This window comes from Staphylococcus sp. HMSC13A10, assembly GCF_001808005.1.
GTDB classification, from domain to species: Bacteria; Bacillota; Bacilli; order Staphylococcales; family Staphylococcaceae; genus Staphylococcus; species Staphylococcus pasteuri.
In genome coordinates this window covers 1-57,671 of record NZ_KV791851.1, presented here as the reverse complement: position 1 = coordinate 57,671, position 57,671 = coordinate 1, and the positions used below count along the sequence as shown (strand labels likewise).

The window sequence follows — 57,671 nt, the reverse complement described above, 5'->3', positions numbered from 1 at the left end:
GTTTCTTAATTATTAAAAACCATGCCCAATTTGATGTAAATGCAAATACTACTATGTTTTTAATTACTCCGAAGTTTGATAAACCTGGATTACTAGCTAGTATATTAAATACCTTTGCTTTATTTAATATTAATTTATCTTGGATTGAATCACGCCCGCTTAAAACCAAGCTAGGTCAATATCATTTTTTTGTACAAGCAGAGGCCCAATTATCTAATGATATTGAAAAAGTAATAACTATCTTAAATACATTAGATTTTGAAACAAAACTAATCGGTGCATTTAGGAAATAATTATATGTAAATAGTGCTATTTTCATTTTAGTATTCTAATGAAAATAGCACTTTTATTTTTATTTAATATTTTCAACATTCTCTTTTTCGATAGTAACTAAATGATCATCTTGATTTAAAGTGAGATGATTAATGTCTTCAAGATGTATCTTCTGTGTTTTATCATGAAATGTGTTACCAGCAATAAATACATTATTATGTTTTATATTGTTATAGCTTCTAATATGAATAGCATCTTTTTTCATTTTCCCTATAAATTCATTACCTATTACATTAAAGTTTGTACCCGCTTGTGCACCCATATCTTGACCTGTGAATGCATCAGCAGCATTCTTGCCATCCTTTACTCCTAAAAAGCGTATACCCCCATTACAATTTTTAAACTGATTTTTAGAAATAAATGTATTTTGTGATTTTAATGGAGTTAACGCGTATTCTTGAATACTATCGAAAATATTATTTCGAATGTGAATGTTTTCGTAAAAGCAATTATATCTAGATGCATGTGAACCAATAGCTCTATTCCAAGATTTCATTTTAACATCATCTGAAGGACCAAAATAACAATTTTCTATAACTGCATTTTTAGTAATTGTCCCATCAGTTGTACCAAATTTTGGAAAAGCACCTGGTACTTGAATATCTAATTGGACTGCTTCTGAGAAGAAACGGTCACCATCAACATCTAAGAATCCTTCAAATGAACAATTCGCTATTCGTAGTCCATTTATACCACACGCATCAATTGCATGACCTCCAACAACATTTTTAAGTGTAACACCAATAAATTGTATATCTTCTGCATGACCAACACACACCGCAGTATTATTATAAGGATACTGACTCCCATTCATATCAAATGTTCCACCTTTAATATGTATGTGACTATTACCAGTGTATCCACGATAGAAAATATACGGTTTCCCATTTTTCAAAAGCGCGTCTTTACTACATCTCAATAATTTTGTTTCATCATCTAATAGTAATGTTGTTGAATCATATATCACTAATGCTTTACCTATATGGTAAGTCCCTTGTGGTATATAAACTGTATGTTCACCATTTTTAGCTTTATTAAGTGCACGCTGTATTGCTTTTGTATCTTTCGCTTTATTATGACCTTCTGCGCCAAAGTCTTTCGCATTTATGAACATGCAATATCTCCTTCGATTAATAATTAATTGTAGTGTTCTTAATAAATATATATACTATGATTAATCTTATAAAACATTTTTAGACCAATTAGATGAATATTTTAATTAACTTAACCAAATTAAATGACTTTTATATCGAAATAGCTTGATATGCTTGATTTAGAGAGGATGTTATAAAATGACTAAAACAGCATTAATTATAGTAGATTATTCAGTAGACTTTATAGCTGACGATGGAAAATTAACTTGTGGCGTACCTGGACAAAAATTAGAAAACTTTCTCGTAAACCGTATAAATCAATTTAATGAAAACCGTGACGATATCTTTTTTATGATGGATTTACATTATGAGAATGATGATTTTCACCCTGAATCAAAATTATTTCCACCCCATAATATTGAAGGATCGGTAGGACGACAACTTTATGGTGAGGTCGGTAAACTTTATGAATCTATTAAGACTCAAAACAATGTTCATTTTTTAGACAAAACACGATATGATTCATTTTATGGTACACCTTTAGATAGTTTACTCCGCGAAAGAAATGTTAATAAAGTTGAAATCGTTGGTGTTTGTACTGATATATGTGTATTACATACGGCTATATCAGCTTATAATTTAGGGTATGCTATTCGCGTACCTAGTAAAGGCGTAGCATCATTCAACCAGTCAGGTCATCAATGGGCTTTATCACATTTTGAAAACTCATTGGGCGCAGAGGTAGAAGAATGAGCTAAAGTCATGCTAAAATAACTATATATAATATTAATAAATTAACAATGAATAAGGGAGATATTTATCAATGGCAAATACTTACATTTTTGGACACAAAAACCCAGATACAGATGCAATTTCTTCAGCAATTATTATGGCTGATTTCGAACAACAAACTGGTAATACTAATGCTAAAGCTTACCGTTTAGGTGAAGTTGGTGCTGAAACACAATTTGCTTTAGATCATTTTAACGTTAAAGCACCAGAATTATTAGAAGACAATTTAGATGGCCAAGAAGTAATTTTAGTTGACCATAACGAATTCCAACAAAGTGCTGACTCTATTGCTGATTCAACAATTAAGCATGTTGTTGACCATCATAGAATCGCTAACTTTGAAACAGCTAGTCCTTTATATTACAGAGCTGAGCCTGTTGGTTGTACAGCAACAATCCTTTACAAAATGTATAAAGAACGTGGATTTGAAATCAAACCTGAAATCGCTGGTCTAATGATTTCAGCAATTATTTCAGACAGCTTATTATTCAAATCTCCTACTTGTACTGAGGAAGAAGTAAATGCTGCTCAAGCTTTAAAAGACATCGCAAATGTTGATTTAGATGCATATGGTTTAGAAATGCTAAAAGCTGGTGCTTCTACTACAGATAAATCAGCAGATGAATTATTAGATATGGATGCTAAATCATTCACTATGGGAGATTATGTAACACGTATTGCTCAAGTTAATACAGTTGATATCGACGAAGTTTTAAACCGTAAAGAAGAATTAGAAAAATCTATGCTTGAAACAAGTGCTGAAGAAAAATATGACTTATTCGTTTTAGTAGTAACTGATATCATTAACAGTGATTCTAAAATCTTAGTTGTAGGTGCTGAAAAAGACAAAGTTGGAGAAGCATTTAATGTTCAATTAGAAGATGATATGGCGTTCTTAACTGGTGTCGTTTCTCGTAAGAAACAAGTTGTACCACAAATTACTGAAGCATTAACAAAATAATTAGATGATAAATTCAAAAAATAGTTCATCGTTTTTACTGAGGCATTTAACAATGCTTCAGTTTTTTTATTTTTCGTTCATTAAATGCGAAATTATTTTTGCTAAATTAGGGTATAGATATGTTATGAATCTATTTGGGAGATGTAAAAAATCTTGATTATTCTAAATATTAAGGAGGTTTATCTGTTTGAATTCAATTGAGCAATTATTTAACAATAGTAAACAGTATTTCAGTACACATCAAACTAAAGATATTAAATTTAGAAAGCACCAATTAAAAATGCTAAGTAAAAGTATTAAGCATTATGAAAATGATTTACTTGAAGCCTTACATACCGATTTAGGTAAAAGTAACGTCGAAGCTTATGCTACTGAAATTGGGATTTTATTAAAAAGTATTAAATTAGCACGTAAAGAACTTAAAAATTGGTCTAAAACTAAACAAGTAGATACACCGTTATATCTTTTCCCTACTAAAAGTTATATTAAAAAAGATCCATTTGGGACTGTACTAATTATTGGTCCGTTTAACTACCCTGTTCAATTAACTTTTGAACCTTTAATAGGCGCCATTGCTGCAGGTAATACTACAATTATTAAACCATCTGAGCTTACACCAAATGTATCTTCAGTTATTCGTAAAATTATCGAAAACACTTTTAAACCTGAATATATTGCAGTTGTTGAAGGTGGAATTGAAGAAACAAACGATTTAATCCATTTACCTTTTGACTACATGTTTTTCACTGGTAGTGAAAAAGTTGGAAAAATCGTTTATCAAGCTGCTAGCGAAAATCTTGTACCGGTTACACTTGAACTCGGTGGTAAATCCCCTGTCATTATAGATGAAACAGCTAATTTAAAAGTAGCTAGCGAAAGAATTGCTTTTGGTAAGTTTACGAATGCAGGCCAAACTTGTGTTGCTCCTGATTACATTTTGGTAGATAAAAAAGTAAAAGATGATTTTATTAAATCATTGAAACAAACAATTACAGAATTTTATGGTTCGCATATTCAAAACAGTCCAGATTTTGGAAGAATCGTAAATAATAAACACTTTAATCGTTTAAATGATTTACTTACACAGCATCAAAATAATGTCGTGTTTGGTGGTCATAGTGATGAATCTGACTTATATATTGAACCAACTATTATAGATGATGTTGAGACTTCTAATTTAATTATGCAAGAAGAAATATTTGGTCCATTACTACCTATCATTAGTTATGAACAATTTGATGAAGCATTTTCTATAATTCAAGCACGATCTAAACCATTAAGTCTTTATTTATTTAGCGAAGACGAAAACTCCACTCATCGTGTGCTTAATGAGCTTTCATTTGGTGGTGGTGCAATTAATGATACATTAATGCATTTAGCTAATCCAAATTTACCATTTGGTGGTGTTGGTCTATCTGGTATGGGTCAATATCATGGAAAATATTCATTTGATACATTTTCCCATGATAAATCTTATACTTTTAAATCAACACGCCTAGAATCAAGTCTATACTTCCCACCTTATAAAGGAAAACTCAAGTATATTAAAGCCTTTTTCAAAAATTAATATTTATGTATAAAGAATCCCTCAAGTTATGGCAACTTGAGGGATTCAATCTTATAGTTAAAAGATAACGCAAACACCTTCTGGCGCATTTGTTGCCTCATCTATTAAAGTTAATGTTCCTTTATTTTTATCTCTTTCAAATACAGTTACTTTAGATTGACCTTCTTGATGCGCGCAAATTAAATATTGATCTGATTCAGTAATATTGAAATCACGTGGAAACTCATCGCCACTTAATACAATATTGACAAGTTCAAGTTTAGCCCCATTTTCTAATACTTTATAAATCGCAATACTATCATGGCCACGATTGCTTACATATAAAAATTGTTGATCATGTGATAAATGAACCGCTGCTAATTTTGTGGCACCTTTATAATCTTCAGGAATCGTTAAATGACGTTCCAATTCTTCAAAATGACCATCATTATATTTTGTCACACTTACGATATTTGATAATTCATGTACGACATATGCATAATTTCCGTTTTCATGAAAAGCAATATGTCGAGTTCCATCAGCTGGGGTAAACTGAGAAATAGCATGTTCTTTTAGACCATTATCTCCATAAGTATATGCCACAATGCGATCTGTACCCAGGTCTGTTCCAACTACATATTTACCATCTGGTGTTTCATTAAAAAAATGAACATGTGCATGATCCTGTCTTTCATGTGGTCCAAGTGGAAAATCATGTTCTAATTCTTGAATCAATTTTTCTATTTCTCCTGTAGTAGGGTTTAATTTATATATTCTTGCTAATCCTGCACCATAAACCGCTTCAAATAGAAATGCACCATTTGTCGATACTTGTATATAACAACCTGTTCCATTTTGTGAAGCTAAGCATTTATTTATTAATGTTAATTGACCATCATTTCCAATTTTAAAACTTGCGACACCACAATTATCGCCTTCTTTTGTTATCGCATATAAAAATTGATCGTTTCTTGTTAAATAAGTAGATGCCTCTATTTGATTTGCTGTTTCTACTTGTGTCATTTGGCCTTGTTGTTCATCGAAATCAAATTGATAAATACCTTGTCCATTGTTTTTAGTATATGAACCGATATAACCTTTTGTCATTTTAAAACGCCTCCATTTCACTTATCTCTATTCTATTAAATTTAGACGTCTAAAGACAAACTTTTAAGTACAAATTACGACATAAAAATATGTGAGGCTTAATTTAAATTGATTCGAATGTGTTGAGAGACTATTTTTGATGGAATAGGAAATTAAATCTTGCAAAATAGAACGTAAGTTCGTATAATGTAATTATAAATATCGAGGTGATTGAAAGATGATTAATGATTTAAATAATAGTCAATTGGATTATCGAAATATACCACGTAACAAATTAGATAGAGATATTCCTAAGGGACGTGGCATGGTTAAATGGGCACCATTTGCTACACTACCAGAGCAATTTGAAACAATATATCAATATATTATTGACCAAAATAAAATTGAACGCCCCATACTTTCAGAAGACCAATTATCTGAATTGAATTTTCGTTTACATCAATCCCTTCAATTAAACCAACCTGTTATCGTTAAATATTATGACGCTGGTTACTTTAAATCAATCGAACTTAATATTGAGCGTATTGATGCCATTACTTTTGAAGTTGAAGGCTATCAATCACATTCTTCTGAGAAATATAAACTCTCTATATTAGATATTATAGCTATTTCCCCTTCTTAAAAACTATTTTAAGGTAAATAAAAAAGCCACTGATGACTATCTCATCAGTGACTCTTAATTAATTTGAAGTCAAATTAATTGTTATTTTCGATATCTGAAACGATTTCTTTAGTTTTTCTTTCGATATCTTCAAAGTCTTTTTTGAAAATATAAGCAAATGCAACTACACCTACACCTGCAACAACTGTAGTAATAGCTACTAAACTAAATACAAATTTAAATAAACCTTTAATAAAGTTCCACATTAAAATTCACCTCTATATTTGATATGCATATCTACAATACCATATGATAGCATATTTATCGTAATCAATAAATACATACCCTTTGTACTGATAATATAAGCTTCATTTCATCAAATTTATGATAGTATAGACATATAAAAAAACGACTGATTTAAAAATCAGTCGTCGATATATAATTAATGAACCTAACTTTTAATCCATTTAACAATCGCAGATTTGGCACGTTGATAAGTTCTATACATTGTATCACTCCTAAATAGATAATTTAAAAAAGTTATCAATAACTAGTTACAATATTATTGTATAGAAATTTACTTAAAATAACAATTAAAGTAATATTAATATTTTATTACAATATGTAAATTTTTCTTAAGGAGCATATTTATAATGCAAAATGTTCAAACCGATATAATGACACATAGAGGATCCCATTATGATTTAGGTGTTCAAACAGGTAACTGGTTAAAACAAACCAAATTATTAAAGAATCGAGAACAAGAATGGAAAAAAAGAATACCTCGATTTGATATAGATATTAATGAAACCCACTCAATCTTTCAAATATATGCGCCAAAAATTTGGGAAGAAATTATGGGAATGCAAGATGTACTAAAATTACCTACACGACAAATGATTTTAAATTTTGCTCATTATCGTTTCACAGATTTAAAGGATAGTGGTTGTACTGTATTTAGAGGACAAGATTTTATTGTTAGAAATTATGATTATCATCCCGCAACATATGATGGTAGATACTTACTATTTCAACCTAATGATGGAGGATTAGCACAAATTGGTCCCACTTCGAGAGTCACTGGTAGAATGGATGGAATGAATGAAGCCGGTTTAGTTATGGCATATAATTTCATGCACCGTAAAAAGCCTGCTAATGGTTTTGTTTGCTATATGATTGGAAGATTAATATTAGAACTTTGTAAGGATGTAGATGGAGCCATTCAACTATTAAAAAATCTTCCACACCGTAGTTCTTTCAGTTACATTTTAATGGATAAAGAATTAAATCATGCAATAGTTGAAGTTACACCAAGAGATATCCAAGTACGATACGATAATATCTGTACAAATCATTATGAAATATTAACACATGAAAACCGAAACTATACTCAAGAATCTAAAGAACGGTTGGCACGTACAGTTAAACAAACTCATGCTCAATTAAATAAACACGAGGCATTTAAACTCTTTAATGATCCACAATATAACATATATAGTAAACTTTTTAGAAGTTGGTCAGGTACTATTCATACTTCTATGTATGAGCCAAAATCCCTAACTGCATGGATGACTTTAGGTGAAAATAAGGCTCCATCTTCAATTAATTTTAATAACTGGTTAAATGGTATGGAATTACAACAAACATCATTTGAAGGAATGATTGATAGCGACTTAACGTTTGCAACACATTAAAAATAAAAAAGTACAAAAGGAAATTTAAAACAATTTCTTTTTGTACTTTTCTCATTATTATTTAATCGTAATATCACCATCAACAGTATAAAATTCTAAAACATTGTTACTTTTCCCTACTTTACTTTCATGGAAGTTTTTATTTTTAATTAATGATTGGCCTTTACTTGGCTGTAACTTCAATAAGGTATCTTGAGGTTTATCTTTATATTTAAAATTGATATTTCCATCTTTAGTAGAAGCTTTTATATCTGTTTTAGATGGCATGTTGCTAAAATTAATATCTCCTTTATTTATTAAGAAAATAGAATTATTAATACTACTATGTCTAGCTTTAATATCACCTGAATCTATATTGATATGCGTGTCTTTAAATTTAGAGTTATTCAAAGAAAAATTTAAATTTTCACCTTTAAATTCAGAATCATCGAATTCACTATTATTAATAATAATTTGACCCAAATTATTATTTAATGATAGCTTTTTTATTTTTAAATTGTCTATAGCTTCTTTACTATTAATAGAATTCAGAGATAAAGTATCAAGTTTTTTATTTGGAACTTCAATTACTAATTGATTGCCATTTTTTCTAAAAGGGTTTATATCAATGGAGTATCCTCTATTAACATTCTTTTTCTCCGTCACTTTTAAATTATTTCTATCCTTTTTAACTGTAACATTACTATCACCATTATATTTAATCTTAAATTGTGAACCTTTTACCAATTTAACATCGGCGTATTCTAATTTTACAGATATATTTTTAAAGTTATATCGAGGATAGTTTTCATTGAATTTCTTTTCTTCATAATGTGGTTTCTCAAAGGCAAACCATGTGATAGATGCACCTATAAAGAAAACAATAAAAATGATAAGACCTGAAAACATTAGCTTTCTCATCTTTGAACGCGTCCTTTAATTGTTTTAATATACCATTTCAAATATTTTAATATAAGTCTATAAATTCCTTCTAAAACCTTAAAAGTTAAGACCATCAATACTAATCCTAAGCCTGTATAAGAAATTGAAAATAAAATATTACTGACTGAATTGTGTATACCTTTTTGAATAGACGATATAAATAAATTTAAAGGCATACAAATTAAAAATACTGAAACTATAAACAAAACTACAAATATCAAACTAATTAAAAATACTGGGATTAGAACTAAAAATATAGATAATAAACCTAAACTTAGTGAGGCTGTAACAGCTCTAATGATGTTATGAAAAGTCGGTTTAACTTCCGCATATTCAATCGCACTACTAGATTTAACTTGTTTAGCTATATCCTCAGGTTCTTTAAGTTCTTTTACTATTTCTGCTTCAGACTTTCCTTTCAATTCTTCTTCATAAAAATAATGTTCATAGTCAAACATTTTTTTATCTTTTTCTTTCTTGGGAAGTTCATCTAGGGATACTTCTAATTCATTTAAAAATGTGATTTTATCCATAGTATTGTCACTCTTTCTGCCAATTTTTCTATATTAGTTGCAATACTAATGTCCAACTATTCTCTACTTACTAAAAAACTCGATACGTTTTACTATATCATCTTTATATAAAATATTTAATTTCATGTGGTTATCGCGGTCTCTGTATGTAATAGATTGATAATTTTTACCTATTTTATTTTTTTGATAATTACTACCTAAGGAATTAATAGCTTGATCAATATGGCTACCAATTTTAACATCAAAGTTAGTAGGAACATCTTTATCTTTAACTAGTACAATTCCTTTTACGATATTTTTCTTTTTATGAACTTTTAACGTTAAATCATTATGTTCTCTATGATTATAGAACGTATAACGATCTACTTTAATATTTTTATTTACCTTATAATTTTTCTTATGAAATTGATCATTTAAATGTATACCATTTATTGAAGTATTTGATAAATCGACAGTTTTTATATTGTTATAAATTGAAATACCAATAAGAAGTAAGATACTTAAAATTAAAAATAGTATCGTAATTACCCAACGATTCTGTATACGCAATGATGGTCACCACTTTCGACTTATTATATTAAATATAGCATAAGGTTTATTTACTTTCATCTTACGTCATACTTTTCATTAAATGAGAGAATTTTTAAAATATTTTAATTTATTTACACTTTAGAAATTGGTATAATGTATAAAATAATTAAAGGAGGTTTTTACGATGACTCGTTTAGAAACATATTTCAAAAAAAGCCAAGACATCGGACCTTATATTGAACAAATGCAAGAAAATAAAGATAATCTAGTTTCTATTTATAATTCTTTTAAGTTACCTGAAGATGATGAGAGATTAGAAAAGTTAAAATCCTCTAATTATTCTAACGTATTAGTAATTACAGAAGATTGGTGTGGCGATGCAATGATGAATCTACCAATACTTAAGCATATCGCCGAAGTTCTAAATTTACATGTAAAAGTATTCCACCGCGATGATGATACTCAACTTATCGATCAATATTTAACAAATGGAAAATCTCGTTCTATACCTATTTTTGTATTTTTAAATGATCAATACGAACAAGAAACAGTTTGGGGTCCACGCGCTAAAGAAGTTCAAGCGTTTGTGACAAACTTACGCGAAGACACATTACCAAGTAAAGAACATCCAGATTATGATGATAAAGTAAAAGAAACACATTTAATTATTTCTAATCGATATAAAACAGACTCATCTTTTTGGAGTGCTGTGTATAATTCAATCATCGATCAAATGCTATATAAATAAATCATATTTAAGATGAAGCTATTTAATTTTAAGTAGCTTCATCTTTTTTAAATTAGTCTCCAATTTAATTTTTAACATGTTTCTTCTACATAAAAAACCGGGACCATATAGCCCCGGATGATAACAATTTATATATCTCGTTTTGCGGCATATAATACATTTGCAATAAATAATACTACAATTGACGCTATAGATATAAACCATTGCCAATGTGAAAATGATATATCTGATGAAGTCATTTTCTCAGTCAAATAAGTGAATGGAATATATTTAAATGACTTATGAATGTCATCACCAATATTTGGAATTAATCCAACAAGTGGTTGGATAAATGGAACAATTAATAATAGGAATATACCTAAAGTAAATATAACAGCTGGTTTCTCAACTGCTAATGTAATTAAGAATAAAAACAAACCAAAGAATAGGAAGAAGATAAGGTAAAACCAAATATTTGTTAAAAAGTTATCTCCATCTATACTTTTACCTTTAGTAGTTGCTTCTATAATAATAATTACTAAATATTGAATTAATGTAAATAAAAATGAAATTAAGATCATAGAAATTGTTTTAGCAATAATATAACCAATTCTACTGCTCATTTTGTTCATGTATAATTGAATTGTACCTTGTGAATAATCTCTAGTGATTGTTTTAATGATAAATAATAAACCAGCGAATAAGAATAACCAATTGGCCATAATAAATACCATCGTATAATTCACTTTATGACCTGGATTATAATTTGCCATCATCGTAGCTTGAAAAACAGTTAAACCTACCACAAGTATAAACGCAATATACGTAAGTGGACTTTTAATAATACTTATTAAATCGTGTTTTACTAATTGTAACGCTCTCATTATTTATCACCTCTTTGATTGATATTAAAGTAAGTATCACGTAATGAGCTTTTACGTGTTTCAATATATTTAGGATAAATATTGAGTTTAGCAAGTGATTGTATTACATCTTTATAGTTACTTTGTGCTTTAATAATAATCTCACCATTATCTTTACTAGATTGTTGAACATGGAATTTTTCTGTCAATATTTCTAATGATTTTCCAAAGTCTTCTTTATCAATCGTAATAATTGTACTATCTTTAGGTCCACCATCTTTCATATTCACATCTTGCACAAATGTGCCATCTCTTAAAAATACTGCTCTATCACAAATCAATTCAATATCTTCTAACTTATGACTAGAAATTAAAATTTTCATCTCTAATTGTTTAACAAGCGATTGAATTGTTTTAAGTACGTCTATAGAACCGTCAGGATCCATACCATTTGTTGGCTCATCTAAAATTAAGTATTTAGGTTTATTCATTAGAGACACTGCAATTGCTAATTTTTGTTTCATTCCCATTGAATATTTTTTAACTTTTTTCTTGATATAAGGTCTCATACCAAAAGCATCTATAATGTGATCAGCATACTTTTTATCGAAACCTTTACCTAATACTTGTGCAAATAATTTTAAATTATATAAACCAGTTTTATTATCATACAATTTAGGGTGTTCTATTAAATAACCTACATTTTCATCATTTGGCAAATTAACTTTACCTTCAAAATTAATAATATTTCCATTCATTACTTTCATTAAAGTTGTTTTACCAACACCATTTTTACCAATTAGCCCTACTATCTGACTATTGCCGAAATCAAAATCGATATGATCAATTACCGTATTGTGTCCATACTTTTTTGTAATTTGTTCTAATTTCATCGTAGACCTCCTTTAATGAGTACGTTTTTTTATTTTATTTATTTGAATGATGTAATTAATAATTAAACCTATGAGACTTAAAACTAAAAATCCATAATTTAAAAAATATGAATAAAAGTATGGAATTTGACTATGGTTTAAAAATATATAATTAATTAAAATGAGTATAACGGATAAAAGAAAAGGTAATACAAACATAATTAAAATAATATATGCTATATAAGATACACGTTCTGTTTTAAATTCAGTACTCTTCCTAAATGCGATTGGAATAGACAAAAAGTTCGCTACAATATAAGCATATGTAGTAGAAAAGTAAATTGAATTTGTCTGTATTGAGTCTGATTCGTAACCATATAAAGTTATGACTACTGCACCAAATAAAGTAAATAATATACATGTAATATAATTTGCATTTAACATATTTTTTCTAGAGACTGGTAAACTAGCAAAAAATAAAAATGCTTTGTCGCCACCTAATCGTCTATGAAATCTAAATAGATGACCTGCATCAAGTAAAGATACAATCATTAAAACTAATCCTATTGGTACTGCAAACATTGACTTTAATAACGGATTAGGTTTCATTAAAAATATATAAATTGGATAAAATAAAATGAGTGCTGTGTATAAAGATAATGTTAAATATCTTAATTTTACATTTCTAATCAAAAGTTGTTTCATTTGATAGCCTCACTTTCTTTAGTAAAGGCATGAGTGGAATTACTTTTATATTTTTCTAAGTAAATCATCAATTCTTCAATGCTAGGATTTTGAATTTCAATTTGACTACCAAACAGTTCTTTAAATATACTAGCATACTGCGTTAATGCTTTATAACCAGTTCTTCTACTTTCTTTATAAATCAATAGGTCTTCTAACTCATTATCAAGGTCCTCATTAAAACCTTTGACTATTTTAAACTGATTAATTAAATCTTCTAAAGAATCATTTAATATGATTTCTCCATCTCGTATATATACTAAATAATCTGCAATTTTTTCTAAATCCGAAATAATATGTGTTGAAATAAAAACTGTTTTTTCTTCATCAATCAGTTCTTGTTGAATAATTTCTAAAACTTCATTTCTAACTATGGGATCTAATCCTGATGTTGGTTCATCTAATACAAATATCTCTGAATGATGACTAAAAGTAATTGCAAGAGACAATTTCATTTTCATACCTGTAGAAAATTGATTGATTTTTTGTTTATATGGTAATTCAAATTTATGTAGATAATGTTGAAATAAATCTTTATCCCATTTTTTATAAAATGGAGATATGATACTTTCTAATTTCTTTATAGACCACTTTTCATTGAAATAAGTCTCAGAATAAACAAAACCTATTTTATTCTTTAAATCAATAGGATTATTTATCATACTATCCCCTAAAATCGAAATACTACCGCTATCACATTGCATTAAATCCATAATTAATCGTATGACTGTTGTTTTCCCTGCACCATTAGCACCAATGAATCCTGTCACAAATCCACGAGGTACTTCAAATGATACGTTTTTAAGTTGAAAATTATGATCCGAGTAATTAACTTTATTCAATTCTATAGCGTTCATAATTATTCCTCCTCATATATTAAAGAAAGAATTTCTTGAAGTTCTTCCAAAGACATTCCAATTGTCTTCGCTTCTTTAGTCATTGATTTAGCTAAATTCTCAATAACGAAGAACTGTTTTTCTTTAAGAATTGAATTATCTTGCTCTTTTACAAATGTGCCTTTACCTCTTATCGTAGTTACAAATCCATCTTTCTCTAAATCTTCATAAGCTCGTTTAGTTGTAATTAAACTCACTTGCAAATCTTTTGCTAACTCACGCATTGAAGGTAAATGTTCACCTGAAGATACGTATCCTTTTAAAATATTCTCTTTAATTTGTTGTTTAATTTGTTCATATATGGGATGTTCACTGGTGTTTTTCAAAATAATTTTCATTGATGTCCCCCTTTTCTTCTGTATATATACAATATACACACTATATACACTTTTGTAAAGGGTAACTATTAAAATGACTGTATAGAGAATTTAACTAGAACATTTAAATGCATAGACAATATATATACACAGTAAAAAAACAGTATGAACATTTTCATACTGTCTAAAATAAATTATTCAATTGACCTAAAATATCATTTCCTATTACGACGATCATTATTTCTACTAATAAATGCACAAATCATAAACATAATGGCTGCAAGTAGAAGTTTTATTCCTGAAGATTCGTTACCTGTAGCTTGTAAGTAATAACCAATAATGAATAATAAGACTGCTAATACTACAAATATTTTAGTCATATGCTTCACTGTACTCACCTCAATAGTATAAATTATATCAAATTTTGTTTTATAGATGTACTCCATTCATATATTATATTGATTGCGATATGTTTAACGTAATGTTACTATAAATTTGTATCCACAAATTATACTACACAACCCCAAACCTGGTACCAGCAGGCTTGGGGTTATTTTTGTGTACGGTCATCTATTTGTCTTTCCAATTGATTTCTAACCAAATTCTAAAGACAACTAGTAGTCCACCAGTTAATAAAGTGATAATTCCATCTTGCCACCACGTCATTATACTACACCTCCCAAATGCAAAGTGTCATATATGTCGATGACCTAAGATTATCTTAACACAAAAACAGAACGTATGTTCGTATTTATATTAGAAAATCTTTTCAATAACTAAATCTTAACTAAGAATACTTTATCTTTGGTTAAATTCAAGCTAATATAAAGATAATGACTTTATTTTATAAAAGCGAGGTTATTCAATATGAACCCATTAGCCCAAAATTTAAATGAGCAACTTAATAATTCAAATCCAGAAATTTTACATATGCTTTCTGATTTGGGTCAAAAAATGTTTTATCCAAAAGGTATACTTTCTCAATCTGCTGAAGCTAAAAGTACTCAATATAATGCAACTATTGGGATGGCAACTAATGATAAAGGTAAAATGTATGCAGATTCATTAAATCAAATGTTTAATGATTTAACACCAGATGAAATTTTTCCTTATGCACCACCTCAAGGTGTCGAAGAATTACGTGACTTATGGCAAGCAAAAATGTTAAAAGACAATCCAGATTTAACTAAACAAGTAATGACACGTCCAATTGTCACTAACGCACTTACACATGGTCTTTCACTTGTAGCAGATTTATTTATAAATTCTGGAGATACTGTTTTATTACCTGAACATAATTGGGGAAATTATAAACTTGTTTTTGATACTCGTAATAATGCAAATATTTCAACTTACCCAATTTTTGATGAAAATGGACATTATACTACTGATGAGTTAGTTAAAACATTAGAATCTTATAATCAAGATAAAGTAGTAATGATTCTTAATTATCCTAACAATCCAACTGGCTATACACCTAATAAAGATGAAGTACAAACAATTGTTAAAGCTATTGAACAATTGGCTAGTAAAGGAACTCAAGTTGTAGCTGTTATCGACGACGCTTATTATGGTTTGTTTTACGAAGACGTATATACACAATCCTTATTCACTGCATTAACTAATATCAATTCTAAAAATGTGTTACCTGTACGATTAGATGGTGCTACAAAAGAATTCTTTGCTTGGGGATTCCGTGTTGGATTTATCACATTTGGTGTTGAAGATGAAATTGCAAAAGATGTATTGGAAGCAAAAACTAAAGGTCTAATTCGTAGTAATATTTCAAGTGGACCACTTCCATCACAAAGTGCAGTTAAACATGTATTGAAGAATAACGATCAATTTAATAAAGAAATCGAGCAAAATATTACGACCTTACGTGAACGATATAAAGTTACAAACTCAGTAGTTCACGACGAAAAATATGCTTCACACTGGCAAGCTTATGACTTTAATTCTGGTTATTTTATGGCGATAAAAGTTAAAGATGTTGACCCTGAAACATTACGTAAACATCTGATTGAACAATATTCAATTGGTGTTATTGCATTAAATCAAACAGATATACGTATTGCGTTTAGTTGTGTTGAAAAATCTGATATTCCTCATGTATTTGATTCGATTGCAAAAGCTATTGATGATTTACGTTAAAGTTAAGATAAAAAGGTTAGACCAAATAATGGTCTAACCTTTTTAATATTGGTAATTAAGTTGTAGTTATATAAAAATCAATAAAATAAAACCTATAATTGCTAATGAAAATGGTCCAAATGTTTTTAATTTATCTTTTATAGTTATTCCCATAATACCATCAATTAATTGAACTAAAGCCATTAATAATGTCATTACAAATAAAATTAACTGATTTACAAAACATAATGTTGCTACACTTAATAATGCTATTGCTAAACTTCTGGCAAATGCATATTGGGCATTAATTTGTCTTGTTTTTATAAAAGCTTCAATAGCATAATACAAACTTATAATTGAACTAATACTAGTGAAAATTACAATGAAGTAATACATAATATACCTATAATTTTTAGTAATTTTAAAAAATTTTTTTTATTACTATTCAATTCTATACTAAGTCAAATTAGAAGTCTTTCTTTTTGCGTCTCAATTTCAAAATTGTTAAACCTAAAATTAATATTAACAGATTAGTAGTACGAGTTGTCCCAGTATTTATACTACCTGTTTCAGGTAATTGTGACTTTTTATCTTTTATCGTTTTAAAACTATTTTCTCCTACTTTCACTGACTTGGGTTCAGATAGACTAACTTTATTAGTCTGATTAGAAGAAGGTTCAAATGTAATAATTGACTTTTGTTTATTAGGAATAGTTATTCGGACAGTATTACTCTTTTCACTATTTCTAATTGAACTATTAGCAAGGATTTTACTACCGTTGAGTTTGTTAATATCTTTAATGGTAATTACACCAGTTTTCTCATTAATATTGATACCATGGATTTTTTTATTAAACTTCCACGTTTTTCCAATTTTATTTGAAGTAATATCTATAATTTTTCCATTCGGTTTTACAATATTTATACTTACTTTATCTGTATTATCTTGTGGTGTGATTGTTATATGCTTCTTTTGTTTATCTAATTGGATTATCGGTGGTTTTGGTGCAGTTTCTTTATAAGAAACTTTAGCAGTAACTTCGCTTGGATCACTATTTCCTTGTGTGGCTTGGATTGTGACATGGCTACCGTTTTGAACACCGTCATGAGTTATTGTGATTACACCTTTAATAATATCAATGTTAATGCCTTTTACTTTATCATTTAATGACCATTTGTCTTCTGCTTTTGTTGCGATTATTTCTTTCTGTTGACCATTTGGATCTCTACCATTTTGTCTGTATTGTCTTGTGGTGTGATTGTTACACTAGCTTCTTGATCATTTATTGTTATCATTGGTGCGGCTGGTGTTGTTTCTTTATTTGGTACTTGTGTAGTTACTTCGCTTGGATTGCTATTTCCTTGCGTGGCTTGAACTCTAACTTCGCTACCATTTTGAACACCATCATGAGTAATAGTCAATAAACCTGTTGTTGGATTAATTGCAAAGCCTTGTGGATTATTTTCTATTGTCCACTGTTCCCCAACTTTCGTAGCTACTACTTCTTTCGAATCTCCATTTGGATCTATATATTTCACTACTATTTTATCTGTATTGTCTTGTGGTGTGATTGTTACATTAGCTTCTTGATCATCTGATGATATAACTGGTGCGACTGGTGTTGCTTGTTTTAAAGGTATTTTATCTCTAGCTATTAAGCTAGAATCACTATTTCCATAATTTGATTCTGCGGTTACTTCACTGCCAACTTGAACTCCTTCATAATTAACAACCACTTCTCCGTTAATATCATTTATGCTTATGCCTTTAGGATTGTCGTTTAATTCCCAATGATCACTAATTTTTGTGGCAACTACTTCTTTTGATTCTCCATCTAGGCCAATATAATTTATAGTCATTTTATCAGTATCGCCTTGTGGTTGAATTATCAAACTAGCTTCTTCTTCATTTTTAATAATTTTTGGTTCAGGTGGTGCAATTTCTTTACCTGGCATGATAGCCCTAACTAAATTACTAGGAGCACTATTTCCTTGCGTAGCGCTAGCTGTTATCTCACTATGAGGAGCGACACCTATATAATTAATAGCGATTCCACCTGTTATAGGATTAATAGTAAATCCAGCAGGCGCCTCATTTAACAACCAATTATTTCCTTCTTTTTTGGCAATTAATTTAGACATCATTCCATCAGGATTAACATAATTTATTTCTAATTTATCTGCATTATTTGGCGGTGTAACAACTGTATACACATATTCATTGTTAGTAGTTATTTTCGGTTCTTGAGGAGAAAGTAGTTTAAGATTTATTTTTTCTTGTTCTAATTCAGTTGTTAGTTGGTTTATAATTGCCTGACTCTTTCTTTCCGCTATTGGCGTATTATTTAATGCTTCATTTAAAATGGATTTAGCTTCTTCTAATTTAGCTTTTAAATTATTTACAGAATTAGCCGTAAATTCAGATTCATTAATAGTATTTAAGTATTGTTTAATATTATTATATTTATCGTTCAATTCTTCTTTATACATCAAAATATCAACTTGCTGTTGATTAACAATATTAGTACCTATTTTTTGAGTATCATTACCTCTATAAGGGGCGTCTGTTTTGTACGTTACATTTCCATTTAAATCAATTGTATTGGGTTGTGTAGCTGGAAAATCAATTGTGTAAGTTATATTTTTGGTAGCACCTGCATCAATTTTGCCAGTATCGAGAGTTAAAGTGTTAGTAGCTTCATCAAAATTTGTACTTACGTCAGTTGCAGAAATAAACTTGGAACCTGCTGGTAATGACACTACGTATTTTGTTTCTTTAGATCGAAAATGTCCTTTATTTTCAAGTGATACTGAAATCGTACCTCTAGCATAATTTGAGTTTGTAGAATCACTTCTAAAATCATATTTGATTTCATCAACATTTGAAGTTATATATGCACCACTATTAGCCCTTACTCTACTAACTATTCCACCATATAAATAACTCTTATTAGTTCCAAATCCTTGTTGAGCACCTGTTTGAGTGGAAGTTAATGTTTTCACATCAGCAACAGGTAGAAATGCAAGTCTTAATCTATTAACATCTTCAGGTACATTAATCATGAACGATAATCTTCCTGTAGGATATTTCCCCATACCATTAAGTGTCTTATCATAGTATACATTTGAACCATCTACACTAGTTACTTTGGCTTTAACTCCTGGCCAAGAGTTAATGACATTTAAAGCTGAGGAAACATACTCTACTACTAATTCTGAACCTGGATTAACGTCGATATCTTGATAAATACCAGCTACTCTTGGATCTAGTACTTTTCTATTATAACCATCAGTAGTTCTAGCTAATATTACGCCATATGGTGCGTTAGAATCACTCATGAAGGAACTATATTTTTTCCCTGCATTTGTCAAAGTCATTGGATATTCAGGATCTGAAACAGTTGATAAACTATGCCATCCATCAACTCCTGTAACTACTGTAAGCTTATCTGTATTACTTGGTAAGTTTCCTCCAGTTACTTGCTCAAAATTACCATTTCGCAGTTCAGTGTTTATTTCATTTTTGTTTAATGGATCATTACTTTTATCATTATTAATAGGTTGGTTAGCCGATCTAAAAGATGTACCTCTATTTTGGTTTTTTATTGCACTATGTCTGTTATTTTTATTAGGCTCAGTATTATTCGCTGGTATTCCGTTAGTCACTAATTGATCGTCATTATTTATTAAACGATTCTTTTTAGTTTCATTTAAATCTACGTTATTTTCTCTTTTTAATAGTGAAGCCGAATTAATAAATTCTTGATAATAATCATCTATTTCTTTTTGAGTAGCTTGATTTTCAATGAATTGATCAGCATTTACTAACTTAGTTTTAAATTGTTGAACAGAATCATTCGTTTTATTTGATAAATCAATGTTCTTATATTGATTTATTAATTTCTTTAATTTTTCATTGTTTCCAACCGATGACTCTTCTGACTTTATATTATTGCTTCTAAATTGATTTGTTTGATTAGAATCTATTTGATTGTTTTCATCATATTCTTTTTGGACTTGGTTTGCATCAATTTGATTATTAGTTTCTCCACTTGCCTTTGAATTTATGCTAGCGGAGTTACTATTTTTTTGTGCTTCAAAATTATTGGTCGTTAGTGTATTTGTTTGATTAGTTTCCTCTGCAGCACTTGCGCTATTCATATGACCAAATGATAAATATATAGATGCTACAGCAATACTTGTAGCACCATATCCTCTTAACTTTCTAATTGAAAAAAATTTTTTGTTAACTTCTTCTTGGTTGTAATTTCTAGGTTGATTCACTTTTAATTTTTTCTCCTTTTTGTCAATGTGATTATATTCAAGTAGCGTGACGTTCGTTAATACCATTCAATAGCAAATTAAAATATTTTGAAATAAAAATTACAATAAATAATATAACACCTAGTAAGTGGTAAGACAACTATTTTATTTTACTAAAAACTTCACTATTTATAATAAATTATTAATAAAATTTTAATTTTTATATTATAAAATCTTCATTTTATGTAAAAAGAAAAACTTTCTAGCAGATTTTCTACTAGAAAGTTTTTTTGATAGATTTCTATTTGATGACATTTTAAAAATTTATTATTATCTTTTATTTAATTTACATCATACCTGGCATTCCGCCACCCATTCCAGCTGAATCATTTTGATCTTTGTCAGGGATAGATGCAACAACCGCTTCAGTTGTTAAGAACATTGCTGCTACACTTGCTGCATGTTGTAATGCAGAACGAGTTACTTTAGTAGGATCCACTATTCCTTCTTCAAGCATATTTACCCATTCATTAGTTGCTGCATTAAAACCAACACCTGGATCTGCATTTTTTAATCGTTCAACAATGATTGAACCTTCTAAACCAGCGTTTTCAGCAATTTGTCTTACAGGTGCTTGTAATGCTTTTAAGACAATATTCACACCTGTTTCAACGTCTCCTTCTGCTTCAATTTCACTTACTTTTTTGTAAATATTAACTAAGGCAGTTCCACCACCAGCAACAATTCCTTCTTCTACTGCTGCTCTAGTTGAGTTCAATGCATCTTCAATACGTAATTTACGCTCTTTAAGTTCAGTTTCACTAGCAGCACCTACTTTGATTACTGCAACACCACCAGCTAATTTAGCAAGGCGTTCTTGTAATTTTTCTTTATCAAAGTCAGAATCTGTTTCTTCAATTTGAGCTTTAATTTGGCTAACACGAGCGTCGATGTTATTTTCATCGCCGTCACCGTCAACTACAGTTGTATTATCTTTAGTGACTTCAACTTTGTTTGCAGTACCTAACATATCAATTGAGGCATCTTTTAAATCTAATCCTAAATCATCAGTAATCACTTGAGCACCTGTTAAAATAGCTAAATCTTCTAACATTGACTTACGACGATCACCAAAACCAGGTGCTTTAACTGCAACTGCCGTAAATGTTCCACGCATACGGTTTAATACGATATTAGTTAACGCATCACCTTCTACTTCATCAGCAACAATTAAAATTGGACGATTTGATTGAACAACTTGTTCTAATAACGGTAAAATATCTTGGAATGATGATATCTTCTTGTCAGTTACTAAAATATATGGTCTTTCTAATTCAGCAATCATTTTATCTGAATCTGTTACCATGTATGGTGATTGATATCCTCTATCAAATTGCATACCTTCAACGACTTCTAATTCAGTATTAAATCCACTAGATTCTTCAATTGTAATAACACCGTCATTACCAACTTTTTCCATTGCTTCTGAAATGTATTTACCAATTTCTTCGTCAGCTGCAGAAATAGCACCTACTTGAGCAATTTCATTTTTATTTTCAACTTTTTGAGAAATATCATGTAATGCTTCAACTGCTACTTGTACTGCTTTATCGATACCTTGTCTTAAACCAACAGGATTAGCGCCACTTGTTACGTTTTTAAGACCTTCTTGAATCATCGCTTGTGCTAAAACTGTTGCTGTTGTTGTACCATCACCAGCAATTTCATTAGTTTTATTAGCGACTTCTTGTACTAATTTAGCACCCATATTTTCATAAGGATCTTCTAATTCTATTTCTTTTGCAATTGTTACACCATCATTTGTAATTAATGGTGCTGTGTATTCTTTGTCTAATACAACGTTACGCCCTTTTGGACCAATAGTTACTTTTACCGCATTCGCTAATTTATCTACACCGCGTAACATTGATTGACGTGCGTCTTCTGAAAATTTTAAGTCTTTAGCCATTATGTCTGACCTCCAGTATAATAAGTAATTTCATGTTTTAATTTATATGTTTTATTTATTCTTCAATAATTGCTAATATGTCATCTTCATTTAATACGATGTATGTTTCATCGCCTCGTTTAACTTCTGTTCCTGCATATTGTTGAAATACAATTGTATCTCCTTCTTTAATTTCAGGAGCAACTCTAGAACCATCGTCTAATAAGCGGCCTTTACCCACTGCTTTAACGATACCTTCATTTGATTTTTCTTTAGCACTATCAGTTAATACGATACCGCTTTTTGTTGTTTGTTCTTGTTCTTTTCTTTCAATAATCACACGATTTCCTAATGGTTTAAGCATGATTGTTCCTCCTCGTGATCACAAATTTTAGCACTTTAACTTTTAGAGTGCTAAACTACTTTTAATAATAATCAAATTTGGTCAATATTTCAAGTCAAAGCACTCTTAAATAATTTTGTACATTAACTTTATTTACGATAAAATAAACTATAAACAGAAAATCGGAGGTTCATTATGAATAGATTTTGGGTATCTTTATTAACGATATTCATCTATGCCTTAGCTCAATTCTTACCTGGTATCATTTTAGGAAGTGGATTAGTTCATCTTGAAAAAGGCATGAAAACAACTCAATTTATAATATATACGCAAGTTTCATTATTTATTATTGCAGCTATCATAATTATTTTAATCAATTTAAAAATTAAAAATCCTACTAAACTTGAAGCTGGTTTTAAAGAACCTAAACGTTATATTTTAAGTTGGGCATTACTTGGTTTTTGTATCGTTATGCTTTATCAGGTCGTTGTTAGTTTAATTTATGTTGCGATTACAGGGCAACAACAACCGAGTCCAAATACAGAAAGACTTATGGCAATCGCAAGACAAATGCCAATATTTATTTTATTAGTTTCAATAGTAGGTCCAATTTTAGAGGAATTTGTATTCAGAAAAGTACTCTTTGGTGAATTATATAACGCGATTAAAGGAAATCGAATTGTTGCCTTTTTAATAGCTTCAATTGTTAGTTCCCTTTTATTTGCATTAGCACATAACGACTTTAAATTTATACCAATGTATTTTGGTATGGGCATGATTTTCTCCTTAGCCTACACTTATACTAATAGAATAGCTGTTCCAATAATCATTCATATGCTACAAAATGGAACGGTAGTAGTTATGCAAGTCTTTGGTGGAGAATCACTTAAAAAAGTCCAAGAACAAGCCAGTTTTATAATCCAATTGATTTTTAATTAGATATTTATATAACAATAGAGCCAGTCACTATTTTCAGTGATTGGCTCTATCTATATTTAATATACTTATTTTAATTATACTTCTTCATCTTCTTTTCTACGCTTAAATATAAATGCAATGATAACGCCTATAAAAATAGCTATGATACTACTACTTAGTGCAATTATAGTTCTATTCATTTTTGTATCTTTTTGATAGCTCTCTTTATGTTGATTTGATGTGTTTACTTTATCGTCGCTATGATTTTTAAAAGCGCTTGTATTTTTATCTTCTTTATCTTCTGGCTTTTTAAGTTCTGGCATTGAGCCAATATCTCCTGTAATTAAAGCTAAAACTTGTTCATCTAAGTTTTGATAATATGCTTTTGAATCTAAAGGATTAAAATACTGAAATCTGAAGTAATTTGATTTTTGCTGTAAAGAATTGAGGTATTGATTTCCACTAAACGTTTCTTTTCTAAAGATATTATAAATATCCCTATCAGATATAGCTCCATCCGAATCATTTAATTGATGAATTTGATTAATAACAAAAGGATTATATTTATAAGAACCATTTGCTAAAGAATTAAATCTTCTAATTAATGACTGTTGGTTTGACGTATGTTCAAATCCTTTTTGACTATTAAATATTGATTCAGGATTGTTCCACATAAATCTATTACTATCATATGTCGATGTATTACCTTGTGAATTAGATTTTTTTAATGGACCACTTGATTGGTTTGAATCATCAAATTTCGGCATTAAGTGTATAGAATTGTTATTATTTTGATAACGTCCATTATATTGATTATTTGATGAATTTTGTGAATTACTTGGTCTTTGGTACTTAGGCTGGTTTTGGACCCTATTATCAGAATTAGACTGATTTTGATTTACCTTACCGGATGAATGGTTAGATTCATTTGGGTTGTTTTGTTGATGATTGTCGTTTGTAGGTTTCTGATTTGAATTAGGTTTGTTAGGTTGATTACCATTTTGACCTTGTCCATTATGATTTGGATTATTATTATCTTGATCTTTACTAGGTTGATGACTATTTGTGCCTCCATTGTGATCATTAGACGGTTTGTCATGTTGATTTGACCCATTATTTTGATTATTGTCTTGGTTGTCATCCTTACCACTGTTTGAATCATTTGAGCTATTATTATCGTCTTGATTGTCGTCTTTACCACTATTTGAATCGTTTGAGCCATTATTATCGTCTTGATCATCTTTTCCAGTATTTGAACCATTATTATCTGATGAATCATTATCATTTTTATCATTTTTATCATTTGATTGATTATTGTTTGAATCTGAATTGTCGTTTTGATTAGATCCATTATCATTTCCATTGTCGGAATTACTTTGACTGCTATCGTTGTTGTCATTACCATTTTGTGAGTCATTTTTTCCATTTGAATTTGATGAATCATCATTATTATCAGCGTCACTATTTTGGTTATCGTCTTTACCAGAATCGCTATTATTTCCTGGATTATTATTTTGTTGGTCTGAGTCTGAAGGTTGTGATGAATTATCATTTGTGTTTGAACCTTCATTAGATGCATTCGAATCATTTGTTCCTTCATTAGTGTTATTATCAGAATTTGTGTCTTGATTTTCATTTGAAGATGATTCATTAGTCTCTGAATTAGTTTTATTATCCTGAGAACTAGAAGTATTATCATCTTTATTAGAGTTATTTTGTTGGGATGTATCATTTTGATGTGTTGTATTAGTGTTTTCGGCCGCATGGACTGAATTACTAATTAATGAAGTACTTAAAATCAATGCAAAACTTGACAACATTATCTTACTTTTGGGTTTATTATGCATTAATAGTCACCTCCTTCTACTAATTGTTTACTATTCAAGTATATATAAATTATCCTAAGAATGCATTGATATATGTTTATTGAAAAATAATATTAATACTTTTGAAATTTTCTAGTAATTATTTGTTTACTTTGATGAGTATAATATTTATACTTAAATTATAAATAGTTATTAACTATAACAAAGGAGAATGATTATGGGTTTATTTAGTAAAAAAAATGATGAAGTATCATTTAATGATGCTATGGAACAACGTCGTACCATTTATAATTTAGAAAGTACAATTTCAATAGACGATTCAGAATTAGAAGAATTAATTGCACATGCTGTTAAACATGTGCCTTCAGCTTTTAATTCACAATCAACACGTATCGTTTTATTATTAAATGATAAAAATGAAAAATTCTGGGAAAACACTAAAGAAATTTTAAAAGAAACAATGGGTCCTGATCGTGACTTTGAACCAACACGTCAAAAAATTGATAATTTCAAACATTCATATGGCACAATTCTTTATTATGAAGATAAAGATGTTATTACTGGTTTACAAGAAAAAATGCCAAACTTCTATGATAATTTTGAAATTTGGTCTAACCAAACTAATGCAATGCACCAATATGCAATTTGGACAGCATTAGCAACTAAAGGTATCGGTGCTTCATTACAACACTATAATCCAATTGTTGATGAAGCTACTGCGAACGAATTCAATATTCCTAAAACTTGGAAATTAGTTGCTCAAATGCCATTTGGTAATGTGCGTGAAGAAGCTGGCGAAAAAGATATTAAACCAGTTGAACCTCGTTTCCTTATCAAAAGATAATTTTGTATAATATATGTAAGTGAGATAAATTCTGCTATGGATTTATCTCACTTTTTTGATATATAGCAATTTATTTAGTATCTTATAGTTAATCTTAATTGAGGAGTGATATATATGAAAGTTCAGTTATTTCAAATATATATCGAGTATGGTCTAGCAGAGCAAAATAAAACCAAAATCAAACAATGGTTTGAAAATGAATTAGAAAATGATACTGATGTTGTCGTCCTTCCAGAAATGTGGAACAACGGATATGCATTAGAAAAATTAAATGAACTTGCAGACAAAGATTTAAATGACAGTTTACCGTTTATCTCTAATCTCGCTCAAACTTATCAAGTTGATATTATTGCTGGTTCTGTATCAAATCAAATTGGTCAAAATATTTATAATACCGCCTTTTCGGTCCTATCAAATGGCAAGTGTATTAATCGATATAACAAAGTTCATTTAGTGCCTATGCTTAGTGAACCTGACTTTATGTCTCCAGGCAAACAAGTGCCTGAACCTTTTGAACTTTCAGATGGAACTTTAGCTACTCAAATCATTTGCTATGATTTAAGATTTCCTGAATTACTAAGATATCCTGCACGAAGTGGCGCCCAAATTGCATTTTATGTAGCGCAATGGCCAACTGTAAGATTAAATCACTGGCTAGCATTATTAATAGCACGTGCAATTGAAAATGATATGTTTGTAGTAGGTACAAACAGTTGTGGTAATGATGGTCAAACTGATTCTGCTGGTCATTCTATTGTCATAAACCCAAATGGTGAAGTTATTGCAGATTTAGGAAGTGATGAAAGTACTTTATCTATAGATATCGACGTTAATGAAGTATTAGAACAACGTCAAGCTATTCCAGTGTTTGATAATTTAAAACTCAATTTATATAAATAATAGCTAAACACGCTTAACAATACCTCGTTGGGCGTGTTTTTATGTATAAAAATAAGCCGTGAGCTTGGGAGGAACTCACGGCTTTAGATAACTTATTATTAAGGGAATGTTTTTACAGTTATTTTTCAATCTATTTTTTGGGGATGTTATTAATTATGAAAAATTTAGTGAATTTATCTATTTTATAATGATAAATTGAATGTTGTTTACGATAGCTTACATGCTAGAAAATACCTAATTAAAGGTAGCTAAGAATAATACGTAACACTGAGTCCAAGGAAAACTACAGTTTTATTAGTAAATGTTTCGTCACCTACTAATGTTATAAGTTACTAAGTTGGGAGGCTTAATAACTTACCTTTTATACGAAGAAAACAAAGTTATAATGAATTTCTATTATTTAGCGAATTTTTTTACTGTATCTAAAATCCATTTTACAAAATCACCAATTGTTGAAATGATATCTGCAGTCATTGAAATCACTCCTTCCTATTGAATATTGTAAATCCTAAATACTCATCTTAACTAAGTTAAAAAATTATTTTTGGAATTTTTTAACAGTGTTAATGATTAATTTTACTAAATCACCGATTGTTGAAATGATATCTGCTGCCACTGAAATCACTCCTTCCTTTTAGTAATGGAACTAGAATTACTTTAGTAAATAATTCTAATAAGTAGATTAAGCAATTTTTCAACTCTATTTCCATCACATCTCTGTGATATGAGTCTATTAAAACATGGTTATAATTAATTGAATCAAAAATTTCCTAACTCGTAATATTTTATACTAAACTGTAAACCTTTTTATGATAAAATACTTTTTAGAAAGTTCATTATACAGTTAAGTATATATTTTTGACAGTTAGGCATAAACTCCAAAAAGAGTTGCACAAAATTGTATAATGATACTCAAGGAGAGTAGTGAACAAGTGAAAATAATAGATACAAAAATTGATCAATTTGCCAACTACTTGCAACAAAGAAATAACTTGGATCGTATACAATTTCTAAAAGTTCGTTTAGGTATGCAAGTTGTCGTAAGTAACATTGCTAAGTTTATCGTAACCTATGGATTGGCTTTAATATTCCATGTGTTTTGGTACACCCTTGTAACACATATTGCGTATATGATTTTAAGATTTTACGCTCACGGAGCACACGCTAAATCTTCTATATTATGTCATATACAAAACATATTAATATTTCTTATTATGCCATGGTTAATTGTGAAGTTATCAATAGGTCACTTTACAATGTTATTATTCGCGTTAATCGGATATTTCATTGTAATTACTTATGCACCTGCTGCAACAAAAAAACAACCTATACCTAAACGCTTAGTGAAAAGGAAACGAATACTCTCCATTGTTTTATATATAATATTAGTTATTATTTCGTTTATAGTTAAAGAACCATATTCACAATTAATTTTATTTGGATTAATTGTTGAATCAACTACATTACTACCTATCTTTTTCCCTAAGGAGGATTATTACTATGGAAACTTTAGTTAATTTATTTTTTAAATTTTTCACATCAATAATGGAATTTGTTGGGTTAGTTGCTGGAGCGAATCCTTGTGCTGGTTATTTTGATGAACCAGAAGTACCAGATGAACTAACAAAATTATATGAATAAAATATATTAGAAAGTGTGCATTGTATGGATGCTCTAAATTTTCTACCAACAGCTGCATTACAAGTAGCATTACTTTTTTGGGTTGCTAAAATTATTATTAATATAAAATTTAAATTAAGGGATTATATAACCATTATTGGGGTTATAATCCCTTCAGTTATTATGTACTATTATTTCAACAAATTTGGTCTTATATTTATAGTAATTGCAATGTTTGTTTTCTATTATTATAAAATCAAATTATTTTCATTAATAATTACCTTAATAAGTAATTTGATTATGTATCTAAGTAATTTCTTGGCTGTAAGTTTTTATCTAACAATGGTTAATATTTTTCCAAAAAGTCAAATATTAGTTATATTTCATTTCATTTTATTTTATTCTATCGCTTTGTTATTAGCTTATTTTATTAGAACTTTGCTAAAAAAACTTAAAGAATCTTATCTTTCGTTAAATAAAACATATATTACTATTATTTCTGTTGTATTATCATTTTCTTTTGTGTTCTTTTACATAATTTCACAAACTGACATGAGTGCACCTAATAGTTTAAGATTATATGCAATTGTATTCGTTGGATTAATCATCTTTTTAAGTATTATTATTTTCATTCTATCCATGTTCACTCTACGAGAAATGCGTTACAAACGTAACCTTCAAGAAATTGAAACGTATTATGAATATACTTTAAAGATAGAATCCATTAATAATGAAATGCTTAAGTTTAGACATGATTATGTCAATATTCTTTCTACGATGTCTGAATTTATTCGTGAGGATGATATGCCAGGCTTGCGTCAATATTTTAATGAACAAATTGTACCGATGAAAGATAACCTACAAACACGTTCATTAAAACTTAATGGTATAGAAAAATTAAAAGTTCGTGAAATTAAAGGTCTTATTACAACAAAAATTCTACAGGCTCAAGAAAAAGAAATAGCGATTAGTATCGAGGTTCCAGATAATATAGAACGTATTGATATGAACACAATAGAATTAAGTCGAATTATTGGCATCACTTTAGACAACGCCATTGAGGCCTCTGAGCCGCTTGATGATTCATTAATACGTATCGCCTTTTTCAAAGAAGAAGAATCTGTCACACTTATTATTATGAATAAATGTGATGATGATATTCCACGCGTACATGAGTTATTTGAAGAAGGTTTCTCAACAAAAGGAAAAAACCGTGGACTAGGTTTATCAACCTTAAAAGAAATTACTGATAATAATGAAAATGTACTGCTAGATACAGTCATAGAAAATGGCTTTTTTGTTCAAAAAATTGAAATTATAGAGAAAGAATCATAAGGATGTGAAACTATGAAAATTTTCATTTGCGAAGATGATCCAAAACAAAGGGAGAATATGAGTTCAATTATTAAAAATTATATTATGATTGAGGAAAAACCTATGGAGCTTGCTCTCGCAACTGATGATCCTTATGAAGTGCTTGAGCAATCAAAAGAAATGAATGATATCGGTTGTTATTTCTTAGATATCCAACTCGAAGCAGATATTAATGGTATTAAATTAGGTAGTGAAATTCGCAAACATGACCCTGTCGGCAATATTATCTTTGTTACAAGTCATAGCGAACTAACATACCTCACCTTTGTATACAAAGTGGCGGCGATGGATTTCATATTTAAAGATGACCCAGCAGAACTGAAAACACGAATTATTGATTGTTTAGAAACCGCTCACACAAGACTTAAGTTATTATCAAAAGAAAGTAATGTTGAAACAATCGAATTAAAACGTGGAAGTAATTCAGTGTATGTACAATATGACGATATTATGTTTTTCGAATCATCTAGTAAATCACATCGTTTAATCGCCCATTTAGATAATAGACAAATCGAATTTTATGGTAATCTCAAAGAATTAAGTCAATTAGATGACCGCTTCTTTAGATGCCACAATAGTTTTGTAGTTAATCGAAGAAACATAGAATCAATTGATTCAAAAGAACGTATTGTCTATTTCAAAAACAAAGAACATTGTTATGCATCTGTTCGAAATGTTAAAAAAATCTAGTACACCTTTTCTATTTTATTAAATGATAAAACCATCCGTAATCACTATACGGATGGTTTTTTTGTATATTCTATAATTGATTTTCTATATCAGCTAATGTTGGAATACTTTCAATAGCACCATATTTTGTCGTTACTTGTGCAGCGACATTATTACTAAATTTTAAAATTTCGTCACCGTAATTTTTAAACAATTGTGGAATATCAATTGCTTGTTGTTCTAAAATTTTACTAATGACAGCCCCAATAAATGCATCACCTGCACCAGTCGTATCAATCGCTTTAACTTTCACACCATTTTGATGTTTTTCAGTTCCATCTTTTAAATAAATAGATGCACCATTAGGCCCTTTTGTATAAATAACTGCTTTAACATTTCCTTTAAATAACGAGTTTATTGCTTCTGACTCATTTTGTTCGCCAGTTATAAATTCAATTTCTTCATCTGAAACTTTAATAATATGTGCTTTCGGTATAAACTCTAAGATTGCATTTCGGCAATCATCTTCATTATCCCACAATGGCAGCCTTACATTAGGATCAAAAATAATTGTTCCTTCTTCCTGTTCAAATTTTTCAACTAATGCCAAATGCGCTTTTTTCATTGGGCTTTCTACTAAATCTACTGAACAAAAATGTAGTACATCTTCTTTAGTAACTTGTATTTTATTGATATTATCTGCATCATATAACATATCTGCGGATGGCTTACGGTAAAATGAGAAATCTCTTTGACCATCTTCTTTTAAACTTACAAATGCAAGTGCTGTATTAGCCTCATTTGTTCTCTCAATATATTGAGTACCTACACCAATGTCATCAATTGTTTCAAGGATAATATCACCGAACGCATCATTGCCTAATTGAGTTATCATTTCTGCATGTCCACCAAGCTTTTGTACAGTACATGCAACATTACATGGTGCCCCTCCAACTTGACGTGAAAATTGTTCAACATCCTTTAATGCTTTATTTGTCACAGTTGGCATAAAATCAATTAATGCTTCTCCTATTGCGAATAAACGTCTCATTGATTGTCACCTTTCAAATCATATTTAGTAAATTGTAAATATACTTGTCCTGATTCTGTAGATGTTTTAATGCCTGTTGCGTTATTATCTGGGAATATTCTTGAAGTTAATACACGTTCACCATCATTACAGAAAATCTCAATACTTGAGGTATCAACGTAAATACGTAATTGTGATAGTGATGAATCTAGCTTCGTACTACGAGTCGTACCCTCAACATTACCAGGTAACAAACCACTTTCGGTACGATCAAGCGTTAAAGTATTCATTTGCTTATTATATGAAATCACAGTTGATTGATTTTTAGATGTTCTTAATTCGAAATAAATTTCTGAAGCATCATTTTCTAAAATATCTATAATCAATTCATACTGCTTACCTTCATATGGATGTAATTTAGTTGTGAATTTATTAGCATATCCTAAAGCTGTTTCTTTGTTGTAGCGTAACTTTTCTAAGCTTTTAATAGGACGTTGTTTTAATTTACCATTTTCAATATTTAATACTCTAGGAAGTGTTAGACAGTGTGCCCAACCTTCATCGTCTGTTGGGTATGTAGTATCTGGTAATCCCATCCAACCAATTAAAATACGCTGTCCTTTTTCATCTAAAAATGTTTGTGGTGCATAAAAATCAAAGCCTTTATCTAACTCTAAAAATGCTTCGTGATCAAAGTTAAGTGTTTCAAAGTTTAAATCTCCAATTAAATAACCTGATTGATAAATATTTTGATATTTATCTTCTTCACTTTCAATGCCTTGTGGACAAAACATTATGACATCATGTCCATCTAACTCGAAATAATCTGGGCATTCCCACATATATCCAAATTGATTTAATTTTGTTTTGATTTCGCCGAGATAGTGCCAATTCACTATGTCTGTAGTTTGATATAGTAATAATTTACCAAATTCGTCATTTGTCTGTGCGCCTATAATTGCGTAATATTTATCATTATGACTAAATACTTTAGGATCTCTAAAATGGCTTGTATATCCTTCAGGTTGATGGCTAATGACTGGTTTAGGAAACTTTTCTACAGTACCGTCATCTTTAAGTCTAGCTATCATTTGCGTTGCTTGTCTTTGCCAATCATGATCACGATGATTACCTGTATACATATAATAAAGATGTCCTTGGTATTCAAAGGAACTACCACTATATACACCATGGCTATCATATTTTGTATCTGGGCTTAATATAACACCTTCAGGCTGAAAGTGTACTAAGTCTTTACTCGTATAATTATACCAATACTTCAATCCGTGAACTGCACCTAGCGGAAACCATTGGTGAGAAATATAATATTTTCCATTAAAATATATTAAACCATTTGGATCATTTAATAATCCCATCTCTGGTTGAATATGATAAGTTTGTCTATATGGAGATAATTGTGTTTGTTGTTTTAATTCCAATAACTTGTCGCTATCAATATCTTCCATACGTTGATAACGCTCTTCTCTAGTCCATTCCTTCATTCATATCCCCCTAAATATATTAATATTAATTGTTAGTTTTATTCGATATCGTTTACTTTAAATGACATTAATATTTTATCATTTTTACTGGTATCGGTTCCATATGAATTAAATAAAATTTATAATTTCACTGGAATAACCACTGATTCTTCAGTTTTTTCATTTTTTATTAATTGTCTTACTTCAGTCATTGCACGTTTACCAGCTTCAAAATAATTAAATTGAATCGTACGAATTGAAGGTGAAACAATTTGAGTCATCGGATCCCCACCAAATCCATGAATGATAGTAGGTTTACAATTTCTTTCAGAATTAAAGCTATATTTATGAATTGCTAATGCAATCGCATCTGTAGCACCAACGAGTACGTCAACTTTATCTATTTGAGACAAATATTGTTGTACATCTTCTAAAGCATTTTCATATTTGAATGACGTTTCAAAAATACTTGGTTTGATTTGATGACTTGCCAATCCATCTAATAACCCATTTTTACGGTGAATACCTACAGCGATATCATTTTCAGTGACACTAAAGAAGTGCACATGATGAGGTTGTCTTTGGCCAATCCAATTTCCTACAGATAAACCAGCTTGATAATCGTCATGTGTAATACTATGTAAGCCTGGATAATTTTGTCCCACTATAATGATAGGTACGTCAGCTTTATCAATAACTTCTAAATGACTCTCCGTAATATCAGTTGCCATTAATATGATGGCATCTACTTTACTGCGTGATAATGTTTCTATAGCATCTATTTCCGCTTCAATCTGTAACCCAGTATAGTTCAATAATAATTGATAATGGTGTTGATGACATTGCGAAACGATACCTTTAATGGTTTCATCTACAGCATATGAATTCATTCTTGGAATAATAGCTCCAATTAAATGTGTCTGTGTTGCTCTCAAACTTTGTGCAAATTGATTGGGTTGATAATCGTGCTCATTAATGATTTTACTTAGTTTTAGTCGTGTTTTCTTACTAACAGAACCATCATTTAAATATCTTGAAACGGTACTTTTAGATACGCCTGCTAACTTCGCTATATCTGATATATTTTTCATAAAAATTACTCACCTATCATATTTTGGAAAACTTAGTACTATTTTATCACATATGTAATCGCTTTAAATACCTATTTATTCTATTAATTTAAATATGATAAGTGAGTTCCAATCAATATTTTACTAACCAAATAGAAATGTGTTTCATACTTCTACTTAATATCAAGTTAATCTTATTCTAATTTTTAATATGTCTATTAAATTTATTTAATTCTCCGTAAAAATAAGCATTTTCTCCATGTACTAATTGATCTAAACCTGTTCGATCTTCAGTAGGAGTCGTCGCTAATGGTGTGAATATTCTGATTATTTTAGCTATTAAAAACGTCATGATGCCACTGAAGGCAATCACTGTTATTACTGATAATATTTGTATACCTAAAATTTTAAAGTCTCCACTATAAATAAATCCATTTTGTATTGAATCATTCACTTGATGTGATTGAAATATGCTTGTACAAATAGCACCCAAAATACCCCCTATACCATGAATTCCAAAGGCATCTAATGCATCATTATATTTGAGTTTGACTTTAATATAATTAATTACAATATAGCAAATAATGCCACCTATTATCGCAATAAACATACTACTTAAATAGCTAACATAGCCTGCTGCTGGTGTTATTGTAACTAAACCAGATAGACTTCCAGATAATAATCCTAATAAACTTGTTGTTTTTTTCAATTTATATTCAATTAGTAACCAGCCAAATGCACCTGCGCTTGCTGCTATAACTGTATTAACAAATGCAACAGCAGCAATTTTATCATATGTAAAAGCACTACCCACATTAAATCCATACCAACCAATCCAGACTAAAATCCCGCCTATTAATGTAATGAGTAAATTATGAGGTGTTGGCTTTTCTTGTTTCTTTCCAATGCCAATCATTATTCCTAATACTAAACCTGATACGCCTGAGGTAATATGTACAACAGTCCCTCCTGCAAAATCTAAAGCACCTAATTGACTAATCCAGCCTTTTCCCCAAACCCAATGAGCTACAGGACTATATACTAAAATCACCCATATAAATACAAATATAAGATATGGAATAAATTTCATTTTTTCAGCTACTGAACCCGATAATATAGATACAGAAATGGTACAAAACATCATTTGGAATAACATAAACAACGATAACGGTATATGTGCATCAATTGAAGTTGAAATATCGAATCCAACATGGTTTAATCCGAAGTATTCTAAACCACCAATCCAATTATTTCCTTTACTAAAACTTAAACTAAACCCTATTATTGCCCATGCGAAAGTAACAATAATAATAGCTGACATACTTTGCATTACTGTATTTAATACATTTTTAGATTGTACTAAACCACCGTAAAATAAACTTAATCCCGGTGTCATTAACCAAACTAATAAAGTACATAAAAATAAAAACATTGTATCATTTAAATTCATATGATCACTCCTTTGAAAATATATTACTAATACTTTCAAAGAAATAGCAAAAATCGGTCATATTTCCTTTCATAGCATGTTAGAAAATATGACCTATAAAATTAAATTCCAATATAAAATAGAAAAAAGGAACAAGCATCTTTCATTGGATACTCGTTCCTTTTGAAATCTATTTAATTAAGCTTTTTGAACTGTAATCGTCCATGAAGCATCGCCTAGCTGTTCGTAATTAGTTACAGGGTAACCATTTTCAGCAGCCCAATTTGGAATTGCTTCTGTTGCTTGAGTACAATCAAAATCAATTTTCAATTCATCACCTGAATCTAATTCAGTCATTTTCTTTTGTGCTTCTATTAATGGGAAAGGACACACCATTCCTACTGTACCTAATTCATATACCATGTTATTTCCTCCTTAAGTTGTTTGTGTATGCTGTTGTAGTGTCGTTTTAGGCTGTTTAGTTGTAGATTTTTGTAATTGTTTCATAGGTTTAACAAAAATAAAATAACTCATAAACCATACACCTATAATCATAGAGCCAAGTGCAATCCAACCTTGCCAACTCATTGTTGCTGTTTCAACTAGACCATTACCAATTGAACATCCACCAGCGACAGACGCACCAAAGCCCATAAACGCACCACCTATGGCACTATTTCTAATTGTTTTTTTATCTGGTAAACGCCATTTAAATTCTTTAGAACCTTTTGCGGCAATATAAGATCCTAAGAATATACCAATAACCAGCAATACTCCCCAATCTACGAATTTTGTATTACCACTTATTAGAAAGTTTACGATATTTGAAGATGGTGTAGTAATACCTAAGCCATGATTTCTACCTGTTGAACTACTCATTGGCCATGCTAATAATGCGATTAATCCTACTGCGATTGCAGCTGCAAATGGGTGATATCTTTTTTCAAATAGATAATGTCTTAAGCCTGTATATTTTTGTTTTAATTTTGGTACTGCAACTTTAGGTTTTCTAAGCGTTTTAGTAACAAAATAAATTGTAATGATAGCCAATATTACAATTAAAATCCAATGTGGAATGTGTAATGTTTCGGACATACTCGCATTTACATTTGTAGGCTTATTAATGAAATTTAATACTGGTGAAAGAATACCTGTTTTAGTAATTGCACTTGTTAATGCATATAAAATAAGTGCTATCCAGCTACCAATTAAACCTTCTCCTGCACGATAATATGTTCCTGTAGCACATCCTCCGGCTAATACAATTCCAATTCCAAATACAAAGGAACCTATTACTGTACCAATTACTGGAAAAGTATGGGATGGCACAGTAAGTAATCCTAAGCTAGTTAATATGAGTAAACCAATACTTTGTACTGAGATTGCTATGAGTAAAGCGTAAAACATTTTATTACTCTTTTGTACATACATATCTCTAAATCCACCGGCTAAACAAAATCGGGTTCTTTGCATAACGAAACCTAACAAAAGTCCAACAATTAAACCACTAATTATCATCCAAATCATTTTATCACTCTTTTCCGATAATTTTACTAGGTATTATATCCAATTAAGTGTTTTTTTTCAAGATTATAATTTCATATTTCATTATTAAATTCATTCTTTGTGTTCAAAGCTCATAAAAAAACACACCCTATCTATTGATAAGATGTGAGCTAACTAAATTACTTGTATGTCATCTATTTGTTGAACAAGCTCTTTTAATTCATTAGCTTTCAAATGACTAAATTTATACCATTCATTTCTATAATATATGAGTAATTTATGACCCAACAAGCCTTTTCTAACCTCATAACGAATCATTTGCTTTACATTAATTTCTAAATTGAGTGGATTATGATTTGTATAATATGATTTAAATACTATCGTTTGCTCTGACAAAACTAACTTACCAGGTATGTATATTAATGAAGGTAGATGTGCTTTATAAGTACATCCCACTTCTAATATTGGTTTATTAGTCATTTCACAGCCTCCTAAATCATATTTTTATTAATCATAATTTCTCATAAAGAATAACAATGATTGTAATTCAATACCTAAATCAATATGATGCACTTGTACATCTTTAGGGGTGTTAACTCTTGCTGGCGTGAAATTCATGATTCCTTTAACACCAGATTCAACAAGTTCATCTACTACAGTTTGTGCTACATGTTCAGGTGTAGTTAAAATAACTACATCAATATCCAAGCTTTTTAGTGTTTCCTTAATAGTTCTGCTATCTTTAATTACTACTTTTCCTACTTGTTCGCCTATAACATTTTTATCTACATCAAATGCTTCAGTAATAGACATTTCATCATGTATAGAAAAGTTATACGTTAATAGCGCTCGACCTAAATTACCTACGCCGACTATAGCAATTTTAATATCATTACTTCCGTTAATTTCCTTTTTGAAGAATTCAATTAAACTATCAATATTATAACCGTATCCTTTTTTACCTAATTCTCCAAAATATGAAAAATCCCTACGAATTGTAGCTGAATCTATTTGTAATGCTTCACTAATCGTTTTAGAATTAACACGATCTATTCCTTTACTTTTTAAATTACTTACAAATCTATAATATAATGATAAACGTTTTAAAGTTGCTCGAGGAATTTTAACGTTACTTGCCATTTTATAAGTCTCCCTTCGACGCTATAACTGGTACAATTATTATTAAATCAACGCAAATATGTTTGCGATAATAAAATTTCAAATAATTGTTTACAATGAATACTTGCTAATTATACATTAATAAAATTTAAAAATAAATATCCTAGTTTCAAGACATGACTTAATACTGTAAAATAAAGAATAATATGATTAACAAATTTTTAAACATATCAAACTATATTAATAGTTTATAATGATATCGCTAATATAGAAAGGTGAAGTCGGATGATACTTTTACAACTTAATGACATATCTAAATCGTTCGATGGTGAAGATATCTTTACTAACGTTGATTTTGAAATTAAAACTGGTGAACGCATAGGTGTAGTTGGCCGAAATGGTGCTGGTAAGTCAACGCTTATGAAAATTATAGCAGGTACTGAAGATTATGATAGTGGTCATATTTCAAAAATTAAAAATCTTAAAATCGGCTATTTAACTCAACAAATGACATTAGACTCAAATGCCACTGTTTATGAAGAGATGTCGAAACCATTTGAACATATTAAAAATATTGAATCCCTTATTAAAGAAGAAACTGATTGGTTAGCTAAGCATGCTGGAGATTACGATACACCAGACTATCAATTACATATGGAAAAATATGAATCTCTATCTAATCAATTTGAACAACTTGAAGGCTATCAATATGATAGTAAAATTAAAACAGTCCTTCACGGTTTGAATTTTAATGAAGAAGATTTTGATAAGCCTATTAATGATTTTAGTGGTGGTCAAAAAACAAGATTATCACTTGCACAAATGTTACTTAATGAACCTGATTTGCTATTACTAGATGAACCTACTAACCACCTTGATTTAGAAACAACAAAATGGTTAGAAGATTATTTAAGATACTTTAAAGGTGCAATTGTCATAATCAGTCATGACAGATATTTCTTAGATAAAATCATTACTCAAGTTTATGATGTAGCCCTAGGTGAAGTAAAACGTTATATAGGTAACTATGAACAATTTATACAACAAAGAGATAAATATTATGAAAAACGTATGCAAGAATATGAAAAACAACAAGAAGAAATCAAACGACTTGAAACGTTTGTTGAAAAAAATATTACACGTGCATCTACAAGTGGAATGGCAAAAAGTCGTCGTAAAACATTAGAAAAAATGCAACGCATCGACAAACCTATGATTGATGCTAGAAGCACTAATATTCAATTTGGTTTTGATAGAAATACTGGTAATGATGTTATGCATATTAAACAATTAGAAATTGGTTATGACCAAACGCCTATTACCCAACCTATCACAATGGAGGTTTCAAAAGGAGACCATATTGCCATTATTGGACCTAATGGTGTTGGTAAAACGACTTTAATTAAAACAATTGCCAATCGTCAATCCAAATTGGCAGGTGACATCACATATGGTGCTAATTTAAATATGGGTTACTATGATCAAAAACAAGCTGAGTTTAAATCAAATAAAACTATTTTAGATTATGTTTGGGATCAATATCCAAATATGAATGAAAAAGATATTCGTGCCGTATTAGGTAGATTCTTATTCGTTCAAGATGATGTCAAAAAAATTATAAATGATTTATCAGGTGGCGAAAAAGCAAGACTTCAACTTGCTTTATTAATGTTACAACGTGATAATGTTTTAATTTTAGATGAGCCTACCAACCACTTAGATATAGATTCAAAAGAAATGTTAGAACAAGCGCTAGAGCATTTTGAAGGGACTATCATCTTTGTTTCTCATGACAGATATTTCATTAATCAACTAGCTAATAAAGTATTTGATTTAGATCATGATGGTGGCAAAATGTATCTAGGTAACTATCAATACTATATTGATAAAACAGAAGAAGCTGCCGCTTTAAAAGCCCAAGAGGATAAAGAATCCCAGTCCGTTCATCAACAAAATAATAACCAAATAATGACAAATTCATACGATGATCAAAAACAACGTCGTCGAGAACAACGCAAAATTGAACGGGAAATTGAGCAACGAGAGCAGATAATTGAAAGTTGTGAAACTAAAATTGAGTCTATTGATAATGAATTGATGCAACCTGAAATATATAGTAATCCTGTTAAAGCAAATGAACTAGCTGAACTAAAATCTAATACCGAACAAGAATTAGAACAGGCTATGATTGAATGGGAAGAATTACAATAAAAATTATAAATATCCTTTTTACTATCAGACATTAAAATGTGGATTTTCTACATTTTAGTGTCTTTTTTCTAATTATTGAATTGCTATTTATTAACATTAAAAATCCCCTTATTCATAGCTATCCACAGAGTTATCCTAGTTATCCACAAGTAATATGTTACATATTTTTTAAGTTATTCAGAAAAAATTAGCTAATATCCACAGTAAATAACACTACTTATCCACAAGTTGTGCACTATTTGTTGATAAGTACGCATGTTCCCTATTGACATTAAATTAATACAATCATTACATACTTCATTGTTTCTTAAATAATGATATGAAATAATTACGTTAATAATACATAAAGGAGCTTTTTTATGGATGATGTCCGTTTATTTCTATTATTTGTGTTAGGTGTTGTTTTATTAACTACAATAGTGAGTATTATTTCTGCGATTTTTAATAAAAAACAACTCGTTACAAAAATTAATCAATTATGGCCCAATCGTCAAAAATTAGAAAATTTTATTCGACCTAATGCCAGATATGATTATCAATATCAAACATATCGTTCTAATTATGATGAAAATTCGCTTATAGATAATAAAACTTGGTCAGATTTAAATATGGATGCATTATTTCAATCTATGAATTTTAACTTTACAGCCATTGGTGAAATGAGATTATATGCTACTTTACGTGGTATGTTTAAAGCAAATAATAAAGAATTAAAACGTTATTTTAAGCATAATCGTTCATTTAGAAATCAAGTTGCTTTCCATTTAGCACAAATTGGTAAAAGTGTGTATCCTCACTTCCCCGATCAATTAAAACCAATTAAGGGCAACATCTTATTTATGTTTGCACCATTATTACCAATTATCACTTTAGTCTATACGTTTATTAATACATCTAATGGAATTATGGTACTCGTATTAGCTTGTGTTTTTAATATTATTTTATCTGTGAGTTTAAAAAAGACTTATGAGCAAGATTTGAAAACTATTTTTTATACTGCAAATATTTTAAGTCAAAGTAAGAAATTAACTGAAATTGAAGGAACACCAGATTTAAATGTAAACTTTAATCATTTTAAAAGTGCTCGCTATTTAAGTGGCTTATTAGTAAAAATAGAAGGTGGCGATTTTGCATCTGCCTTTATTTTATTAATTAAAACTGTTTTCATGCTAGATTATACAATCTTTCACATTATACAAAATAGTTATTATAAATATTTAGAAGAAGTATTAAATTGTTATGATTATATTGGTCAGTTAGATAATCACTATGCTATTTCTTTATATCAAGAAACTTTAGATGAATATTGCGAACCTGAAATAATACAATCACAAGATACACAACATTATTTATGTGATTTTGAAGATTTAACGCATCCATTAATTACAGATGCTGTACCGAATGATTTATCTATTAATCAAAATATTTTATTAACTGGTTCGAATGCTTCTGGTAAATCTACCTTTATGAAAGCAGTGGCACTTAATTTAATTTTAGCCCAATCAATAGAGACTGCTACAGCCTCTCAATTTAAATATGTACCTGGCTTAGTATTCACATCGATGGCTAATGCAGATGATGTTCTATCTGGAGATAGTTATTTTATGGCTGAACTTAAATCCATTAGACGTTTATTTAATATTTCAACTGATAAACAAATATATTGTTTTATAGATGAAATATTTAAAGGCACAAACACAACAGAAAGAATTGCCGCTTCTGAATCGGTATTAACCTATTTAAATAATATACCGAACTATTATGTTCTAGCGGCAACACATGATATTGAACTATCATCATTATTAAGTCCAAGTTTCATTAATTATCACTTTAATGAGTCTATTAAGAATGATTCTATTGATTTCGATTTTAAAATTAAACCAGGTAAGGCGAATATTAGAAATGCAATAGAGTTATTGAGACTGACTCAATTTCCTAACGATATATATAAGCGTGCTAAACAACAAGTTGAGAATCAATAAAATAAGTCAGTAGTTTGAGAATTATTTTTCTCTCACTACTGACTTTTGTTTTATAAAGTAGATTCTATTGTAAAATCTTCTATATCAATATTATTTTGGCCATTCATAGCCATATCACCACGTTTACCAGCTAAATATAAATAGTGACCTGCAGCACCAATCATTGCTGCATTATCAGTACATAATTTTGGTGCTGGTATTGTTAATTGAATATTATTTTGTTCACACTGACTGGCTATACTTTCTCTCAAGCCACGATTACTGGCTACGCCACCAGCAACAATTAGTCGATCAACATTATAAGCTTTACATGCATGAATAGCTTTAGTAGTTATTACTTCTACAACACTATTTTGAAAACTTGTTGCTACATTTTCTGGAATTATATCTTGTCCCTTTTGACGTTGGTTATGCAATTGATTAATGACTGCACTTTTCAATCCACTAAAACTAAAATCATAGCTATCTTTTTCTAACCATACTCTAGGAAATTGATAAGTGTCTTGGCCTTTAGCTGCTAATTGATCAACTTGAGGTCCACCAGGATAAGGTAAATCAATTGTGCGAGCTACTTTATCATATGCTTCACCTACTGCATCATCTCTTGTTTCACCTATTACTTTAAAATTTAAATGATCTTTCATATAAACTAATTCTGTATGGCCACCTGAAACAATTAAGGCTATGAGTGGAAATGTGAGCGGTGTTTCTAAATGATTAGCATATATATGTCCAGCAATATGGTGAACAGGTATTAATGGGATATCATATGCAAACGCTAAAGCTTTTGCAGCATTAATGCCAATAAGTAATGCTCCAATAAGACCTGGTCCTTGAGTTACAGCTATAGCATCGATATCTTTCATAGATACATTAGCCGTTTGTAAAGATTCATCAATCGTTGTTGTAATCCCTTCAACATGATGTCTACTTGCAATTTCAGGCACAACTCCACCGAAACGTTTATGACTCTCTATTTGACTTAAAACCGTATTCGATAATATCTCTGTTCCATTTTTTATAATACTTACACTTGTCTCATCACAACTTGTCTCTATTGCTAATATCAAAGTTTGATTATTATTCACTTAAATTCACCCACATCACTAATGCATCCTGCCCTTCTCCATAATAATTTTTTCGTTTACCACCATATTGAAATCCTAGATTTTGATAAACATGTTGCGCTACTATATTATCTATTCTTACTTCTAAACTCATCATTTCACATTTGTGACTTGCATAATTCATAACATATTTTAATAGAAGTTGCCCTAAACCATAACCTCTAAATTTTTCAGTAATTGCAATAGTAGTAATTTGTGCTTGATCAATCACTATCCATAACCCTAAATATCCTATGATAGTATTATCAAATTCTATGACAAAATAATTTGCAAACTCATTCTTTTCAATTTCATGATAAAATGCATCAATTGTCCATGAACTATCGTTAAAACTATTTCTTTCTATGTCAAACACCGACGGAACGTCATCTATACTCATTTTTCTTATATTTAACTGTTCTTTTGTTGGTTTATCCAATTTCTCTCTGCCTCAGTTATTTTATGATATTTTGGAACAAAACTATGAATATCAGCAGGTTGACTAATAAGTTCACTCATCACAGATGCTTGTGGTAACTGATCTATACATTCCCCTTCTAATAAATGAGATAACTTAGAAGTATCTTGTCCTATAAATAGATATTTTTGATTAAATTCATGTAATTTTGATTTTAAATCTTCAATAGAAATGTATTGATCTTCTAAAATAGTTTCTAATGTTCCATCGCTTTGTCTTTGGTAAATACCCGTATATACTGCCTCACGTCTTGCATCAAATATTGGTACTAAAAGTCGATAATCTTCTTTTATACAAGCTGCTAGTGATTTTAATGAAGATACACCGTACAATTTACAATTTAATGCGTAAGCAAGTGTTTTTGCAGTAGTCACACCAATTCTTAAACCAGTATATGATCCTGGTCCTTCTGCAACAACAATTCCATCTAAATCATGTTTTGAAATACCACTTTGTTCAAACAAACGTTGGATTTCAGGCATGAGCTGCACTGAATGATTTACTTTGGAATTATTATTAATTTCAGCAATTGTTTCATTATTGTTTGTAATGGCAACTGATAAAGGTTGATTGGAAGTGTCTATCAACAATAATTTCATTGTTCAAGTGCCTCCTTCATAGCAATATAATGATTCCCTTCAGCTTCAAGTGTAATTTGACGTTGGCTTTCATCTATAACTTTTATATTAATAACTAAAGCTTCTTTTGGTAGTAAATCTTTGATAAATTGACTCCACTCAATCACTGTAAGAGCCTCATCTTCAAAATATTCATCAAATCCTAAATCTTCTTCTGAATCTTCCAATCGATAGCAATCCATATGATGTAACTTTAAGTTTGTACCTTTATAAGATTTAATAATATTAAAAGTTGGTGAATTAATCGTACGTGTAACACCCATAGCTAGACCAATAAATTGTGTAAGTGTCGTTTTTCCAGCACCTAAATCTCCATTCAATAAAATTAAGTCGTTTGGTTCAATTAACTCAACTAACTGGTTAGCAAATTGTTTCATTTCATCTTTGTCTTTAATATTAATCATAGGCCATTCTCCTATTAATGTTTTTCATTTTCCAAGAATTTTATTAACTTATTTAGTGTAACAAATTTTGACTCTAATTTCTTCGTTAATATGATTAACAATTTTTTAAAATGAATTGTAAGAAAATTCTAAAATATTATTGACACGCTTTTCTCTATGTAGTAAATTAAGTTTATAAATTTCAAAACAATTCAAACTATTCAGAATAAATTACCATTCAGTGAAGGGAGTATAATAAAATGACTAATCACACATATCAATATTCAACGACAACTTCAAACAATATTATTTTATTATACTCTCAAGGGCTGGAACTTTAGTAATTAATCCTTTTACTAAATGTTTAAGTCCTATTTGTAATTGAATGGGACTTATGAACGTCCCAAAAAATTTTGGGGCGTTTTTTATTTTTCTAAAATAATACACGGGGGAATTAATTATGCGAAGCGACATGATCAAAAAAGGAGATCACCAAGCTCCAGCAAGAAGTCTTTTACACGCAACGGGCGCACTTCAAAATCCAACTGATATGAACAAACCATTCGTTGCTATTTGTAATTCATATATCGATATCGTTCCAGGCCACGTACATTTAAGAGAACTAGCAGACATTGCTAAAGAAGCTATTAGAGAAGCAGGCGCTATTCCTTTTGAATTTAATACTATTGGCGTAGATGATGGTATTGCTATGGGACACATTGGAATGAGGTATTCTCTTCCTTCTAGAGAAATCATTGCTGATGCAGCAGAAACAGTCATCAATGCTCATTGGTTTGACGGCGTTTTCTATATTCCAAACTGTGACAAAATCACACCTGGTATGCTACTAGCAGCAGTTAGAACAAATGTACCAGCTATCTTCTGTTCAGGTGGTCCAATGAAAGCCGGTTTATCTGCCCAAGGTAAAGCATTAACTTTATCATCAATGTTTGAAGCTGTTGGTGCTTTCAAAGAAGGTTCTATTTCTAAAGAAGAATTTCTAGATATGGAACAAAATGCCTGCCCTACTTGCGGTTCATGCGCTGGAATGTTTACAGCCAATTCAATGAACTGTTTAATGGAAGTCCTTGGGTTAGCTTTACCATATAATGGCACTGCCCTAGCAGTTAGTGATCAGCGTAGAGAAATGATTCGTGAAGCTGCATTTAGATTAGTAGAAAATATTAAAAACGACATCAAGCCAAGAGATATCGTAACTAAAGAAGCTATTGATGATGCTTTCGCATTAGATATGGCAATGGGTGGTTCAACTAATACAGTACTTCATACACTTGCAATTGCTAATGAAGCTGGAATTGAATACGATTTAGAACGAATTAATGAAGTAGCAAAGCAAACACCTTATTTATCTAAAATTGCTCCAAGTTCATCATACTCTATGCATGACGTTCATGAAGCTGGTGGAGTTCCAGCAATTATCAATGAACTAATGAAGAAAGAAGGCACTTTACACCCAGATAGAATTACAGTAACCGGAAAAACATTAAGAGAAAATAATGACGGTAAAGAAATTAAAAATTTTGATGTTATACACTCACTAGAAAAACCTTATGACAAAGAAGGCGGTTTATCTATCTTATTCGGTAATTTAGCTCCAAAAGGTGCAGTTATCAAAGTTGGAGGGGTAGACCCATCTATTAAAACATTTACTGGAAAAGCAATTTGTTTCAATTCACATGATGAAGCTGTTGAAGCAATTGATAACCATACTGTTCGCGAAGGTCATGTTGTAGTTATCAGATACGAAGGGCCTAAAGGTGGTCCTGGAATGCCAGAAATGTTAGCTCCAACTTCTTCAATTGTTGGGAGAGGTTTAGGTAAAGACGTTGCATTAATTACCGATGGAAGATTTTCAGGTGCAACAAGAGGTATTGCTGTAGGACATATTTCTCCAGAAGCAGCTTCAGGTGGGCCAATTGGATTAATCAGAGACGGAGACGAAATCACAATTGATTTAACTAACCGAACTTTAAACGTTGATCAACCTGAAGAAGAATTATACCGCCGTAGAGAACAACTAGAACCATTTAAAGCAAAGGTTAAAACAGGATATCTTGCACGTTATACTTCATTAGTAACTAGTGCTAATACGGGTGGAATCATGCAAGTACCCGAAAACCTTATCTAAAATTAGGAGTTGATTTTCATGACTAAATTAAGTGACATGCCAGAACACAATACTTCAGAATCAAACCAACCTATCGACACTATGAAAGTGGCAGAATCTAGTAAACCTGAATACTTGAAAAACCAAACACTAAATGAAATGAGACCAGGATCTGAATTGTTAGTTGAAGCGTTACAAAATGAAGATGTAGAATTTATTTTTGGATATCCTGGTGGTGCAGTACTACCTTTATATGACACATTTTACGATGGTAAAATTAAACATATTTTAGCAAGGCACGAACAAGGTGCAACACATGCTGCCGAAGGATATGCACGCGTTTCAGGTAAAACAGGTGTCGTCGTCGTTACTAGTGGTCCTGGAGCAACCAATGCTATAACAGGAATCACGGATGCTCATAGTGATTCTTTACCTTTAGTTGTATTTACGGGACAAGTCGCTACACCTGGTATCGGTAAAGACGCATTCCAAGAAGCTGATTTATTATCAATGACTACCCCTATTACTAAACAAAACTATCAAGTAAAAAAAGTAGAAGACATTCCTAGAATTGTTCATGAGGCTTTTCATGTCGCAAATACTGGTAGAAAAGGACCAGTAGTCATTGATTTTCCAAAAGATATGGGTATTTTGTCGACTAATGTAGAATTATCTGAAACTGTTGATTTACCTGGATATCAAGTCAACACAGTAGCTGATTCAAATGATATTGAAACATTAGTATCTTATTTAAATAGCTCTAAAAAGCCTCTAGTCTTAGCTGGAGCTGGAATTAATCATTCAAAATCTAATGAACTATTAACAAATTTTGTAACTCAACATAAAATCCCTACTATCACAACATTATTAGGTTTAGGTGCAGTACCATACGATCATCCCCTATTTTTAGGTATGGGAGGTATGCATGGTTCATATGCAAGTAATATGGCATTAACAGAGTGTGATTTATTAATTAATTTAGGTAGTCGTTTCGACGATAGACTTGCCAGTAAACCTGATGCATTTGCACCAAATGCAAAAATCGTTCATGTAGATATTGATCCTTCTGAATTAAATAAAGTGATAGATACAGATTTAGGTATCGTTGCAGATTGTAAAAATGTATTAGAACAATTAGAAAACGCTAATGTTCAAGTACCAAATCATGATGACTGGTTGCAAACTTGTGAAACTAACAAATCAAGTTACCCTTTCAAATATGAAAAAGATAACAATGACTCATTTTGCAAACCTCAAGAAGCTATCGAATATATTGGACATATTACGAATGGCGACGCAATTGTGACTACTGACGTAGGTCAACATCAAATGTGGGCAGCTCAATTTTATCCATTCAAAAGTCACAGTCAATGGGTTACTAGTGGTGGTCTAGGTACAATGGGATTCGGTATTCCATCTGCAATTGGCGCCCAACTAGCCAGACCTGATAAAACTGTTGTTTGTTTCGTTGGTGATGGTGGTTTCCAAATGACTAATCAAGAGATGGCTTTACTGCCTGAATACGGCTTAAATATTAAAATAGTCTTAATTAATAATGGTACGTTAGGTATGGTTAAACAGTGGCAAGATAAATTCTTTAATCAACGTTTTTCCCATTCCGTATTTAATGATCAACCTGATTTTATGAAACTATCCGAAGCATATGGAGTTAAAGGATTCTTAATTGATAAACCTAATCAACTTAAAGAAACACTCGATGAAGCTTTCAACTATAATGGTCCGGCACTTATCGAAGTGCGTATCTCTCCTATCGAGCCAGTAAATCCAATGATTCCAAGTGGTAAAGCAAATCACGAAATGGAGGGATACTAATGAGAAGACATTTAAAGTTAGAAGTAATGAATCAAGTAAGTACATTAAATAGAATTACAAGTGCATTTGTTAGATTACAGTATAATATCGAAGAATTACACGTTAAAAAACGTAATGATGACCCTAACGTTTCAGATATGGAACTCATTGTTAATATTGATGACGAAGAGTTATTAAATATTTTAATAAATAAGCTTAAACAACAAATTAATGTTTTAAGTGTAGAGCAACATTCAGCATAAATTATGATTAACCTTTGATGCGCTAGTGTTCATTAAAAACAGTATCTTAAACGAGCTGCTATCATCACTAGTTAATCGCCTTAAAATTTCGGAATATTTCAAATTTTTAAATTATTTTGGAGGAATTTATTATGACTAAAGTATATTATGACGAAACAGTAAAAACAGACGCACTAGCAGGTAAAAAAATTGCAGTAATTGGTTATGGCTCACAAGGTCATGCACATGCACAAAACTTAAAAGACAATGGATATGATGTTGTTATTGGTATCCGCCCTGGACGTTCTTTTGATAAAGCTAAAGAGAACGGCTTTGAAGTATTAACTGTTGATGAAGCAACTAAACAAGCAGATGTGGTTATGGTACTCATCCCTGATGAAATTCAAGGTGATGTTTATAAAAATGAAATTTCACCAAATTTAGAATCTGGAAATGCCCTAGCTTTCGCACATGGTTTCAATATTCATTTTGGTGTTATTCAACCACCCGAAGATGTTGATGTATTCTTAGTAGCACCAAAAGGCCCTGATCATTTAGTAAGACGTACATTTGAAGAAGGTAGCGCTGTCCCTTCCTTATTTGGAGTACAACAGGATGCAACTGGCCATGCTAGAGATATCGCATTAAGTTATGCAAAAGGTATCGGATCTACACGTGCTGGAGTTATTGAAACTACATTTAAAGAAGAAACTGAAACTGATTTATTTGGTGAGCAAGCTGTACTTTGTGGCGGTGTTCATAAATTAATTCAAAGTGGTTTTGAAACACTAGTGGAAGCTGGATATCAACCTGAACTTGCATATTTTGAAGTATTACATGAAATGAAATTGATTGTTGATTTGATGTATGAAGGCGGAATGGACAATGTTCGTTATTCAATTTCAAATACAGCCGAATACGGTGATTATGTATCTGGTTCACGTGTGATTACGCCAGATGTTAAAGAAAATATGAAAGCCGTATTAACAGATATTCAAAACGGTAAATTTGCTAACAGTTTCGTTGAAGATAATAAAAATGGTTTCAAAGAATTTTATAGAATGCGTGAAGAACAAGCTGGTCATCCAATTGAAAAAGTTGGCCGTGATCTACGTGATATGATGCCATTTATTAAATCGAAACGAATTGAAAAGTAATGGATTAAGGAGTGGATTAGAATGAGTAGCCATATTCAAATATTTGATACAACGCTTAGAGATGGTGAACAAACACCGGGAGTCAATTTTACTTTTGACGAACGTTTAAAGATAGCGAAACAACTTGAAAATTGGGGAGTCGACGTTATTGAAGCCGGCTTTCCCGCTTCAAGTACAGGAAGTTTCAAATCGGTAGAAGCGATATCTAAAGCTTTAACAAAAACAGCAGTATGTGGCTTAGCTAGATGTAAGAAATCAGATATTGACGCAGTTTATGAAGCAACAAAGTTAGCTACTAAACCTCGTGTCCATGTTTTTATTGCTACATCTCCTATTCACTTAGAATATAAATTAAAAATGACACAAGAAGAAGTTTTAGCATCAATAAAAGAACATGTTTCATATGCTAAAAAATATTTTGAAGTTGTTCAATTTTCACCTGAAGATGCAACGAGAACTGATATTTCATTTTTAATAAAAAGCGTACAAACTGCTGTAGATGCTGGTGCAACTATCATCAATATCCCTGATACTGTTGGTTTTAGTTACCCTTCTGAATATGGACAAATTTTTAAAACATTAACTGAATCCGTTCAATCTGATAAAGAAATCATTTATAGCGCTCATTGTCATGATGATTTAGGTATGGCTGTCGCAAATAGTCTTGCTGCAATCGAAGGTGGTGCAAGACGCATTGAAGGTACAGTAAATGGTATAGGAGAACGAGCTGGTAATGCGGCACTTGAGGAAGTTGCTTTAGCTTTATATGTTCGTAAAGATCATTATGGTTTAGAATCACAAATTAATTTACAACAAACTAAAAATACTTCTGATTTGATTTCACGATATGCTGGTATTCGTGTTCCAAGAAATAAAGCCATAGTTGGCCAAAATGCCTTTAGTCATGAATCTGGTATTCATCAAGATGGTGTTCTAAAACATCGCGAAACTTATGAAATTATGACGCCACAATTAGTAGGTGTCAGTACAACTGAATTACCACTGGGCAAATTATCAGGAAAGCATGCCTTTGCTGAAAAACTAAAAGCATTAGGTTATGACATTACTTCTGAAGATCAAGTCAATTTGTTTAAGCAATTTAAAGCAATTGCTGATAAGAAAAAAGCTGTATCTGACCGTGATATTCATGCTTTAATTCAAGGTTCAGAACATGAACAAAGTGCCATTTTCCAACTTGAAACTTTACAACTTCAGTTTGTATCAAATGGTCTTCAAAGTGCAGTAGTTGTTATTAAAGATAAAGACAATAATATTTATCAAGATTCAAGCATTGGTACTGGCTCCATTGTCGCTATTTATAATGCTGTTGATAGAATATTTAAACGTGAAACAGAATTGATTGATTATCGAATAGACTCTGTCACTGAAGGTACTGATGCACAAGCTGAAGTTCATGTTAACCTTATCATCGAAAATAAAGAAGTTAGTGGTATAGGCATTGACCATGATATTTTAAAAGCTTCTTGCAAAGCTTATGTTGAAGCCCATGCAAAATATGTTGCTGAAACAAAAGAGAAAGAAGGTATCCAATCATGACCTATAACATTGTTGCTTTACCTGGAGACGGCATAGGACCAGAAATACTAAATGGAAGTCTAGGTATCTTAGAGAAAATTAGTCAGAAATATCAATTTGATTATCATATAGATACACATCATTTTGGAGGAGCAGCTATAGATAACTATGGCACTCCCCTAACTGATGAGACGTTAAAAGCTTGTCAAAATGCTGATGCAATATTATTGGGAGCTATTGGTGGTCCGAAATGGAGTAATCCAAATTTACGGCCTGAACAAGGATTATTAAAACTTAGAAAATCACTTAATTTATATGCTAATATTCGCCCCACTATTGTTACAAATGGAACAAGTCACCTCTCTCCACTTAAACAAGATCGAGTTGAGGGCACAGACTTAGTTATTGTACGAGAACTCACTGGCGGACTGTATTTTGGAGAACCAAGAGAACTCTCAGAACATCATGCTTTAGATTCTTTAACTTATACCCGTGATGAAATCGAACAAATTTTAAGAGTTGCATTTGAGTTAGCACAACAACGTCATAAGAAATTAACTTCTGTAGATAAAGAAAATGTGCTTTCTTCTAGTAAACTTTGGAGAAAAACTGTTGATGAAGTTAAGAAAGATTATCCTGACGTAGACGTAGAACATTTACTTGTTGATGCATGTAGTATGCATTTGATTACGCGACCAACACAATTCGACGTTATCGTAACTGAAAACTTATTCGGCGATATTTTAAGTGACGAAGCTTCAGTTATTCCTGGTTCGCTAGGATTATCTCCATCAGCAAGTTTTGGTAAAGATGGAACTAGACTTTACGAACCTATTCATGGATCAGCACCTGATATAGCAGGAAAAGATATTGCTAATCCATTTGGAATGTTACTATCTTTAGCTATGTGCTTAAGGGAAAGTTTTAATGAAGTTGCAGCAGCTAATGAGTTAGAACATAAAATTTATCAATTTATTAGAGAAGGAAAATGTACGTCAGATTTAGGAGGAACATATCGTACTTCCGAAATCATTAAACTACTAAAAGAAGATTACACTTAAGGGAGGCGTCATCTTATGGGACAAACACTATTTGATAAAGTATGGGATAAACATGTCTTGCATGGAAATGTAGGTGACCCTCAATTATTATATATAGATTTACATCTTATACATGAAGTTACTTCGCCTCAAGCTTTTGAAGGATTAAGATTACAAAAAAGAAAACTACGTCGTCCAGATTTAACATTTGCTACATTAGATCATAATGTACCTACTATAGATATTTTTAATATCAAAGATGAAATTGCAAACAAACAAATAACTACCCTCCAAAAAAACGCACAAGATTTCGGTGTTCATATATTTGATATGGGGTCAGATGAACAAGGAATCGTACATATGGTCGGCCCTGAAACTGGTCTAACTCAACCAGGTAAGACGATTGTTTGTGGTGATTCTCATACAGCCACACATGGTGCTTTTGGTGCAATTGCATTTGGTATTGGAACAAGTGAAGTTGAACATGTTTTTGCTACTCAAACGTTGTGGCAAACAAAACCCAAAAATTTAAAAATCGATATTTCAGGAAAGTTACCTAATGGAGTATATGCAAAAGATATTATCCTCTATCTTATTAATCAATATGGTGTAGATTTTGGTACTGGATATGCTCTAGAATTCACCGGTGAAACAATCAAAAGTTTATCAATGGAAGCTAGAATGACTATTTGTAATATGGCTATTGAAGCAGGCGCAAAATATGGGATGATGCAACCAGATGAGATTACATTTGAATATGTAAGAGGACGTCAATTCGCTAAAAATATAGATGAAATGATACCACAATGGAAACAACTTTATTCTGACGAAGATGCCTATTTCGACAAAATTATTAATATTGATGTTACAAATCTTGAACCACAAGTCACTTGGGGTACCAACCCAGAAATGGGTGTTAGCTTTAGTACGCCATTCCCTGCCATTAAAGATTCTAATGATGAACACGCATATCAATACATGGGGCTAAAGCCAGGTCAAAAAGTTGAAGATATAGAATTAGGATATGTCTTTTTAGGGTCATGTACAAATGCTAGAATTTCAGATTTAATTGAAGCTAGTCATATTGTAAAAGGAAAACACGTACATCCAAATATCACTGCTATTGTCGTACCTGGTTCACGTACTGTAAAAAAAGAAGCTGAATCGATGGGTCTAGATAAAATTTTTAAAGATGCAGGATTTGAATGGCGTGAACCTGGATGTTCAATGTGTTTAGGAATGAATCCAGACCAAGTTCCAGAAGGTGTTCATTGCGCATCTACAAGTAATAGAAATTTTGAAGGACGACAAGGTAAAGGTGCCAGAACACACCTAGTTTCTCCTGCAATGGCTGCAGCAGCAGCAATTAACGGAAAATTTGTAGATGTTAGAAAGGTGGTTATATAAATGGATATAAAACCAATTACCACTTATACAGGTAAAATCGTGCCATTGTTCTATGACAATATCGATACTGATCAAATCATTCCAAAAGCTCATTTAAAACGTATATCTAAAACAAGTTTTGGTCCTTTTGCATTTGATGAATGGCGTTATTTACCAGATGGAACTGATAATCCAGAATTTAATCCAAATAAGCCAGAATATAAAGGCGCAAGTATTCTTATAACTGGAGATAATTTTGGTTGTGGTTCCAGTAGAGAACACGCTGCTTGGGCATTAAAAGATTATGGATTCAGTATTATTATTGCAGGAAGCTATAGTGATATTTTTTACATGAATTGTACAAAAAATGCTATGTTACCTATTAAATTAGATAAAACTTCTCGAGAGCATTTAGCAAGCTTTAAAGAAATTACAGTTGACTTACCAAATCAAACAGTTTCATCGCCGGAGAAAACTTTCCATTTTGATATAGATGAAACTTGGAAAAATAAACTCATTCATGGATTAGATGATATAGATATAACATTACAGTATGAAGATTTAATTGAAAAATATGAAAAAGCACATTAGGGTGGGACTATTATGACATTAAAAACAACAGTTTCAACAAAAGATATCGATAAAGCTTTTTTACGTCTTAAAGATACAGTAAAAGAGACTCCTTTACAATTAGATCATTATTTATCTCAAAAATATGATTGTAAAGTATATTTGAAAAGAGAAGACTTACAATGGGTACGTTCATTCAAACTAAGAGGTGCCTATAATGCTATCTCCGTATTATCTGAAGAAATTCAAAATAAGGGTATTACATGTGCTAGTGCAGGCAATCATGCTCAAGGTGTTGCTTACACTGCAAAAAAGTTAGATTTAAATGCTGTCATTTTTATGCCAGTAACTACTCCCCTACAAAAAATTAATCAAGTTCAGTTTTTTGGAAACGGAAATGTAGAAATAAAATTAACTGGTGATACCTTTGATGATTGTCTAGCTGAAGCATTAGATTATACTAAACAACATGATATGACATTTATCGATCCATTTAACAATGTTTATACAATTGCTGGTCAAGGTACCCTAGCTAAAGAAATTATACATCAATCTCAAGATGAAAATATTGAGTTTGATTATTTATTCGCAGCTATAGGAGGTGGAGGACTAATCTCAGGTATTAGTACTTATTTCCATGATTATTCTCCTAAGACCAATATTATTGGCGTAGAACCTGCTGGGGCTAGTAGTATGTATGAATCTGTTGTCGTTAATAATAAAGTAGTTACATTGAAAGAAATTGATAAATTTGTAGATGGTGCATCAGTAGCTAGAGTTGGTGACTTAACATTTGAAATAGCTAAATCTAAAGTACATGACTATGTTCAAGTAGATGAAGGCGCTGTATGTTCAACAATACTTGATATGTACTCTAAGCAAGCTATTATAGCAGAACCCGCGGGTGCATTAAGTGTTGCTGCTTTAGAAAACTATCGTCAACAAATTAAAGGAAAAACTGTAGTTTGTATAGTTAGTGGTGGTAACAATGATATCAATCGTATGAAAGAAATTGAAGAACGATCACTTTTATATGAAGAAATGAAACATTATTTTATCCTTAATTTCCCTCAAAGACCAGGAGCTCTAAGAGAATTTGTTAATGATGTGCTCGGCCCTCAAGATGACATTACCAAATTTGAGTATTTAAAAAAATCATCTCAAAATACTGGTACAGTTATTATTGGTATTCAACTTAAGGATCACGCAGATTTACAACATTTAAAAGAAAAAGTAAGTATATTTGATCCTTCAAATATATATATTAATGAAAACAAAATGCTATACTCTTTATTAATTTAACTAGTGTAAAAACTAATCGGAGTTAAGTGGAATAATTTCCATGTAACTCCGATTTTATTTTATTTAAAATTTAGTCTTTATTCTTTATGAAAAATGGTTAATAAAATTTTATTAGAACTATTTAAACTGCTGAGCTAAACTTGATTTGAGTCAATCATTCGCATTTTTCTTCTTTTTCGTCTCTCTCTTACTCACTTAGCTTGACTAAGATCGTAGCGTTCCTTTACCCCAACTTGCATTGCTTGTTGAATTTTCTACCAAAATTCTCTTTGTTGGAGCCCCGGTCTTCATTGATGATTTAAAGCACTTCACTTTTTATGTATTAAAAAAAAAGACCTTACGGTCTCAATGCGGCTCATCGCATCCTATTATTTGCCTAGCATATATAGTTGTACTTAATAGCTAAAGCTATTAAGTAAAACAATGCGATTATAAATCGCTGTTTTGCTTTAGAACGTTAGTCTGCTACCATCGGCGCTAAGGAGCTTTCTCAACTCGAGATAAACGCTCGCATTCTTCTTCTTTTTCGTCTCTCTCTTACTCACTTAGCTCGACTAAGCTCGTAGCGTTCTTTCCTCAAATCATCGACTTCAAACGTTTTCCTTCATTGATGATTTAAATTACTACATTTTTAGACATAAAAAAAAGACCTTACGGTCTCTCTATTTGCCTGGCAACGTCCTACTCTAGCGGAA

58 protein-coding genes (1 of these 58 running past the window's edge) are annotated in these 57,671 nt (G+C 30.6%); 26 read left to right on the top strand and 32 right to left on the bottom strand.

The features are described 5' to 3' along the window. On the top strand, positions 1-293 hold the end of the coding sequence (locus HMPREF3125_RS04155; protein WP_046467421.1) for a prephenate dehydratase. 514 nt of this gene lie to the left of the window's left edge; only the last 293 of its 807 coding nucleotides appear in the window; the start codon falls outside the window, past its left edge; it ends in the stop codon at positions 291-293. 59 nt (positions 294-352) lie between these two features. Here the strand turns inward: HMPREF3125_RS04155 and HMPREF3125_RS04150 are convergent, their stop codons facing one another. Next, on the bottom strand, positions 353-1,447 hold the full coding sequence (locus HMPREF3125_RS04150) for a glycosyl hydrolase family 28-related protein (protein ID WP_070452137.1): 1,095 nt from the start codon (positions 1,445-1,447) through the stop codon (positions 353-355). A 178-nt stretch (positions 1,448-1,625) separates the two neighbouring features. On the opposite strand from HMPREF3125_RS04150, the gene HMPREF3125_RS04145 reads away from it, so the two are divergent. The 3 genes from HMPREF3125_RS04145 to HMPREF3125_RS04135 all read left to right on the top strand — a co-directional run bounded on the left by HMPREF3125_RS04145 (position 1,626) and on the right by HMPREF3125_RS04135 (position 4,747). Further along, positions 1,626-2,180, top strand: coding sequence for a cysteine hydrolase family protein (locus tag HMPREF3125_RS04145; protein WP_017637884.1), 555 nt, complete (start codon positions 1,626-1,628; stop codon positions 2,178-2,180). Positions 2,181-2,250: 70 nt separating this feature from the next. Then, positions 2,251-3,180, top strand: coding sequence for a manganese-dependent inorganic pyrophosphatase (locus tag HMPREF3125_RS04140; protein WP_070452134.1), 930 nt, complete (start codon positions 2,251-2,253; stop codon positions 3,178-3,180). Positions 3,181-3,367: 187 nt separating this feature from the next. After that, positions 3,368-4,747, top strand: coding sequence for an aldehyde dehydrogenase (locus tag HMPREF3125_RS04135; RefSeq protein WP_070452131.1), 1,380 nt, complete (start codon positions 3,368-3,370; stop codon positions 4,745-4,747). Positions 4,748-4,804: 57 nt separating this feature from the next. Here HMPREF3125_RS04135 and HMPREF3125_RS04130 read toward each other — a convergent pair whose 3' ends face one another. Then, positions 4,805-5,833, bottom strand: a complete 1,029-nt coding sequence (locus HMPREF3125_RS04130) for a 6-phosphogluconolactonase (protein ID WP_070452128.1) — start codon at positions 5,831-5,833, stop codon at positions 4,805-4,807. A 217-nt stretch (positions 5,834-6,050) separates the two neighbouring features. Between HMPREF3125_RS04130 and HMPREF3125_RS04125 the strand changes: the two genes are divergently transcribed. After that, positions 6,051-6,455: a YolD-like family protein gene (locus HMPREF3125_RS04125; RefSeq protein WP_037555615.1), complete on the top strand. Its 405-nt coding sequence runs from the start codon at positions 6,051-6,053 to the stop codon at positions 6,453-6,455. A gap of 74 nt (positions 6,456-6,529) precedes the next feature. On the opposite strand, the gene HMPREF3125_RS12645 is transcribed toward HMPREF3125_RS04125, so the two are convergent. Further along, on the bottom strand, positions 6,530-6,700 hold the full coding sequence (locus tag HMPREF3125_RS12645; protein WP_017637889.1) for a hypothetical protein: 171 nt from the start codon (positions 6,698-6,700) through the stop codon (positions 6,530-6,532). Positions 6,701-7,087: 387 nt separating this feature from the next. On the opposite strand from HMPREF3125_RS12645, the gene HMPREF3125_RS04120 reads away from it, so the two are divergent. After that, positions 7,088-8,128 (top strand): C45 family autoproteolytic acyltransferase/hydrolase, encoded by a 1,041-nt coding sequence (locus HMPREF3125_RS04120; RefSeq protein WP_070452126.1) that lies wholly within the window; start codon positions 7,088-7,090, stop codon positions 8,126-8,128. A 57-nt stretch (positions 8,129-8,185) separates the two neighbouring features. On the opposite strand, the gene HMPREF3125_RS04115 is transcribed toward HMPREF3125_RS04120, so the two are convergent. From HMPREF3125_RS04115 to HMPREF3125_RS04105, 3 genes are all read right to left on the bottom strand, one after another. Beyond that, on the bottom strand, positions 8,186-9,016 hold the full coding sequence (locus HMPREF3125_RS04115; RefSeq protein WP_252458150.1) for a DUF4097 family beta strand repeat-containing protein: 831 nt from the start codon (positions 9,014-9,016) through the stop codon (positions 8,186-8,188). Between the two features lie 8 nt (positions 9,017-9,024). Further along, complete coding sequence (locus HMPREF3125_RS04110; protein WP_070452120.1) at positions 9,025-9,582, bottom strand: HAAS signaling domain-containing protein; 558 nt, start codon at positions 9,580-9,582, stop codon at positions 9,025-9,027. 63 nt (positions 9,583-9,645) lie between these two features. Then, positions 9,646-10,131: a hypothetical protein gene (locus HMPREF3125_RS04105; RefSeq protein ID WP_029056030.1), complete on the bottom strand. Its 486-nt coding sequence runs from the start codon at positions 10,129-10,131 to the stop codon at positions 9,646-9,648. 166 nt (positions 10,132-10,297) lie between these two features. Here HMPREF3125_RS04105 and HMPREF3125_RS04100 point away from each other — a divergent pair, with 166 nt between their 5' ends. Continuing rightward, positions 10,298-10,861, top strand: coding sequence for a thioredoxin family protein (locus HMPREF3125_RS04100; protein WP_070452117.1), 564 nt, complete (start codon positions 10,298-10,300; stop codon positions 10,859-10,861). Between the two features lie 128 nt (positions 10,862-10,989). On the opposite strand, the gene HMPREF3125_RS04095 is transcribed toward HMPREF3125_RS04100, so the two are convergent. The 6 genes from HMPREF3125_RS04095 to HMPREF3125_RS12640 form a co-directional block, all read right to left on the bottom strand. Beyond that, entirely contained in the window at positions 10,990-11,724 is a 735-nt protein-coding gene (locus tag HMPREF3125_RS04095) for a phenol-soluble modulin export ABC transporter permease subunit PmtD (protein ID WP_046467413.1), read from the bottom strand. After that, positions 11,724-12,596: a phenol-soluble modulin export ABC transporter ATP-binding protein PmtC gene (gene pmtC / locus HMPREF3125_RS04090; RefSeq protein ID WP_029056033.1), complete on the bottom strand. Its 873-nt coding sequence runs from the start codon at positions 12,594-12,596 to the stop codon at positions 11,724-11,726. The genes HMPREF3125_RS04095 and pmtC overlap by 1 nt, the downstream gene beginning before the upstream one ends. A gap of 12 nt (positions 12,597-12,608) precedes the next feature. Further along, positions 12,609-13,280 (bottom strand): phenol-soluble modulin export ABC transporter permease subunit PmtB, encoded by a 672-nt coding sequence (locus HMPREF3125_RS04085; protein ID WP_070452113.1) that lies wholly within the window; start codon positions 13,278-13,280, stop codon positions 12,609-12,611. Continuing rightward, positions 13,277-14,176 (bottom strand): phenol-soluble modulin export ABC transporter ATP-binding protein PmtA, encoded by a 900-nt coding sequence (locus tag HMPREF3125_RS04080; protein WP_070452110.1) that lies wholly within the window; start codon positions 14,174-14,176, stop codon positions 13,277-13,279. Before HMPREF3125_RS04080 ends, HMPREF3125_RS04085 begins: the two co-directional genes overlap by 4 nt. A gap of 2 nt (positions 14,177-14,178) precedes the next feature. Continuing rightward, positions 14,179-14,553, bottom strand: a complete 375-nt coding sequence (locus HMPREF3125_RS04075; protein ID WP_017638084.1) for a PSM export ABC transporter transcriptional regulator PmtR — start codon at positions 14,551-14,553, stop codon at positions 14,179-14,181. 194 nt (positions 14,554-14,747) lie between these two features. After that, on the bottom strand, positions 14,748-14,921 hold the full coding sequence (locus HMPREF3125_RS12640; protein ID WP_029056035.1) for an SE1626 family protein: 174 nt from the start codon (positions 14,919-14,921) through the stop codon (positions 14,748-14,750). Positions 14,922-15,399: 478 nt separating this feature from the next. Between HMPREF3125_RS12640 and HMPREF3125_RS04070 the strand changes: the two genes are divergently transcribed. Further along, a complete protein-coding gene (locus HMPREF3125_RS04070; protein ID WP_070452107.1) occupies positions 15,400-16,686 on the top strand; it encodes an aminotransferase class I/II-fold pyridoxal phosphate-dependent enzyme in 1,287 nt (428 codons plus the stop codon). A gap of 66 nt (positions 16,687-16,752) precedes the next feature. Here HMPREF3125_RS04070 and HMPREF3125_RS04065 read toward each other — a convergent pair whose 3' ends face one another. The 5 genes from HMPREF3125_RS04065 to groES all read right to left on the bottom strand — a co-directional run bounded on the left by HMPREF3125_RS04065 (position 16,753) and on the right by groES (position 23,240). After that, the gene (locus HMPREF3125_RS04065; RefSeq protein WP_070452104.1) at positions 16,753-17,061 is read right to left on the bottom strand and encodes a hypothetical protein; all 309 of its coding nucleotides are present in this window, start codon (positions 17,059-17,061) and stop codon (positions 16,753-16,755) included. 70 nt (positions 17,062-17,131) lie between these two features. Then, on the bottom strand, positions 17,132-17,293 hold the full coding sequence (locus HMPREF3125_RS12795) for a hypothetical protein (RefSeq protein WP_176745281.1): 162 nt from the start codon (positions 17,291-17,293) through the stop codon (positions 17,132-17,134). Between the two features lie 569 nt (positions 17,294-17,862). Beyond that, positions 17,863-20,949: a SasC/FmtB family protein gene (locus HMPREF3125_RS04060; protein WP_070452101.1), complete on the bottom strand. Its 3,087-nt coding sequence runs from the start codon at positions 20,947-20,949 to the stop codon at positions 17,863-17,865. A gap of 325 nt (positions 20,950-21,274) precedes the next feature. Then, the gene (groL, locus tag HMPREF3125_RS04055; RefSeq protein ID WP_070452098.1) at positions 21,275-22,897 is read right to left on the bottom strand and encodes a chaperonin GroEL; all 1,623 of its coding nucleotides are present in this window, start codon (positions 22,895-22,897) and stop codon (positions 21,275-21,277) included. 55 nt (positions 22,898-22,952) lie between these two features. Next, entirely contained in the window at positions 22,953-23,240 is a 288-nt protein-coding gene (gene groES, locus HMPREF3125_RS04050; RefSeq protein ID WP_070452095.1) for a co-chaperone GroES, read from the bottom strand. Between the two features lie 174 nt (positions 23,241-23,414). On the opposite strand from groES, the gene mroQ reads away from it, so the two are divergent. Further along, a complete protein-coding gene (gene mroQ, locus HMPREF3125_RS04045) occupies positions 23,415-24,158 on the top strand; it encodes an intramembrane glutamic endopeptidase MroQ (protein ID WP_070452090.1) in 744 nt (247 codons plus the stop codon). A gap of 74 nt (positions 24,159-24,232) precedes the next feature. On the opposite strand, the gene HMPREF3125_RS04040 is transcribed toward mroQ, so the two are convergent. Continuing rightward, a complete protein-coding gene (locus tag HMPREF3125_RS04040; RefSeq protein WP_070452087.1) occupies positions 24,233-25,984 on the bottom strand; it encodes an SdrH family protein in 1,752 nt (583 codons plus the stop codon). A gap of 196 nt (positions 25,985-26,180) precedes the next feature. Here HMPREF3125_RS04040 and HMPREF3125_RS04035 point away from each other — a divergent pair, with 196 nt between their 5' ends. Then, a complete protein-coding gene (locus HMPREF3125_RS04035; RefSeq protein ID WP_017638094.1) occupies positions 26,181-26,807 on the top strand; it encodes a nitroreductase family protein in 627 nt (208 codons plus the stop codon). Positions 26,808-26,921: 114 nt separating this feature from the next. After that, complete coding sequence (locus HMPREF3125_RS04030; RefSeq protein WP_070452084.1) at positions 26,922-27,707, top strand: carbon-nitrogen family hydrolase; 786 nt, start codon at positions 26,922-26,924, stop codon at positions 27,705-27,707. Between the two features lie 396 nt (positions 27,708-28,103). Here HMPREF3125_RS04030 and HMPREF3125_RS12450 read toward each other — a convergent pair whose 3' ends face one another. Then, on the bottom strand, positions 28,104-28,181 hold the full coding sequence (locus HMPREF3125_RS12450; RefSeq protein ID WP_072291871.1) for a delta-lysin family phenol-soluble modulin: 78 nt from the start codon (positions 28,179-28,181) through the stop codon (positions 28,104-28,106). A 64-nt stretch (positions 28,182-28,245) separates the two neighbouring features. Beyond that, on the bottom strand, positions 28,246-28,323 hold the full coding sequence (locus HMPREF3125_RS12635; protein WP_015364840.1) for a delta-lysin family phenol-soluble modulin: 78 nt from the start codon (positions 28,321-28,323) through the stop codon (positions 28,246-28,248). 316 nt (positions 28,324-28,639) lie between these two features. On the opposite strand from HMPREF3125_RS12635, the gene HMPREF3125_RS04025 reads away from it, so the two are divergent. The 4 genes from HMPREF3125_RS04025 to agrA are packed head-to-tail and all read left to right on the top strand — an operon-like array spanning position 28,640 to position 31,391. Further along, positions 28,640-29,224: an accessory gene regulator AgrB gene (locus HMPREF3125_RS04025; protein ID WP_070452081.1), complete on the top strand. Its 585-nt coding sequence runs from the start codon at positions 28,640-28,642 to the stop codon at positions 29,222-29,224. Continuing rightward, positions 29,208-29,348: a cyclic lactone autoinducer peptide AgrD gene (gene agrD / locus HMPREF3125_RS04020; protein WP_029056063.1), complete on the top strand. Its 141-nt coding sequence runs from the start codon at positions 29,208-29,210 to the stop codon at positions 29,346-29,348. The genes HMPREF3125_RS04025 and agrD overlap by 17 nt, the downstream gene beginning before the upstream one ends. Before the next feature lie 24 nt (positions 29,349-29,372). Continuing rightward, entirely contained in the window at positions 29,373-30,662 is a 1,290-nt protein-coding gene (gene agrC, locus HMPREF3125_RS04015) for a quorum-sensing sensor histidine kinase AgrC (protein ID WP_070452079.1), read from the top strand. A 12-nt stretch (positions 30,663-30,674) separates the two neighbouring features. After that, the gene (agrA, locus tag HMPREF3125_RS04010) at positions 30,675-31,391 is read left to right on the top strand and encodes a quorum-sensing response regulator AgrA (RefSeq protein WP_029056065.1); all 717 of its coding nucleotides are present in this window, start codon (positions 30,675-30,677) and stop codon (positions 31,389-31,391) included. A 70-nt stretch (positions 31,392-31,461) separates the two neighbouring features. Here the strand turns inward: agrA and HMPREF3125_RS04005 are convergent, their stop codons facing one another. The 8 genes from HMPREF3125_RS04005 to HMPREF3125_RS03970 all read right to left on the bottom strand — a co-directional run bounded on the left by HMPREF3125_RS04005 (position 31,462) and on the right by HMPREF3125_RS03970 (position 39,026). After that, a complete protein-coding gene (locus tag HMPREF3125_RS04005; protein ID WP_070452076.1) occupies positions 31,462-32,421 on the bottom strand; it encodes a carbohydrate kinase family protein in 960 nt (319 codons plus the stop codon). Further along, entirely contained in the window at positions 32,418-33,902 is a 1,485-nt protein-coding gene (locus HMPREF3125_RS04000) for a sucrose-6-phosphate hydrolase (protein ID WP_070452072.1), read from the bottom strand. The genes HMPREF3125_RS04005 and HMPREF3125_RS04000 overlap by 4 nt, the downstream gene beginning before the upstream one ends. A 119-nt stretch (positions 33,903-34,021) precedes the next feature. Further along, positions 34,022-34,972: a LacI family DNA-binding transcriptional regulator gene (locus tag HMPREF3125_RS03995; protein ID WP_046467596.1), complete on the bottom strand. Its 951-nt coding sequence runs from the start codon at positions 34,970-34,972 to the stop codon at positions 34,022-34,024. 178 nt (positions 34,973-35,150) lie between these two features. After that, positions 35,151-36,401 (bottom strand): ammonium transporter, encoded by a 1,251-nt coding sequence (locus HMPREF3125_RS03990; RefSeq protein ID WP_017638103.1) that lies wholly within the window; start codon positions 36,399-36,401, stop codon positions 35,151-35,153. 177 nt (positions 36,402-36,578) lie between these two features. Continuing rightward, on the bottom strand, positions 36,579-36,803 hold the full coding sequence (locus tag HMPREF3125_RS03985) for a sulfurtransferase TusA family protein (RefSeq protein ID WP_002452012.1): 225 nt from the start codon (positions 36,801-36,803) through the stop codon (positions 36,579-36,581). Positions 36,804-36,815: 12 nt separating this feature from the next. After that, positions 36,816-37,907, bottom strand: coding sequence for a YeeE/YedE family protein (locus HMPREF3125_RS03980; protein ID WP_017638104.1), 1,092 nt, complete (start codon positions 37,905-37,907; stop codon positions 36,816-36,818). 153 nt (positions 37,908-38,060) lie between these two features. Next, a complete protein-coding gene (locus HMPREF3125_RS03975; protein ID WP_017638105.1) occupies positions 38,061-38,366 on the bottom strand; it encodes a hypothetical protein in 306 nt (101 codons plus the stop codon). A gap of 27 nt (positions 38,367-38,393) precedes the next feature. Next, positions 38,394-39,026 carry a redox-sensing transcriptional repressor Rex gene (locus HMPREF3125_RS03970; RefSeq protein ID WP_070452069.1) on the bottom strand — a complete coding sequence of 211 codons (633 nt, stop codon included), beginning with the start codon at positions 39,024-39,026 and terminating at the stop codon, positions 38,394-38,396. Between the two features lie 264 nt (positions 39,027-39,290). Here HMPREF3125_RS03970 and HMPREF3125_RS03965 point away from each other — a divergent pair, with 264 nt between their 5' ends. Together HMPREF3125_RS03965 and HMPREF3125_RS03960 are read left to right on the top strand one after the other, a co-directional pair. Continuing rightward, positions 39,291-41,216 (top strand): ABC-F family ATP-binding cassette domain-containing protein, encoded by a 1,926-nt coding sequence (locus tag HMPREF3125_RS03965; protein ID WP_070452066.1) that lies wholly within the window; start codon positions 39,291-39,293, stop codon positions 41,214-41,216. A 359-nt stretch (positions 41,217-41,575) separates the two neighbouring features. Then, positions 41,576-43,198, top strand: a complete 1,623-nt coding sequence (locus HMPREF3125_RS03960) for a MutS-related protein (RefSeq protein WP_070452063.1) — start codon at positions 41,576-41,578, stop codon at positions 43,196-43,198. Between the two features lie 50 nt (positions 43,199-43,248). On the opposite strand, the gene tsaD is transcribed toward HMPREF3125_RS03960, so the two are convergent. From tsaD to tsaE, 4 genes are read right to left on the bottom strand one after another with little or no spacing between them, the layout of a single operon-like run. Beyond that, positions 43,249-44,286 carry a tRNA (adenosine(37)-N6)-threonylcarbamoyltransferase complex transferase subunit TsaD gene (gene tsaD, locus HMPREF3125_RS03955; protein ID WP_017638110.1) on the bottom strand — a complete coding sequence of 346 codons (1,038 nt, stop codon included), beginning with the start codon at positions 44,284-44,286 and terminating at the stop codon, positions 43,249-43,251. Continuing rightward, on the bottom strand, positions 44,279-44,743 hold the full coding sequence (gene rimI / locus HMPREF3125_RS03950; RefSeq protein ID WP_029056074.1) for a ribosomal protein S18-alanine N-acetyltransferase: 465 nt from the start codon (positions 44,741-44,743) through the stop codon (positions 44,279-44,281). The genes tsaD and rimI overlap by 8 nt, the downstream gene beginning before the upstream one ends. After that, positions 44,716-45,381 carry a tRNA (adenosine(37)-N6)-threonylcarbamoyltransferase complex dimerization subunit type 1 TsaB gene (tsaB, locus tag HMPREF3125_RS03945; protein WP_029056075.1) on the bottom strand — a complete coding sequence of 222 codons (666 nt, stop codon included), beginning with the start codon at positions 45,379-45,381 and terminating at the stop codon, positions 44,716-44,718. The genes rimI and tsaB overlap by 28 nt, the downstream gene beginning before the upstream one ends. Beyond that, complete coding sequence (tsaE, locus tag HMPREF3125_RS03940) at positions 45,378-45,824, bottom strand: tRNA (adenosine(37)-N6)-threonylcarbamoyltransferase complex ATPase subunit type 1 TsaE (protein WP_070452059.1); 447 nt, start codon at positions 45,822-45,824, stop codon at positions 45,378-45,380. Before tsaE ends, tsaB begins: the two co-directional genes overlap by 4 nt. Positions 45,825-46,263: 439 nt before the next feature. Between tsaE and ilvD the strand changes: the two genes are divergently transcribed. The 9 genes from ilvD to ilvA all read left to right on the top strand — a co-directional run bounded on the left by ilvD (position 46,264) and on the right by ilvA (position 56,976). Then, positions 46,264-47,952 carry a dihydroxy-acid dehydratase gene (gene ilvD / locus HMPREF3125_RS03935; RefSeq protein WP_017638114.1) on the top strand — a complete coding sequence of 563 codons (1,689 nt, stop codon included), beginning with the start codon at positions 46,264-46,266 and terminating at the stop codon, positions 47,950-47,952. An 18-nt stretch (positions 47,953-47,970) separates the two neighbouring features. Continuing rightward, positions 47,971-49,764, top strand: coding sequence for a biosynthetic-type acetolactate synthase large subunit (gene ilvB / locus HMPREF3125_RS03930; RefSeq protein WP_070452054.1), 1,794 nt, complete (start codon positions 47,971-47,973; stop codon positions 49,762-49,764). Beyond that, entirely contained in the window at positions 49,764-50,006 is a 243-nt protein-coding gene (locus HMPREF3125_RS03925; protein ID WP_017638116.1) for an ACT domain-containing protein, read from the top strand. The genes ilvB and HMPREF3125_RS03925 overlap by 1 nt, the downstream gene beginning before the upstream one ends. Before the next feature lie 131 nt (positions 50,007-50,137). Further along, complete coding sequence (gene ilvC / locus HMPREF3125_RS03920; protein WP_070452050.1) at positions 50,138-51,142, top strand: ketol-acid reductoisomerase; 1,005 nt, start codon at positions 50,138-50,140, stop codon at positions 51,140-51,142. A 21-nt stretch (positions 51,143-51,163) separates the two neighbouring features. Then, positions 51,164-52,699, top strand: a complete 1,536-nt coding sequence (locus HMPREF3125_RS03915) for a 2-isopropylmalate synthase (protein WP_029056078.1) — start codon at positions 51,164-51,166, stop codon at positions 52,697-52,699. Further along, complete coding sequence (gene leuB, locus HMPREF3125_RS03910) at positions 52,696-53,739, top strand: 3-isopropylmalate dehydrogenase (RefSeq protein ID WP_070452047.1); 1,044 nt, start codon at positions 52,696-52,698, stop codon at positions 53,737-53,739. The genes HMPREF3125_RS03915 and leuB overlap by 4 nt, the downstream gene beginning before the upstream one ends. Positions 53,740-53,754: 15 nt before the next feature. Further along, positions 53,755-55,125, top strand: a complete 1,371-nt coding sequence (leuC, locus tag HMPREF3125_RS03905; protein ID WP_070452044.1) for a 3-isopropylmalate dehydratase large subunit — start codon at positions 53,755-53,757, stop codon at positions 55,123-55,125. Next, the gene (gene leuD / locus HMPREF3125_RS03900) at positions 55,126-55,695 is read left to right on the top strand and encodes a 3-isopropylmalate dehydratase small subunit (protein ID WP_070452041.1); all 570 of its coding nucleotides are present in this window, start codon (positions 55,126-55,128) and stop codon (positions 55,693-55,695) included. A gap of 12 nt (positions 55,696-55,707) precedes the next feature. Next, a complete protein-coding gene (gene ilvA, locus HMPREF3125_RS03895) occupies positions 55,708-56,976 on the top strand; it encodes a threonine ammonia-lyase IlvA (RefSeq protein WP_017638122.1) in 1,269 nt (422 codons plus the stop codon). The last annotated feature ends 695 nt before the right edge of the window (positions 56,977-57,671 follow it).

Excerpts from the sequence above, each read along its gene's own strand:
- HMPREF3125_RS04150 (WP_070452137.1), bottom strand. The coding sequence starts at position 1,447 with ATGTTCATAAATGCGAAAGACTTTGGCGCAGAAGGTCATAATAAAGCG.
- HMPREF3125_RS04145 (WP_017637884.1), top strand. The coding sequence starts at position 1,626 with ATGACTAAAACAGCATTAATTATAGTAGATTATTCAGTAGACTTTATA.
- HMPREF3125_RS04140 (WP_070452134.1), top strand. The coding sequence starts at position 2,251 with ATGGCAAATACTTACATTTTTGGACACAAAAACCCAGATACAGATGCA.
- HMPREF3125_RS04130 (WP_070452128.1), bottom strand. The coding sequence starts at position 5,833 with ATGACAAAAGGTTATATCGGTTCATATACTAAAAACAATGGACAAGGT.
- HMPREF3125_RS04125 (WP_037555615.1), top strand. The coding sequence starts at position 6,051 with ATGATTAATGATTTAAATAATAGTCAATTGGATTATCGAAATATACCA.
- HMPREF3125_RS12645 (WP_017637889.1), bottom strand. The coding sequence starts at position 6,700 with ATGTGGAACTTTATTAAAGGTTTATTTAAATTTGTATTTAGTTTAGTA.
- HMPREF3125_RS04120 (WP_070452126.1), top strand. The coding sequence starts at position 7,088 with ATGCAAAATGTTCAAACCGATATAATGACACATAGAGGATCCCATTAT.
- HMPREF3125_RS04115 (WP_252458150.1), bottom strand. The coding sequence starts at position 9,016 with ATGTTTTCAGGTCTTATCATTTTTATTGTTTTCTTTATAGGTGCATCT.
- HMPREF3125_RS04110 (WP_070452120.1), bottom strand. The coding sequence starts at position 9,582 with ATGGATAAAATCACATTTTTAAATGAATTAGAAGTATCCCTAGATGAA.
- HMPREF3125_RS04100 (WP_070452117.1), top strand. The coding sequence starts at position 10,298 with ATGACTCGTTTAGAAACATATTTCAAAAAAAGCCAAGACATCGGACCT.
- HMPREF3125_RS04095 (WP_046467413.1), bottom strand. The coding sequence starts at position 11,724 with ATGAGAGCGTTACAATTAGTAAAACACGATTTAATAAGTATTATTAAA.
- pmtC (WP_029056033.1), bottom strand. The coding sequence starts at position 12,596 with ATGAAATTAGAACAAATTACAAAAAAGTATGGACACAATACGGTAATT.
- HMPREF3125_RS04085 (WP_070452113.1), bottom strand. The coding sequence starts at position 13,280 with ATGAAACAACTTTTGATTAGAAATGTAAAATTAAGATATTTAACATTA.
- HMPREF3125_RS04080 (WP_070452110.1), bottom strand. The coding sequence starts at position 14,176 with ATGAACGCTATAGAATTGAATAAAGTTAATTACTCGGATCATAATTTT.
- HMPREF3125_RS04075 (WP_017638084.1), bottom strand. The coding sequence starts at position 14,553 with ATGAAAATTATTTTGAAAAACACCAGTGAACATCCCATATATGAACAA.
- HMPREF3125_RS04070 (WP_070452107.1), top strand. The coding sequence starts at position 15,400 with ATGAACCCATTAGCCCAAAATTTAAATGAGCAACTTAATAATTCAAAT.
- HMPREF3125_RS04065 (WP_070452104.1), bottom strand. The coding sequence starts at position 17,061 with ATGTATTACTTCATTGTAATTTTCACTAGTATTAGTTCAATTATAAGT.
- groL (WP_070452098.1), bottom strand. The coding sequence starts at position 22,897 with ATGGCTAAAGACTTAAAATTTTCAGAAGACGCACGTCAATCAATGTTA.
- groES (WP_070452095.1), bottom strand. The coding sequence starts at position 23,240 with ATGCTTAAACCATTAGGAAATCGTGTGATTATTGAAAGAAAAGAACAA.
- mroQ (WP_070452090.1), top strand. The coding sequence starts at position 23,415 with ATGAATAGATTTTGGGTATCTTTATTAACGATATTCATCTATGCCTTA.
- HMPREF3125_RS04040 (WP_070452087.1), bottom strand. The coding sequence starts at position 25,984 with ATGCATAATAAACCCAAAAGTAAGATAATGTTGTCAAGTTTTGCATTG.
- HMPREF3125_RS04035 (WP_017638094.1), top strand. The coding sequence starts at position 26,181 with ATGGGTTTATTTAGTAAAAAAAATGATGAAGTATCATTTAATGATGCT.
- HMPREF3125_RS04030 (WP_070452084.1), top strand. The coding sequence starts at position 26,922 with ATGAAAGTTCAGTTATTTCAAATATATATCGAGTATGGTCTAGCAGAG.
- HMPREF3125_RS12450 (WP_072291871.1), bottom strand. The coding sequence starts at position 28,181 with ATGACTGCAGATATCATTTCAACAATTGGTGATTTTGTAAAATGGATT.
- agrD (WP_029056063.1), top strand. The coding sequence starts at position 29,208 with ATGGAAACTTTAGTTAATTTATTTTTTAAATTTTTCACATCAATAATG.
- agrC (WP_070452079.1), top strand. The coding sequence starts at position 29,373 with ATGGATGCTCTAAATTTTCTACCAACAGCTGCATTACAAGTAGCATTA.
- agrA (WP_029056065.1), top strand. The coding sequence starts at position 30,675 with ATGAAAATTTTCATTTGCGAAGATGATCCAAAACAAAGGGAGAATATG.
- HMPREF3125_RS04005 (WP_070452076.1), bottom strand. The coding sequence starts at position 32,421 with ATGAGACGTTTATTCGCAATAGGAGAAGCATTAATTGATTTTATGCCA.
- HMPREF3125_RS04000 (WP_070452072.1), bottom strand. The coding sequence starts at position 33,902 with ATGAAGGAATGGACTAGAGAAGAGCGTTATCAACGTATGGAAGATATT.
- HMPREF3125_RS03995 (WP_046467596.1), bottom strand. The coding sequence starts at position 34,972 with ATGAAAAATATATCAGATATAGCGAAGTTAGCAGGCGTATCTAAAAGT.
- HMPREF3125_RS03990 (WP_017638103.1), bottom strand. The coding sequence starts at position 36,401 with ATGAATTTAAATGATACAATGTTTTTATTTTTATGTACTTTATTAGTT.
- HMPREF3125_RS03985 (WP_002452012.1), bottom strand. The coding sequence starts at position 36,803 with ATGGTATATGAATTAGGTACAGTAGGAATGGTGTGTCCTTTCCCATTA.
- HMPREF3125_RS03980 (WP_017638104.1), bottom strand. The coding sequence starts at position 37,907 with ATGATTTGGATGATAATTAGTGGTTTAATTGTTGGACTTTTGTTAGGT.
- HMPREF3125_RS03975 (WP_017638105.1), bottom strand. The coding sequence starts at position 38,366 with ATGACTAATAAACCAATATTAGAAGTGGGATGTACTTATAAAGCACAT.
- HMPREF3125_RS03970 (WP_070452069.1), bottom strand. The coding sequence starts at position 39,026 with ATGGCAAGTAACGTTAAAATTCCTCGAGCAACTTTAAAACGTTTATCA.
- HMPREF3125_RS03965 (WP_070452066.1), top strand. The coding sequence starts at position 39,291 with ATGATACTTTTACAACTTAATGACATATCTAAATCGTTCGATGGTGAA.
- HMPREF3125_RS03960 (WP_070452063.1), top strand. The coding sequence starts at position 41,576 with ATGGATGATGTCCGTTTATTTCTATTATTTGTGTTAGGTGTTGTTTTA.
- tsaB (WP_029056075.1), bottom strand. The coding sequence starts at position 45,381 with ATGAAATTATTGTTGATAGACACTTCCAATCAACCTTTATCAGTTGCC.
- tsaE (WP_070452059.1), bottom strand. The coding sequence starts at position 45,824 with ATGATTAATATTAAAGACAAAGATGAAATGAAACAATTTGCTAACCAG.
- ilvD (WP_017638114.1), top strand. The coding sequence starts at position 46,264 with ATGCGAAGCGACATGATCAAAAAAGGAGATCACCAAGCTCCAGCAAGA.
- ilvB (WP_070452054.1), top strand. The coding sequence starts at position 47,971 with ATGACTAAATTAAGTGACATGCCAGAACACAATACTTCAGAATCAAAC.
- HMPREF3125_RS03925 (WP_017638116.1), top strand. The coding sequence starts at position 49,764 with ATGAGAAGACATTTAAAGTTAGAAGTAATGAATCAAGTAAGTACATTA.
- ilvC (WP_070452050.1), top strand. The coding sequence starts at position 50,138 with ATGACTAAAGTATATTATGACGAAACAGTAAAAACAGACGCACTAGCA.
- HMPREF3125_RS03915 (WP_029056078.1), top strand. The coding sequence starts at position 51,164 with ATGAGTAGCCATATTCAAATATTTGATACAACGCTTAGAGATGGTGAA.
- leuB (WP_070452047.1), top strand. The coding sequence starts at position 52,696 with ATGACCTATAACATTGTTGCTTTACCTGGAGACGGCATAGGACCAGAA.
- leuC (WP_070452044.1), top strand. The coding sequence starts at position 53,755 with ATGGGACAAACACTATTTGATAAAGTATGGGATAAACATGTCTTGCAT.
- leuD (WP_070452041.1), top strand. The coding sequence starts at position 55,126 with ATGGATATAAAACCAATTACCACTTATACAGGTAAAATCGTGCCATTG.
- ilvA (WP_017638122.1), top strand. The coding sequence starts at position 55,708 with ATGACATTAAAAACAACAGTTTCAACAAAAGATATCGATAAAGCTTTT.